The sequence below is a fragment of the Arthrobacter sp. B1805 genome (genome assembly GCF_002929745.1).
In the GTDB taxonomy this organism is placed as follows: domain Bacteria; phylum Actinomycetota; class Actinomycetes; order Actinomycetales; family Micrococcaceae; genus Arthrobacter_D.
Map to the genome: position 1 here is coordinate 1 of NZ_PJIQ01000016.1, position 57,671 is coordinate 57,671.

Genomic DNA, 57,671 nt, shown 5'->3' on the forward strand with positions numbered 1-57,671 from the left:
CCCGCCGGGGGCCGCAACAGGGCCGGGCCCGGGTCTTGGGGGTTTGGGGGCTTTTGGGCGGGGGGGCGGGGGGGGGGCCCCCCCCCCCCCCCCCCCCCCCCGCCGAGGCGCCTTTTTTAGTCCAGTCAAGGGATTCTTTGATGCGACGCTAACCAGCGACACGCTGGAGGATTGACGGCCGTCGCTCTGTAAAGCATGCTTGACCTGTCAAGCATGCTTTACATGAAGGGTTGGAGTGCAGAACAGTATCCGGGATCTTCGCGCTGAGACGGGCATGTCGCAGCGGGAGCTGGCCGAGGCCCTTGAGGTCTCGAGGCAGACCGTCAACTCGATAGAGACGGGCCGCTACGATCCATCCCTCCCCTTAGCTATCGCCATTGGCCGTTTCTTCCATCGTCCTGTAGAGGAGATATTTCATGCAGACTGACACACGCTTTCCACGCAACGTGGTGGCCCTAGGAATCCTGGGCGTGATCCTCGCGCTGGTGACCGGTGCCGCCGTCCTGCTCCGTGAACACGCCCCCGGGAACATGATGCCCGGGTTCCTCGTCGGACTCGGGATCGGTGTCGCCGGAGCCCTGGCCATGGCATGGAGGGTACTTCGCCGACCCGAGCGCGCCACGACGTTCGAACGCGCCTGGACGCGGACCGGCGACGAACGTGAGGACACCCTCCTGACCCGCGCATTAGCCGTTGTCGGGCTGGGATCCCTTCCCCTGGTCGGAATCGCCACGCTAGCCATCGGGTTTGGAGCCGAGGCACCCATGGTCATGACATTGCTCATGGGCGCGTTGTTCGTCATCGGGGTCGCTTCGTTCGCGGTCCTCAACCACCGCAACTGAGCACATCGGGTTCTCCCCCTACAGGCGCGAAGGGCTGGTGGCCTCGCTATCCGTAGTTTGGTGGCTACACCCGGTTCAACGGCGGCCGGAATAGACGCCGAAGCTGAGCGCGAAGCAGCTGGCGCAGATGAAACCTGGAGGGTTTAGACCTTCCAGATGCACCGGGAGAGTCCTACTCATGGGTTCCAGCAGGTGACTGTGGAAGTCTTTGATCGAGGACCAGAGGTTCCTTCCCGCTACCAACTGTCCGCTACGGCCCCCGACGGGGAAAGCTGCTCGAACAACTCTGGGAATGACCTGGAGGTTGTTCTAGGCACAGCTCACTCGTACCAACTCGACAAGTAGCGACCCATGTGAAAGGTGCCCTCCAATGCTTGCAGTCGACTTAGCCAACTGGGGTGATGAGCTGGGGCCCGTTGTTGCGTACTGATCCGACGTCTTTCCCGACGATTCGCGGGACAAGGTTGGGTTCGGGGATGGTGTCGATGAAGTGCTGGACCCGGTCCGCTCGGTCATAGTCGGGTCCAGCCACTGATCCTGCAGGTCCTCCGGAATGATGGCCGGCATCCGATCATGAATGTGCCCGAGGGCGTCGTGCGCGGCCCGGGTGAGGATCGTCGCCGTCATGAGCCACTTGTCGTCGGCGTCCTCGGCTTTTGTGGGGTCGGGCCAGAATTTGTACAGGCCGGCGAAGCCCAGCAGGCGGTCCTCGTCCTCCCCGTGGACGTAGTGCGGGGTCTTCGTCCCGTCCTCGTTCTTCTGCCACTCGAAGCAGCCGTCAGCTGGTATCAGGGCGCGTCGTTTGGCGGCCGCCGTGCGGAGAGACGGCTTCTCCGCGACCGTCTCGCTGCGGGCATTGATCATCCTGGCACCGGCGGCCTTCGGGTCCTTGGACTAGACGGGGACGAGTTCCCAGCGCGCTATTTCGAGGCGGCGCACCAGTGTCCCCTCGCGCAGCTGCTCGGACACGAACGGGATCCCCTACATTGGAGCCACGTTCCACGACGGTTTCAGCTCGTCCTGGAACGTCTCGTCGACGCTGAACGCATCCCCGGATAGCTGCCTTGTTCCCGGCGATTATGAAGCGTCCACACATGTGCTTCATCCTCGCTTGTCCGCGGGCCAGAGGAACGTCCTGGGCGCATCCATACACTTGGGGCATGGCTGGCGATAGTCCCTGGATAGATCTCGTGGCACTAGTTGTGTCTACAGCAGCCGAGCGACACTCGGGTTTCGTCGCGAATCGGCAACAGGTTCGTATCGATCGGGTTTCAGTCCCGGCGTGAATGCTCATTCGTCAGGATCGGCCCATGGCGCTATGCCAAGCTGAACCAGACCCGTGTCAGCTCCCACCAGCAGTCGGCGTCGTTAGGTCGCACAGATTCCAGTCAACGAACCGCGCACACACGCGCCCAGTGGAAAGGGGCCCGGCATGAGCGAGCAGGACCCCCTGCGGAAGAACCGGTTGGGGCTGCGCACCATGCTGCTGGTGTCCGGGGGTGTGCTCGTCGCCAGTAGCGTCTTCCTCCTGCCGAACGTCGGCCTGGTGCAGGGCACTGCACCGACGACCGCCCTCCCGGATCCACCCATGACGTCCGCGACTCCGGGGCGCACTGCCGCTCCGTCGGCGGACGCTTCACCGAACGGCAAGGAAACCGGCACCGGTTCCAGCAGCGCGGCACAGCCGCTTCTTCCGGTCTACTGGCTCGGGGGCGTCGACGGCCAGGACAGGTTGTTCCGCGAGTTCCTTCGCGCACCTACCGGGTCCGTGGGCGATCCGATCGCCGACGCGGTACGGCTCATGGCCTCGAGCGAGCCCCTCGACCCCGACTACCACTCGCCGTGGCGAGCCGCGTCGAGCGTCAGCTCCTCCATCAGCACGAAGAACGTCATCACCCTCGACATCTCCTCCGACGCCTTCGATGCGAGCCTCACGCCGGACGAAGCCCGCCTCGCCCTGCAGCAACTCGTCCACACCGCGACTGCTGCCGCCGCGAGTGCAGCCCTCATCGCCGGTGGGGAGTCGAGTTCCGTCGTCGTCCTCGTCGACGGAGCCGCAGGCTACCGGGCTTTCGACGCCATCGATCTCGACGGCGAACTGACCCGGGACGCCTCCACGCTCGCCCCGGTCTGGATCATCGATCCGCAGGAAGGCGTGGGCTCCGACGGCAGCCTCACCATCCATGGCCTGGGGCCCGCCTCGGAGGAGTCGCTGAACTGGCGTGTGGATCGCCTGGCCGACTCGACGTACAAGGCTGGAACAGGTGGAACCGATCTCTTCCGCGATGGCAGGGTCGACATCGTGCCCGAAGAAGGAGCACCCGGCGCCTACTCCTTCTCCGTGACACTCCCGCCCGGACGGTACGAGATCTCCGTGGCGGTTCCAACTGACGGCGAAGCGGCCGACACGAAGAACGTCCTCGTCCGGTAGATAGGGCGTCCGTCGCGCCTGTCGGGCTACCAGCGCCCGAGAAGGTGATTCAGGAGCACGAGGGCCGCCGGTCCCGCCGAGGAGGACCGGAGCACGTGCGGGCCCAGCCGGGCCGGCAGCGCTCCGACCGCACCCAGCTTGGCGAGTTCGGCGTCGCTGATGCCGCCCTCGGGTCCCACCACCACAGCCGTCGACGACGGCGCGTCCAGGGCTCCGCTCGCCTCCAGCGCGGCAAACCGTTGGGCCAGGGTCTCCCCGGCATCCTCGTGCAGGATGACCATCTGGTCCACGGCCTTCGACCACGCGGCGAGCCGTGTCGTATCCATGACGCCATTCACCTCGGGGACGAACGAACGCCGGGACTGTTTCGCGGCGGCACCGACGAGGGAGACCCACTTCTGCCGGCCCTTGTCCGCCTTGTCCCCGCGCCAGCGGACGATACTGCGCTCTGCGTGCCACGGAACCACGGCGTCGACGCCCAGCTCGGTGGCGGACTCGACGGCCTGCTCGTCCCGACCGCCCTTCGCAAGGGCCTGAACCAGCACGAGCCGGTGCCGCGGCGCCGGGTCCTGCCCGACCGTCTCGACCTCGAGCTCGACACTCCCCGTGCCGACCGCCGTGATGACGCCGCCGATACGGTAGCCCGAACCGTCCGAGACGTCGATGCGCTCTCCGGGAGCGAGCCTACGGACGACGGCGGCGTGACGCCCCTCGTCACCGCCGAGAAGGAACGCGCTGCCGGGTGCAGCACCACGCACGGCCTCGACCGGCCCGAAGAAGAGGGGACGCGTCACGGTCAGCGGTTCCCCAGGCGCTCCCGCAGCCGGGCGAACACTCCGGAGCCGCTGCTGTCGAGCTGGCCGTCCGTGTACTCCTCGTTGCGCAGTTCCGCCAGTTTGCGCAGGAGTTCCTCCTGCTGGTGGTCCAGGTTCCGTGGCGTCTCGACGTTCAGGTGGACACGCAGGTCTCCCCTGCCCTGGTTCCTCAGGTGCGTGACGCCCAACCCGCGCAGCGTCAGGATCTCGCCGGACTGGGTGCCCGGCTTGATCATCAGTTCCTGATCGCCGTCGAAGGTGTCGAGGTGCACGCTGGTGCCGAGAGCAGCCGCCGTCATCGGAATGCTCAGAGTCACGTGCAGGTCGTCGCCGTCGCGCAGGTAGGTCGAATCCGTGTTGACGCGGATCTCCACGTAGAGATCACCCTGCGGGCCACCCGCGATGCCGGCCTCGCCCTGGCCCGCCAGCTGGATCCGGGTGCCTGTGCTGACACCGGCGGGCACCTTGATCGTCAGCGTGCGGCGAGCACGGACGCGTCCTTCACCGCTGCACTCGTGGCAGGGGTTGGGGATGACGGTGCCGTAGCCCTGGCACGTGCCGCAGGGCGCGCTCGTCATGACCTGGCCGAGGATCGAGCGCACGGCGCGCTGCACCTGACCGGAGCCGCCGCAGATGTCACAGGTGCGAGGCGAGGTTCCCGGTTGGCAGCAGCTGCCGTCACACGTGGGGCACACCTCGGCGGTGTCCACCTCGATCTTCTTGTTGGTACCGAAGACCGCGTCCCGCAGGTCGATCCTCACGTTGATGAGCGCGTCCTGGCCGCGGCGTGTGCGCGAGGGCGCGCCCGCCTGCTGTCCGCCGCCGCCGAAGAACGTCTCGAAGATGTCCTGGAAGGCGAATCCCGACCCCGAGTACCCCGAACCGTAGCCGTTGTCGGTCCCGTTCTCGTTGCCCGTCGTGTCGTATACCCGCCGCTTCTGCGGATCCGACAACACCTCGTAGGCACGCGTGACGAGCTTGAACTCCTCGGCTGCGTTCTCACCCGGGTTCACGTCCGGGTGAAGTTTCCGGGCAAGCTTGCGGTATGCCTTCTTGATCTCCTCCCCGGTAGCGCCCTGTTCCACACCGAGGACCTCATAGTGGTTACTCACTCGTGCACTTCACTTCCTGTCGAAATCTACTGTCGTCTGCGAAATCTGCTGTCGTCCGGCCGCCGGACCCTGCGGGCGGAGACGCCTGGGCGGCCTTCGAGCGCCGTGGACTACTCCTCGAGGACCCTCGAGAGATAACGGGCGACCGCACGCACGGCGGCCATCGTCGTCGGATAGTCCATGCGCGTGGGGCCGAGGATGCCGAGCTTCGCGCCCGCATCCGGGCCGTAGCCCGTCGCGACCACGGACGCTTCGGACAGTCCGCCGTAGGGGTTCTCGCTGCCGATCCTCACCGAGATACCGCGAGCGTCGTACTCCATCTCGGACAGGAGCCGCAGCATGACGACCTGCTCCTCGAGGGCCTCGAGGATAGGCCCGATGCTCAGTGGGAAATCACCCGTGGATCTCGCCAGGTTCGCTGTCCCTGCCAGCAGGATCCGGTCGTCGCGTCCGAGCCCGGCGAGCTGCTCCAGCGCCTTCACGATCGTACCCCCGTGCGTCCTGAGAGGCGGCGGCAGCTGCGAGGTGACGATACCGAGCTCCCCGGGGAGCGCCGTGAGTTTCACGCCGGACACTGCCGAGAGGATCCGCTGCTTGAGCTCCGCGAGCTCGGCCTCGTGGATTTCCGAAGGAGTGCGGACGATCCGCTGCTGCACGGTGCCATTGGTCGCGATCAGGACCACGAGGACCTGCTGCGGTGCGAGCAGCACGCATTCGATATGGCGGACGGACGCCCCACCCACACGGGGGAACTGCACGACTGCCACCTGGTTGGTCAGCTGCGCAAGCAGGCGCACGGTCCGGTCCATGACGTCGTCGAGGTCCTCTGCACCCTCGAGCAGTGTCTGGATGGCCTTCTTCTCGGGCGCCGACAGCGGCTTGACCTCGGAGATACGGTCCACGAACAGCCTGTACCCCTTGTCCGTCGGGATACGGCCGGAGCTCGTGTGGGGGGCCGCGATCAGACCCTCCTCCTCGAGGACCGCCATGTCGTTCCGGATGGTCGCGGAGGAGACTCCGAGCTGGTGGCGGTCGACCAGCGCCTTCGAACCGACGGGCTCCCGCGAATGGACGTAGTCCTCGACGATGGCCCGGAGCACCTCCAAGCGTCGCGGTTCACTCACTCCTGTGTCACCTCCGGTCTGTCCTGTCTTTCACGAGCATGCGTGGCGGGCGGTTCCGAGCGATTAGCACTCGACACACCCAAGTGCCAAGTCTAGTACGTCCGGGGCGATTGTTAGCATTGGGAAACCCGGGTGCGGCAGACCGCCGAGGCCCCTGGTGGAAGGACGGCTCGGGGATGGAACACGGCTGGGGAGCACAGGACATCTCGGCACCGAAGCGGGTCGATCTGCCCGATGTGCCGGTCGAGAAGGACATGGTCCTCGAGGACGTGCAGAGCGGTTTCGTCGGCGCTGTCGTCCGCGTCGAGAAGTCCGGCGGACTGCACGTCATGGTGCTGGAGGACCGGCGCGGAAAGCAGCGGACCTTCAGGCTCGGTCATGGGTTCCTCCTCGACGGCCAGCCCGTCCACGTCGTGGCACCCATCCTTCGCACCGCGACGACTCCCAGCCGTACGGCGTCGGGCTCCGTCCGGGTCGAGGGAGTGCGGGCAAGGACGGCGAGGGCCAGCAGGATCTGGGTCGAAGGGCAGCACGATGCCGAGCTCGTCGAGAAGGTGTGGGGCGACGACCTGAGGCTGGAGGGAATCGTCGTCGAACCGCTTCACGGCATCGACGACCTCGCGGGTGCCATCCGCGCTTTCGATCCGGGACCGCAGCGACGACTCGGCGTGCTCGTCGACCACCTGCTGCCGGGAACCAAGGAGGCGCGCATCGTGCGGCAGGCCATGACCGTGCCGGGAGCGCATCACCACGTTCTGATCGTCGGGCATCCCTACGTCGACGTCTGGCAGGCCGTGAAGCCGGCTGCACTCGGGCTCGGGGCATGGCCGGTCGTGCCACGCCACCAGGACTGGAAGACAGGCATCCTCGCCGGACTCGGCTGGCCACACCAGGACAAAGCGGCTATCGCCCACGGCTGGAAGCGGATTCTCGCCGGCGTCACCACGTACGCCGATCTCGAACCCTCACTCCTGGGGCGGGTCGAGGAGGTCATCGATTTCCTGACCGCACCCGCGGGCCCACGATGAGCCGGCTAACACAGGCAACCACGTATCCTTAAAACACAGTCCGCGGGAAGTTCTCGCCACTCAGCAAAGGAATCACGTTGTCCAATACCGCTGACCACCAGCACAACGGACGGGCCGAAGCCCAACCGGCGTTCGAAGGCACGCCGGCGAATGCGCTACCGCTGACGGCATCCGAGGACCGCCAGTTCGCAACATTGGCACACTTCGGCGGGATTCTGGGGTTCATCCCCTCCCTGCTGATCTTCCTCATCTTCAAGGACAGGGGCCCCTTCACTGCGCAGGAATCCAAGGAGGCGTTGAATTTCACGCTTCCTCCGACGCTCCTCGCCCTGGTCGCCTGGCTCCTCTCGCTCGTGCCAGAGATCGGCGGATTCTTCGCCGTGGTGAACGCCCTGATCTGGGTCACAATCACGATCTTCTCGGTGAACGCCGGCATCCAGGTCAATCGCGGGAAGCCGTACCGTTACGCCTTCAACCTCCGCTTCCTCCGCTAGCACGCGACGGCCGGGCCGCGCCCGCCCTCGTCGGAAGGGCCGAGGTCGCGTCCAACCCGACGTGCCGGCGGCGCCTCGCTCAGTCCGGTAGCAGTCTTCGCACGACGGCGTCCGCGAGCAGTCGGCCCCTGAAGGTCAGGACCAGGCGACCTGCGAAGGCCGCTGCGGGCTCGACGAGCCCCTCGGCGATGAGCCCCGCGACGGCTCGCCTGCCCGCCGGTGTCAACCTGCCCGTGTCCAGCCCCTCACGCAGACGCACGCGCAGCATGACGTCCTCGACGTATCGGTCCTCCTCCGACAGCACCTCGCGTCCAGCGGCCGGCGAGTGGCCCTGCTCCAGCGCCCCCGCGTACGGGCTCGGGTGCTTGACGTTCCACCAGCGGGTGCCGCCTACGTGCGAATGCGCACCGGGCCCGGCTCCCCACCAGTCGCCACCGCGCCAGTACGCCAGGTTGTGCCGGCACGCGTCGGCGGGCGTCCGCGCCCAGTTGCTCACCTCGTACCACTGCAGCCCACCGACCGTCAGCATCTCCTCCGCGAGGGCGTACTTGTCGGCGTGGTCGTCGTCGTCGATGGGCGGTACCTGACCACGCCGGATGCGCGTCGCGAGCTTCGTGCCCTCCTCGATGATCAGGGCGTAGGCGGAGATGTGGTCCGGGTCGTAGGAGAGCGCGGTGGCCAGCGACACGCGCCAGTCCTCCAGCGACTCCCCCGGCGTGCCGTAGATCAGATCCAGGCTGACCTTCAGGCCCGCCTCGCGCGCCCAGCGGACGGCCTGCGGCACGCGCTCCGGCGAGTGGGTGCGGTCGAGGACTGCGAGGACGTGCGGCACGGCCGACTGCATGCCGAACGACACGCGCGTGAAGCCAGCGTCCTTCAGCACGCGCAGCGATTCCGGCGTCACCGAATCCGGGTTCGCCTCCGTCGTCACTTCGGCGTCCGGGGTAAGACCCCATTGTTCGGCAGCTGCACGAAGGATCTGCGCGAGGTCCTCCGCCGGCAGCAGGGTGGGAGTACCGCCTCCGAAGAACACAGTGGACAAAGGCCTCGCAGGCACTCCCGAGGCGTTCAGCGCCCGGGCGCCGAGTGCGAGTTCCGACAGCACGGAGCCGGCATACGCGTCCTGCGACGCTCCCCCTCCGAGTTCGGTGGCGGTATAGGTGTTGAAGTCGCAATAGCCGCACCTGACGGAACAGAACGGGATGTGGACGTACAGGCCGAAATCGCGCTCCGTCGCTCCTTCGGCTGCCGCGGAAGGCAGCACACCGTCCTCGGGCGCTGGGAGGCCGAGCGGGAGCGCGCTAGGCATGCGGGCGCTCCCCCACGGTCGAAAGCAGTGTCACTTCTTGGCTTTGTCCTTCGACTCGTCCGATGACAGCGCGGCGATGAAGGCCTCCTGGGGTACCTCGACCCGCCCGACCATCTTCATGCGCTTCTTGCCTTCCTTCTGCTTCTCGAGCAGTTTCCGCTTACGGGTGATGTCGCCGCCGTAGCACTTGGCGAGAACGTCCTTGCGGATGGCACGGATGCTTTCGCGGGCGATGATCCGTGCCCCGATGGCGGCCTGGATCGGGACCTCGAACTGCTGGCGCGGGATCAGCTCGCGCAGCTTCCCGGTCATCATGACTCCGTAGGCGTACGCCTTGTCGCGGTGCGTGATGGCGCTGAAGGCGTCGACCTGTTCACCCTGTAGCAGGATGTCCACCTTGACGAGGTCGGAGACCTGGTCGCCGTCGGCCTTCCAGTCGAGGGAGCCGTAACCCCTCGTCTTGGACTTCAGCAGGTCGAAGAAGTCGAAGACGATCTCGGCCAGTGGCAGCCTGTACCGGATCTCGACGCGGTCCTCGGACAGATAGTCCATGCCGCCCAGTACGCCGCGGCGCTGCTGGCAGAGCTCCATGATGGCTCCTACGAACTCCGAGGGAGCGAGGATGGTGGCTGACACCATCGGCTCGCGGACTTCGGCGATCTTGCCCACCGGGTACTCGCTGGGATTCGTCACCTTCATGACGCGCTTGTCCTCGAGGGTCACCTCGTACTCGACGTTGGGTGCGGTCGAGATGAGGTCGAGGTTGTACTCACGTTCCAGCCGCTCGCGCGTGATCTCGAGGTGCAGCAGGCCGAGGAAGCCGACGCGGAAGCCGAAGCCCAGCGCCGCAGATGTCTCCGGCTCGTAGACCAGGGCGGCGTCGTTCAGGGTGAACTTCGCCAGCGCGTCGCGGAGCACCGGGTAGTCCGTGCCGTCGAGCGGATAGAGCCCGGAGAACACCATGGGCTTGGGGTCCTCGTAGCCGCCCAGCGATTCGGCAGCAGGCTTCTGGAGGTTGGTCACGGTGTCGCCGACCTTGGACTGGCGAACGTCCTTCACCCCCGTGATGAGGTACCCCACCTCGCCGACACCCAGCCCTTTCGAAGGCTTCGGCTCCGGCGAACTGACGCCGATCTCGAGCAGCTCATGGCTCGCCCTGGTGGACATCATCTGGATGCGCTCCCGCGGGCTGAGCTTTCCGTCGACCACGCGTACGTACGTCACGACGCCACGGTAGGTGTCGTACACGGAGTCGAAGATCATGGCACGGGCAGGAGCATTCGGATCTCCGGTCGGAGCGGGGAGATCGCGCACGATCTTGTCCATGAGCGCTTCGACCCCCACGCCCGTCTTGCCGGACACCATGAGGACGTCCTCGGGCTCGCCGCCGATGAGGCTCGCCAGCTCCGCCGCGTACTTCTCGGGCTGAGCGGCAGGGAGGTCGATTTTGTTCAGCACCGGGATGATCGTGAGATTGTTCTCCATCGCCAGGTAGAGGTTCGCCAGTGTCTGCGCCTCGATGCCCTGCGCCGCATCCACCAGCAGGATGGCGCCCTCGCATGCCGCGAGCGACCGCGAGACCTCGTACGTGAAGTCGACGTGGCCGGGGGTATCGATCATGTTCAGGGCATAGGCGGTGCCATCGACCTCCCAGGGCAGGCGGACGGCCTGCGACTTGATGGTGATGCCGCGCTCACGCTCGATGTCCATGCGGTCGAGGTACTGCGCCTTCATGTCCCGCTGCTCAACGGCTCCGGTGAGCTGGAGCATGCGGTCGGCCAACGTGGATTTACCGTGATCGATGTGCGCGATGATGCAGAAGTTCCTGATGATCGCCGGATCGGTGGCGGCAGGCACCGGCGCGGTGCGGGCCATGGGTGACACGTAGGTTCCTCACTTTTTCGGGACAGGGTCCGGCATGCAGGTACCGGCCGAGCCGTCCTGTGCGGGTAGGGCCTGCGCTGGGCGCCGGCCTTCCCACTAGTGTCCCACGGCGCCGCACGGCTCCGGCAATCGCGCCGACCCCTTCGGTGCAGGACCCGGAGACGTGGTGGTCGCTAGGATCGCTGCATGGCGATCACCCTCCGCTCCCTCCTGTCGCTTGCAGGTCGCATCGCAAGCGCTGTCAACAGCACCCCGGCCACGCGCGGCACCGCGGCTCCTCCGCGGGCCCGCGACCGGAGGCGGCACCGATCGAACGTTCCGGCGTCCCCCACGGCTCGACGAGCGGCCGATCGACGGGGTCAAGCCACGCTCAGCTATTCGCCATCCAGTGACGGCAAGCCGGATCCCGGGGAGATCGTATGGACCTGGGTGCCCTATGAGGACGACCCGGCGCAGGGCAAGGACCGCCCTGTGCTCCTGATCGGGCGCGAGGGGAGCGAACTCCTGGGATTGATGCTTACCAGCCGCGATCGGAACAACGCACGCGACCACGATGCGCGCTATGTGGATATCGGGACGGGCGGCTGGGACCGACAGGGACGCCCGAGCGAGGTCAAGGTGGACCGCCTCCTGCGCATCGATCCGGGCCAGGTGCGGCGGGAGGGCGCGGTCCTTCCTCGCCAGCGCTTCGAACAGGTGGTTGCTGCCGTCCCCGACGCCCTGCTGGGGTAGCAACATTCCGGTCCTGCTCGGTGGCAACGCGGTGCACCTGGGGCATGACTCATCGGCTGTGGGGAGCGGCCACGCAGGCGCCGCTGCTCGGGCGTTACGCGTATTTCTGGTAACCTTTATAGCTGTGTGTCCGCGCAGGTCTCCGGGCACTTTGGCCAATCGTCACACGGTATCCCCACGCCGCTCAGTCATTGGTTGGCCGAAATACCCTCACGACCAGTCCGCAATACAAAGAAAGTTCTCATACGTGGCAAATATCAAGTCCCAGAAAAAGCGCATCCTCACCAACGAAAAGGCGAGGCAGCGCAACAACTCGGTCAAGTCCGAGCTGAAGACCGCCATCCGCGCCGTCACCACGGCCGTCGAAGGCGCTGACAAGGACGCTGCCGCAACGGCTCTGCAGGCAGCCAGCCGCAAGCTCGACAAGGCTGTCAGCAAGGGTGTGCTGCACAAGAACAACGCAGCGAACCGCAAGTCCGCCATCTCCAAGAAGGTCAACGCGCTCTAAGCTGCGAATCCTTCGCTGGAGGGCCGGTTCCTTTCGGAGCCGGCCCTCCAGCGTTTAACCGCCCTGCCCTGTCCGATACCTGCACTGAATCCTCTCGACGGGGATCGCGGTTGAGGCGGCCGGTACTTCCGGTTAGTCGACCAGCCCTTCCCGGCAGTGCTCAGCCGTTCCGGGCAGCCGACCAGCCGTTCCGGGTAATACTCAGCCATCTCCGAGCGCGATGACCGTCACGGCACGCTCGACGGCGTAGACGGGGTCGCGCGACTCGCCCTTCACCTGGGCATCCGCCTCCGCGAGTGCCCGTACACAGTGCGCGAGTGCTGCTGAACTGAAGCGCTGTGCCTCTTTTCGCGCCTGGTCGACCTGCCACGGAGCCATCCCAAGCTCTTTGGCCAGCTGGATCGACGACCCGCGAACGCCGTGCACCTTGGCGACGGCTCGTACCTTCATGGCGAGTGCGGCGACGATCGGAACCGGATCGGCGCCCGTCGCGAGCGCGTGGCGCAGCATCGACAGAGCTTGAGCCGTACGCCCGGCGAGAGCGGCATCCGCAACCTTGAAGCCGGTTGCTTCGACACGGCCTCCGTAGTACTTCTCCACCGTCTCGGCCGTGACGTCGCCCGCGGTGTCCGCCATCAGCTGCTGGCATGCGGCTGCGAGTTCGGGCAACTGCGAACCGACCGCGGCGACGAGCGCGCGTACGGCGTCAGGGTCGATGCGACGGCGTGCCAGGCGGAACTCCGTGGCGACGAACTCCGCTTTCTCGCCATCCTTCTTCAGGGGCTGGCAATCGACGATCGTGGCCTGCGCGGCTTTGATGGCGTCCAGCAGCTTCTTGCCGCGGTTGCCTCCCGAGTGACGCAGCACCAGGACGACGTCGGGGGCAGGATCGGCCAGGTAGGCGAGGGTATCGACCAGAAAGGCATCGTTCATCTGAGCCAGCCCGGACACTTCGATCACCGTCCAGTCGCCGAAGAGTGACGGACTGGCATGCATCATGAGGGTTCCGCCCTCATAGGACACGGCGTCCAGCCTCACGAGCTCCGCTGCGGGCTGCGCGGTGCGCACCTGGTTGCGGATCGATTCCGCCGCTTTCGATGCCACGTAGTCCTCGGGTCCGGAGAGCAGCACCACGCCGGCGGGCCGTACGTCACGCCATGTCGCCTGCTGGCTCGAGCCGCTGGTGCGACCGGCGGGTGATCTTGTTGCCACGTGGCGTCGTTCCTTCCGTCAGATCCATTCCTACTGTTTCACGGTGGGACCGCACCGCAAAGCTGCGCGGCCGTCGCGAGATTGTTCTCAGCGCAGTTCGCGAACCTCCATCGTGCTGCCGACGACCTCTACGGTGAATGAGCCGAGCTCGTCCGTCCGGGCTGTTGCGATTCCGGATCGTGCGAGTGTCTCGAGGATCGCAGGGTGCGGATGGCCGTAGTCGTTGTCCTCACCGACCGAGATGAGCGCGAGGCCGGGGTCCACGGCCTCGATCAGCGAGCTGCCCCCATTTCTGGCGCCGTGATGGGCCACCTTGAGTATGTCGACTCCCCTGTCGCTGAGACCCGCCGCGGAGGACAGGAGGACGTCGGCGGCGTCCTCCTCGAGATCCCCCGTCAGCAGGAGTGTGACAGGGCGGTCCGGGGTCGGCACCACGACCTCGAGCACCGCGCTGGCGTTGTTCTCCTCGGACGTGACTGCGCCCGGACGGGGCCACAGCAGCTCGACAGTGATCGGTGGGAGATCGATCACTGTGGTGCTGCTCAGCTTCTCTGCCTCCACTCCTGCGCTAGCAGCTGCAGCGGTCACCTCCGACGGCAGCCTTTCCTCGCCGGAGGAGTAGTAGATGGCAGACACCGCACGATCACGTATGGCGCCTCCGACGCCGCCGTAATGATCGTCGTGCAGGTGCGTGATGACCAGCGCATCGATCACCTCGACCTGCAGCCTGTCCAGGCATCGGTCCATCGCTCCGGGCTCCGGTCCCGTATCGACGACCATCGCGTGGCCGGGCGTCGTCCTGACCACGATCCCGTCCCCCTGGCCGACGTCGCACAGTGCCATCACCCAGTCGCCTCGCGCGGGCGGATCGATGCGTCCGAGCAGAAGGAGTCCGGCCGGAATACAGGCGACGAGGAGAAGCGAGACGGCGAACAGCATCCCACGACCCCGGCGGGCAGGCTCGGGCACACGGTTGTACCCGGCGGGATGGACGTGCGGTTCCGACCGGCCGGTGCGCGCCGGTGGACGAACCGTCCGTCCTGGCCCGCCCGAGACGCGGAGAGCGCCTCCTGACGCGGCCCCGTGGCCGGGTAACGAGGCCCGCCCGGCGAGGGGTGCGGGTCCGGAGATGGCTTGCCCGCGTCGCCGGTGTCGATGCTGCCGCAGGAACGCACCCGGTGCGCCGACGACCCGGAGGCGCTGGGTCAGCGGGACCTTCGCGCGTCCGGCGACCGCTGAGTGCTGGGCGAGGAGCAGCAGCAGCGCCAGAGACGCCAGTGATACCAGTGCTGCGACGATGACCCCCGGTGGTCCCGCGATCCAGGGCACGGTGGCGCCAGGTGCGGCTGCGAGGGTTTCAGCGACGCCGGCCACCCAACGGGTGCCCCACTGAGCGGCGCTGATGAGGGGTGGAGCCAGTACGGGAGCTGCCACCAGCGCGAGGACAGCCACCATTCCCAGCAGGGTTATGGCAGGTACGACGGGCGACGCGAGGACATTGGCGGGCAGGGAGTATGCGGGTAGCGCGGGCTGGATGAGGACGATGATCGGCGTGCAGAAGAGTTGCGCAGTCAGCGGTATTGCGAGTATCTGGGCAATGCTCCGCGGCAACGCCGATCCGAGTGCAGCCGCCACCGTCGGTCCCGCGGTGACGAGACCCAGGGTCGCGGCGACCGACAGCATGAATGCGAAGGAAATCGAGAGCCATGGATCCACCGCGAGCAGGACGATGATCGAGAGCAGCAGCAGGGTCAGTGACACCTTGCCCCGACCGGACAGCACAGCCGCTACCCCGATCGTGCCCATCACCGCTGCGCGGAGGACGCTGGGCTCAGGCCGAACCAGCATCACGAACCCTGCAAGGGCGACGACCGCACCCGTGCAGGCTGGAATCCGTGGCACGCGGACGGCGCGCAGTCCGAGGAACGCAAAGGCTACGACGTAGGAGCAGTTGGCTCCGCTGACGGCCGTCAGGTGGGTCAGGCCGGTGGTCTGCATGGCTTGCTCCAGTTCGCTGTCCAGGCCTATCCGGTCGCCCAGCGCCATGCCGGGGAGCAGACCGCCGTCCCGACTGTCCTGGACGGCCTGATGTCGAAAACGGTCCCGCAGGTCACCGGTGTATCCGAGCCAGCCTCCTGCGGCTGCGATCGTCGGACGACTGGAGGGAAGGAGCACGGCAGCGGCCTTGCCGACCCGGTCCGGGGCCTTGACGGTGCCTATGACGCGCACGGTGTCTCCTGTCCCCACGCCGGCCCAGTCCGAAGAGGCTATGACGACGACCGGCGTCCTTGCAGCGAAGCTGTCGCCGTGCAGCACCCCTCCTATGACATCGCCGTCGACGAGATAACGGTCCCGGCCATCGAATGCTCCCGGTTCCAACAAGGACGGCTCGCCCGTGACACTGAGGACGGCGGTGAAAGAGGTGCCACTCCGGACGGCTTGATCCAGCGGTCCGGCTTCAGACCGTGCGAGGCTCCCGCCGGCGGAGAGCAGGACCAGGGTCACGGCCGCTACCGGTGCCAGGGCGAGGGCCGCCAACGGCACCCTCGGGCGCCCTGCCGCGGAAGGGATGGACACCAGACACGAGAGCACCAGACCAGCAGCGACAGCAAGAAGACCTGCGGCAGACACGGCTGTCGCCTCCACGTGAACGGCGATGGCGGCTGCTGTCCATGCTGCTGCCGCGGACGGGAGCAGTCGTAGGTCCCCCTTCCATCGAGCAGGAGGTGGCTGACAACCCTGCTTCCGGCGCGCATCGGCGCTCTCGTTCCGCCGCCGGTGCTGCGCGGCGAACAATGAGAACGACCCCGCGCTGATCCTGCTCACCCCGCCACGATGAGCGGAAGTATCCCGTCCAACAGGGCAGGACCGATCCCCGGAACCGCGTCGATGTCGGCTGCCTGCACAAACGGTCCGTGCTCATCCCGCCAGTCAATGATGCGCTGCCCGAGAACGGGTCCGACTCGGGGCAGTGATTCGATTTCGGCCAGTGACGCGGAGTTGATGTCGATTGCTCCCCCTGGACGCGAGGTCGCTCCGCTCACCGCGGCGGCCCCGTCCGGTTCGGCCGACCGCCCGCCTGATGGCGATGCCGGTGCTTCCTGCGAGGGACCACCCGCTCGCGGCTCCTCCCCCACGGCGAGGAGATGAACATGCTGCCCGTCCGCAGGGATTCCGGCGAGATTGATGCCTTCGAGATCCGCCTCCGGCAGGGCTCCGCCGGCCCTGTCGATAACCTCGAACAACCGTGTGCCCGCTGCGACGGTGACGACGCCCGGTGTGGCTACGGCCCCCGTGACATAGACGACGACAATCGCGGACGACGAGCTACTCGCCGTGGCGCCCGGCCGCATTCCGGAGGACGGTTCTGGAGGCATTCCTGAAGCTGTCGCTGTCGCGTCGGAACCAGCCGCGGAAGCCACGGAGGATGAATCGGACTCGCCCGAAGGCTCGGCATCGAGCTGCACCGACACGGCGGCGGCCGAGGGCTCGGAGCTGCGGACGAGGAACATCGCCGCCCCTATCGCCAGGGCGACCCCGAGGAATACAAGGGCAGCCGAGCGTGCGACGCGCCATCGCACACCGGGACGTGCGGGCCATTCCTCGCCCTCGACATGCCCCGCCGTGGGTTCAGGAGTGACTACCTCGTGCTGCGGCAGCGGGGGCTCCTCCTGCACGTCCACGTGCCGGACGCCAGGAGCGTGCTCCTGGCGCGTCCAGCCGTCGGCAGTTACTCCCAGCGGTCGCCGCAGCGACCCGGACTCCCGCGGCGACAGCGACTCGGACGTCCGTGGTGTCGGTGACCCCGACGCCTCTGCTGCCAGCGACAATCGCGCCCCGGCATCTCCGGCGACAGGCCAACGGTGCTTTCCCATACCCAGACGCTAGGAGCACGGGATCCGGCACCGACGGCATGCCCCTGCTATGTGGACATCTGCCCAGCCCTCTACCTCGAGGCGCTCCCGGCTCGGGTGAGGATCAGCCTGCGCTCACCGTGACCGCCAGCACGCCAAGGCCTGCGTGCGCGGCGAGGACCGAAGGACATGGCGCCGTCGTCACGCCCTCCGCACCCACGGCACCAGCCAGACGCCCGGCAAGGCCGCTTGCGTCGGCCGGATTCCCGAAGTGGTGGACCGTCAACAGCACGGTTCCGGTACGGCCGGCGACATCCCCCTCCACCAGTTCCTGGAGCCGCTGCATACCGCGCTCGGCGGACCGCATCCGTTCCAGGGGCACGAGCTTCCCGCCCTGCACGTGGAGGATCACCCGAACGGACAGGAGGGTCCCCAGCCAGCCGGCGGCTGCCGTGATCCTTCCCCCGCGGCGCAGCTGATCCAGGCTCGGCACGTAGAAGTACAGGGCCGAGGCACGCGCGGACATGGCGGCTGCAGCCGCCGCCTCCTGCAGGCCTGCTCCGGCTGCTGCCGTTGCCAGAGCGGCCAGTGCTGCCCTACCCTGCGCCATCCCCGCTGTCCGCGTGTCGATGACTTCCACGGGGATACCGACCCTCGACGCCGCCAACCTCGCCGCCTCCACCGTGCCGGACAGCAACCCGGACAGGTGTACCGACACGACGCCGTCGTAGCCTTCCTCTTCAAGGCGCTCGTAGACCCGCTCGAACTGGCCGGGCGACGGGCGCGAGGTGCGGACGTCCGCGCCGGCGGCAAGTGCCACCATCAGCGGCGCCGTGACGTCGTCGTGCTCGCCCGTCAGGATGTCGTGCCCGACGAGCACCGGCATGGGGACCACCCGCACCCCCTCGGCCAGTCCACCCGGTCGGCTCCACTCGGGAGCGAACCCGGCAGCGGAGTCGGTGACGACCGCGGTGCGGACGGACTTCCCGTGCGATGCCGGCGGCCGGCTCATCAGGCCGGGACGATGTTGACCAGTTTGGGTGCCCGCACGATCACGGTTCGGATGCCGCGACCGTCCAGCACGCGCTGGACCTGCTCGCTGGCCAGCGCGAGCTCGCGGAGGGCGTCCTCGCCGATGTCCGGTGACACCGTCAACCGGTCCCGCACCTTGCCCTGCACCTGGACGACGGCGACGACGGAGTCCTGCGTGAGGAGGGCCGGGTCGATCGTCGGCCAGCCTGCCGTGGCGACCGTGGCCTCGTGGCCGAGTCGGTTCCACAGGTCCTCGGCCGTGTACGGCGCGAAGAGGCTGAGGATGACGGCGACGGCCTCGGTGGCCTCACGGACGGCGGGATCAGCGCCTCCCGGCCCGGAGTCGATCGCCTTCCGCGTGGCGTTGACGAGTTCCATCAGCTTGGCGATGACGACGTTGAACTTGTTGGCTTCCATGAGCTCGGCGGCGTCGGCGACGGTCCGGTGCGTGATCGAACGCAGCGCGCGGTCCCCCGAGGAGGGATCGACGCCCGGCTCGCTGGTCACGTCCGCGCCGAGCCGCCAGGCACGCGCCAGGAACTTCGCGGAGCCCGACGGCGAGACGTCGGCCCAGTCGACGTCGTCCTCGGGAGGAGACGCGAAGACCATGGTGAGGCGGACGGCGTCGACGCCGAAGCGGTCGAGCTGCTCGCCGAGGTCCACGCCGTTGCCGAGGGACTTGCTCATGGCCTTGCCGCCGTTCAGCACCTGCCCCTGGTTCAGCAGCGCGCTGAAGGGCTCGGTGAACCCGACCATCCCGAGGTCGAACAGGACCTTCGTGAAGAACCGGCTGTACAGCAGGTGCAGGATGGCGTGCTCCACGCCACCGACGTACTGGCCGACGGGCAGCCAGCGGTTGACGGCCTCGGTGTCGAAGGGCGCGGAGTCGAGGTGCGGGTTGACGAAGCGCAGGTAGTACCAGGACGAGTCGACGAAGGTGTCCATGGTGTCCGTGTCCCGCTTGGCGGCACCACCGCACGACGGGCAGCCCACATTGACCCACTCCTCGACGGCGGCCAGCGGTGAGGTGCCCTTGGGCGCAAGGGCCTCCCCGCGCAGGCCTTCGGGGAGCGTGACCGGCAGCTGGTCGTCCGGCACCGGCACCTCGCCGCACGAGGGGCAGTGGATGATCGGGATGGGGGTTCCCCAGAAGCGCTGGCGCGAGAGCAGCCAGTCGCGCAGGCGGTAGTTGATGGTGTGCTCGCCGGTGCCCTGTTCCTCGATCAGCTCGACGGCGCGCCGGATGGCCGTGGCCTTGTCCAGCCCGCTCAACTCGCCCGAGTTCACGAGGGTACCTTCGCCGGTCGTGGCGATGCCGGTCTCAGCGGCGTCGTCCGCGCCGGTATCGACGACGGTGCGCACCGGCAGGTCGAACGCGCGCGCGAAGTCGAGGTCACGCTGGTCATGGGCGGGCACGGCCATGATGGCACCGGTGCCGTAGTCCGCCAGGACGTAGTCCGCGGCCCAGACGGGCAGCTTCTCGCCCGTCAACGGATTGACGGCGTAGCGACCGGTGAACACCCCGGTCTTCTCACGCTCCGTCGCCTGCCTCTCGATCTCCGAGAGGCCCTTGACCTGCTCGCGGTACTGGTCCAGCTCGGCGCGCCGGTCGGGAGTCACCAGGTCGAGAGCCAGGTCGGCGTCGGCCGCGACGACGAAGAAGGTGGCCCCGTACAGGGTGTCGGGACGCGTGGTGAAGACGGTGACGTCGGTGTCCGGCTGGTCGCCGTCGGCCTCGATCCGGAAGCGGACGTGCGCTCCCTCGGAACGGCCGATCCAGTTGCGCTGCATCGCGAGGACACGCTCGGGCCAGTGTCCCTTGAGCTGCTCCATGTCATCGAGCAGCCGATCCGCGTAGTCGGTGATCTTGAAGTACCACTGATTCAGGTTCTTCTTCGTGACCATCGTGCCGCAGCGGTCACAGGCCCCGTTGATGACCTGCTCGTTCGCCAGTACGGTCTGGTCCTTGGGGCACCAGTTCACCGGCGAGTTCCGGCGGTAGGCCAGTCCCTTCTGGAAGAACCGGACGAAGAGCCACTGGGTCCAGCGGTAGTACTCGGGATCGGACGTGTGCAGCCGCCTGCTCCAGTCGGCACTGATGGCGTAGCGCCTGAACGAGTTCGCCTGCGTGTCGATGTTGGCGTAGGTCCACTCGGCCGGGTGGGCGTTGCGCTTGATCGCCGCGTTCTCGGCGGGCAGGCCGAACGAGTCCCAGCCGATCGGATGCAGGACGTCGAAGCCCTTCTGGCGGTAGAAACGCGCGGCGACGTCTCCCATGGCGAATGCCTCGGCGTGGCCCATGTGGAGGTCGCCCGAGGGGTAGGGGAACATGTCGAGCACGTAGCGCCGCTCCCGCTTGCCGTCGTCGGCCGGAGCGAACGCCTGGAGCTGATCCCACACCGCGGGCCACTTCGCCTCGATGGTGGCGAAATCGTAGGTGTTCTCGTCCGGCTGAGCGCCCTCGGGGTTGATGCTCACTGTATGTTGACCTGTCCTGTCGGTGGAACGTCGTCCTGCTGTGCTGCCTGCAAGCTGTGATGCCGCTATTCGCCCTCGGGGGCACCCTTCGTGTGTCCGGGGCCGGACACACAAAAGCCCCTCACAGGGAGGGGCCGCCGCACGGTGGATACCGTGCGGCTAGGTAAGGAGGAGGGCGCGGAGCATGGGTCCACTTTAGCAGTGTGCTCTGCGGGCCGCCCGTCCCTGCCCAGCGCGGTCAGGGCGCACCGGGTTCCTGGGAACCGCGTGCGCCCTGACCGAGCTCGTCCCTACTAGCGGACGTCCTCGTCCACCCAGTCGAAGGTCTTCGTGACGGCCTTCTTCCAGAGGCGGAGCTGGCGCTCGCGCTCGGCGTCGTCCATGGACGGATTCCAGCGCTTGTCCTCCGCCCAGTTGGTCGCGAGTTCGTCCGTGTCCTTCCAGAAGCCGACGGCGAGGCCCGCGGCGTAGGCCGCGCCGAGCGCCGTGGTCTCCGTGACCTTCGGTCGGATGACCGGGATTCCGAGGATGTCGGCCTGAAACTGCATCAGGGCGTCATTGGCGACCATGCCGCCGTCGACCCTGAGGTCCTCCATGTTGACACCGGAGTCCGCGTTGGCAGCGTCGAGGACCTCGCGGGTCTGGAAGGCGGTGGCCTCCAGTGCCGCTCGGGCGATGTGTCCCTTGTTCACGAACCGCGTGAGGCCGACGATGGCACCCCGGGCATCCGAGCGCCAGTACGGCGCGAAGAGACCGGAGAACGCAGGCACGATGTAGACGCCGCCGTTGTCCTCGACCGTCGTGGCGAGCTGCTCGACCTCCGGAGCGCTCTTGATGATCCCGAGGTTGTCCCGGAGCCACTGCACGAGTGATCCGGTGACGGCGATCGAACCTTCGAGCGCGTAGACCGGCTTGGCGTCCCCGAGCCGGTAGCAGACCGTCGTCAGCAGGCCGTTCTTCGAGTGGACGATCTCTTCGCCGGTGTTCACGATCATGAAGTTGCCGGTGCCGTAGGTGTTCTTCGCACCGCCCTTGTCGAACGCGGCCTGTCCGAACGTCGCAGCCTGCTGGTCGCCGAGGATGCCGGCGACAGGCGTCTCGCGCAGGAGCTGCGAGGTGTGGACGGTGCCGTACACCTCCGACGAGGAGCGGATCTCCGGCAACATCGACACAGGGACCCCGAAGTCGGCGAGGATACCCTCGTCCCACGACAGCGTCTCGAGATCCATGAACAGTGTGCGGGAAGCGTTGGTGACATCGGTGATGTGCACGCCACCGTCGGTGCCACCCGTGAGGTTCCAGGTGACCCACGAATCTGTGTTGCCGAAGAGGAGATCGCCGGCTTCGGCCTTCTCGCGGGCTCCCTCGACGTTGTCGAGGATCCACTTGATCTTCGTACCCGAGAAGTAGGTTGCCAGCGGCAGGCCGACCTTCGCCTTGTACCGTTCGACGCCGCCGTCCTGCGCAAGCTCATCCACGATGTTCTGCGTCCGCGTGTCCTGCCACACGATCGCGTTGTAGACGGCCTTGCCGGTCGTCTTGTCCCAGACGACGGCGGTCTCGCGCTGGTTGGTGATACCGACGGCGGCGATGTCGTGGCGAGTGAGATTCGCCTTCGAGAGTGCCGTGCCGATGACCTCGCGCGTGTTGTCCCAGATCTCGGCCGGGTCATGCTCCACCCAGCCGGCCTTCGGGAAGATCTGCTCGTGCTCCTTCTGACCGGACGACACGATGTCGCCCTTGTGGTCGAACACGATGGCCCTGCTGGAGGTGGTGCCCTGGTCGATGGCGATGACGTACTGCTGCGACATGTCTTACTCCTTCATTGGATGACGACGTGAAAAAGTGGCGCGGCTGCGGGCCGCTCGAGGTGGTTGCCTAGGCCGCCGGCGGGAAAGAGATGAACTGGATGACTATGCCTGCCAGGATGCCGCCGATGATCGGTCCGACGATCGGTACCCACGCATAGCCCCAGTCGCTGCTGCCCTTGCCCTTGATAGGCAGCAGGGCGTGGGCGATGCGGGGGCCGAGGTCGCGGTTCGGGTTGATGGCATAACCGGTGGGACCACCGAGCGAGGCACCGATACCGACGACGAGAAGCGCGACGGCGAGGGGGCCGAGGCCGGACGGCGTGCTCCCGAAGGACAGGATCACGAAGACGAGCACGAACGTACCGATGATCTCGGTGACGAGGTTCCAGCCATAGGAACGAATCGCGGGACCGGTGGAGAAGACGCCCAGCTTGTTGGCGGGATCCGGCTCCTCGTCGAAATGCTGCTTGTAGGAGAGCCAGCACAGGACGGCTCCGAGGATCGAACCGATCATCTGGGCGGCAAGGTAGGCCAGTGCGTTGACGAAGTTCTTGTCGACACCCGACGCGAACTGGTCGGTGTCCCCGTTGACCCAGAGACCGACGGTGACCGCGAAGTTCAGGTGGGCGCCCGAGAGGGCTGCCACGTAGACGCCGGCGAAGACCGCGAGGCCCCAGCCGAAGTTGACCATGAGAAAGCCGCCATTATTACCCTTGGTCTTGGCGAGCGCGACATTCGCGACCACACCCGTTCCGAGCAACAGCAGCAGCATTGTGCCGAACATCTCGGCGACGAATACTTCCAGAGACATCTTTGACTCCTCTATCTATTCACTTATCGCGGGTGCCGCCGCCTCGACGGCACCCGTTGGTTCCCCCCGGCAACCACTGCCGTTGGCACTGCACCGCTGGAACAGCGGTTCGACCCGTTGCGGCGGGTGCCGCTACGCGGTCAGGCTCTTGACCTGCACCCTGTGAGCATCGGCGAGGACCTTCTCGGCCAACTCGATCTCCGCTGCGGAATCCGCTGCGCTCCAGCCCAGGAGCGGAGCAAGGGTCTCGGCAAGCTCTGCGAGCAGTTCCTCGGTGACGAGTCCCCGGAATGCAAGTGATGTACGGCGGATCAGGACGTCGGTCAGGTGACCGATCTGCTCGTGCTCGACCATGTAGGCGAGCTCTCGCGTGCTCAGCTCCTTGGTCGAATTCAACAGCCTGTCCGGGCCTTCGGCAAGGTATTCGAGGACGTCTTTCGCGCGTGTCCCGTAGCGTGTCAGCAGGACAGCCACACGGGCCTCGTCGAAGCCGGGGCGGACAGCCTGCTCGATCCAGGCGCGCTCGGCGGCGGCGTCCTTCGGGAAGTCCTTGCCACCGCCGATGGCTACTCCCGCGGTCGACGTCCTGCGCGGAACTCCCAGGGCTGCCAGGGTGTCATTGGCGAGGTGCTCGGACAGGGCGCGGAAGGTCGTCCACTTGCCGCCGACCAGGCTCAGGGTTGTGACCGGACGACCGCCGACTGTTTCCTCCCGCTTCTCGATGCGGTAGTCACGCGAGACGAACCCGGGCTGCGTGTCGTCGTGCCGCGGAAGGGGCCGGACGCCCGAGAAGCTGTAGACGATGTCGTCCTGGGAGACCTTGATATCCGGGAAGACGTGTCCGATCAGCTCGAAGAAGTACTCGATCTCCTCGTCGGTGCACACCGCCTGCTCGTCGATGTCGACGTCGATGTCGGTGGTGCCGACGAGGACGCGGTCCCCCATGGGATAGATCAGGACGATGCGGCCGTCGACGTGCTCGAAGAAGATCTCCGTGCCGTTGCACGCCTCGAGCAACTCCCGGTGGTCGAGCACGATGTGCGAACCCTTGGTGCCGCCCATGAAGCGGGTCTCGGATCCGAGGACGGCGTTGGTGCCGTCGGTCCAGGCTCCGGTCGCATTGACGACGACGTCGGCCTGGAACGTGAATGTCTCGCCCGAGAGCTCATCGCGCAGGACGACGCCGTCGTCGCTGTTGCCGATGGCGCTGACGTAGTTGGCCGCGCGGACGGCCGGATTGGCGACGTGGCCGTCGCGCAGCACATCGAGCGTGAGGCGTTCGGGGTTGTGCACGGAGGCGTCGAAGTAGGTGGCCGCATACTTGATGTCCTTGCGGAGGTGCGGCATCGCCGCGAGCGCCTTCTTGCGGCCCACAAAGGAGTGGCGGGGCACGTTGCCGCCGTCGCGCGAGAAGAAGTCGTACATGGTGAGTCCGGCCTTGATGAGCACGGCACCGCGCTCGACCTGCTTGCCCTGACGGTGCGTGAGGAAGCGCATGGGAGCGGAGAGGATGCCCGAGAACGTCGTGTAGATCGGGATCGTCGTCTGGAGGGGCTTCACGTAGTGCGGAGCGATCTTCATGAGGGCGTTGCGCTCGATGACGGACTCGCGGACGAGGCGGAACTCGCCGTTCTCGAGGTAGCGGATGCCGCCGTGAATCATGTGGGACGACGCCCCCGACGCTCCCTGGCAGTAGTCGCCGCGCTCGACGAGTGCTACGTCGACACCCTGCAGCGCGAGGTCTCGGAAGGTCCCGACCCCGTTGATACCTCCACCGATGATGAGGACGGACGCCCGGGGCTTGTCCCTGAGCTCCTGCACCGCGGTGCGGGTCGACGTTGTTGTGCCTTCACCGGTGGTCCGGTCGGCTGGAATGCTCAAGGTACTACTCCGTAACTTCAATGTTTTTGGAATGGTTACTGCACCTCAATTCTTGGAGCGCTGGGAATAGCAGTCAACCGGATTGCACAAACGTGCATCCGAGGACCAGACTTGCGGAATGACGACGACGAGCGGGGCCGGCGACCGGGATCCCGGTCCCTCTGCCCCGGCCCAGGGCAATCGTTCGCGGGACGCCCTGCGGGCAGCCCAGATGTACTACCTGCAGGACCTGACCATGAATGCGATCGCCCGCGAACTGCGGACGTCGCGATCCACTGTGTCCCGTCTCCTCTCGATGGCCCGGGAGACGGGTCTGGTGCAGATCCAGGTGAACAACCCGTCGGAGCGTGCTCCGGCGCTCGAGCAGCAGATCCGGCGCCGCTTCGGGGTCGAGGCCCACGTGGTGCCCGTTGCGGACGGCATCAGCGACTCCGAGGTGCTGGACCGCGTCGCGATCCAGGCCGCACGGACCATCGGGCCGCTCGTCGACTCCAACGCGATCATCGGCGTCGCGTGGGGATCGACCCTCAGCGCGGTGAGCCATCACCTCACCCGCAAGCAGACCCACGACAGCACGGTCGTCCAACTCAACGGCGCCGGCAACACCCAGACCACCGGTATCACCTATGCGAGCGAGATCCTCCGCCGGTTCGGGCAGGCTTATGGGGCGCGCGTCGAGCAGTTCCCTGTGCCGGCTTTCTTCGACCATGCCGCGACCAAGACGGCGATGTGGGAGGAACGCAGTGTCCGGAGGATCCTCGACCTGCAGCGTCGCATGACCATGGCGATCTTCGGCGTCGGCTCGATCGGGGCCGGTATCCCCAGTCACGTGTACAGCGGTGGATACCTTGACAGCGAGGATCTCGAGACGCTGGCGCGCGACGAGGTGGTGGGCGACGTCGCCACCATGTTCTTCCGCGCCGACGGCTCCCACCGGGACATCCTGCTGAACGAGCGCAGCACCGGACCGGATCTCCAGGAACTGAGCAAGGTGCGGAGGCGCATCTGCGTCGTCTCCGGCGAATCGAAGATCAACGGCCTGCGTGGCGCACTCGCCGCGGGACTCGCGACAGACCTCATCCTGGATGAGGGGTCGGCTCGCCGTCTGGTTCATTCGTCGGCCTGACCACGGCGTCGAATGAACCAGACGGGCACCCCTCCCCCGCTGCCGGGCGTCAGCCGGCAGGTGCGATCTGCGCGTAGAGGGCGGCGGGGTCATGAGCGAGGGAGGCCTTGACCATCGAACTCCACTCGTCGACGACGACTTCGATCGCACCCGCGGCGAGGCCGTCGAAGGAGGCGCGAGGCACGACCGCGGGATCGATCATCGGGCCGTCGTAACCGGTCATGATGTCGGTGTCCGCCGCCCCGAGGTGAACACCCTGCACGAGGGTGCCCTGCGCCGCGAGGTCGAGGCGCACGCCATTCGTCATATTCCACTCGGCCGCCTTCGCGGCTGCGTACGCCCCGTTACCGGGGAAGGAGAACCACGACAGTGCCGACAGGACATTGACGACAGCGCCGCCTCCTGCCGCCGCGAGCGTCGGAGCGAATTCCCGGATCATGTCCAGGGTGCCCCAGAAGTGGGTGTCCATCTCGCGGCGAATGACGTCGAGGTCTCCCGTGACGAGAGGTGTCGCGGTGGAGATGCCGGCATTGTTGATCAGCAGCGTGACGTCGGTGGCCGTCCTCGCAGCAGCCACCACCGAGGCGTGGTCGGTGATGTCGAGCGAAAGTACCTCGACGCGGTCGAGGGCAGCGAGCTCACGCGCCTCTGCAGAGTCGGTGCGCCGTGCCGTGGCGTAGACCTTGCGGGCGCCGCGGGCGAGGAGCTCGTCGACGAAACGGCGGCCGATGCCGCGGTTGGCTCCTGTCACGAGGGCGACCTGATCGGTGATGTCCATGGGGCGTTCTCCATTCTCGCGGTCGGGCCTTGTGCCCGACCTCTTCGGCTACGCTAGGACCTCACGTTGACGTCAAGGGCAAGTCTGCCCGTGAGGACGAGGAGCTCTCATGCGCATCGGGGACATCGCCGAGCAGACCGGAGTCAGCACCCGGGCACTTCGGTACTACGAGGAGCAGGGCCTGCTGTCCGCCGAGCGCACGGCACGAGGCCAGCGCGTGTACGAGGAGCCGGCGATCGAACGGGTCCAACTGATCCAGCAGCTTTTCGCGGCGGGACTCGCCAGCCGCACGATCGTCGAGCTGCTCCCGTGCGTCGACACCGGTGAGGCGAGCGAAGAGGCGCTCGCCCTGCTCCGACGGGAGCGCGATCGCATCACCGAGAGCATGGCCGAGCTCGAGAAGGCGCGGGCCCAGCTTGATCGGGTCATCGAGATTTCGCTCCACCCCACCCCCGAGCATTGCCCCGCGCTCCGCACCGAGACGGCACTGCGGCCGGCCTGAGTCCAGCAGGCAGGCACCACAGCTTCGATTCTGGTTCCCTCGTGGGATTCCTGCGGGGGAACAGGTGACCGTCGTGGTCCGCTTCTGAATCGTCGCCGGTCCTTTCGTCGCCGCTGCCCTCGGCACCCTCTACGCAGAACGGGTAGTCCTTCTCTCACCGACGGATGCGCTCGAGCGCGCCGGCCCCGATGTCGGGGCGCCCCCGCGAAGGGACCGTGGCGGCCCGGTCTGCGGTCCTCGGTAGAGTTCCCTCATGAGCTCCTCCGTTCCCCGCACCGCGCTCGCTGACGGCACCTCGATCGACGTCGTCGGGTACGGGGTCTACAAGGTTCCCCCCGCGGATACCGCCCGTCTCTGCTCGACGGCGCTCGAGGCCGGGTACCGGCTGCTCGACACCGCGGCCCTGTATGGCAACGAGGGCGGTGTCGGCGCCGCTGCCCGAGCCTACCTCGAGGCGGGCGACCGGTCCGACCTCTCCGTCACCTCGAAGGTATGGAACGACGACCACGGCTACGACGCCACTCTCCGCGCCTTCGACGCGAGCATGGACCGGCTCGGGCTCGACCAGCTCGACTTCTACCTCATCCACTGGCCCTGCGCCTCCAGGGACCTGTACGCCGAGACGTGGCGGGCGCTCGTTCGGCTTCGCGACGAGGGCCGCGTCCGTTCCATCGGCGTCTCCAACTTCCAGCAGCCACACCTCGAGCGCCTGCTCGCCGAGACCGGCGTCGCACCGGTCCTCAACCAGGTCGAACTGCACCCCTACCTGCAGCAGCACGAGCTCCGCTGCTTCCATGAGGAGCACGGCATCGCCACGCAGGCGTGGAGCCCGCTCGGACGAGGCAACGTCCTCCTCGACCCGGACATCGGCCGTATCGCAGCGGACCTTGGCCGCACACCCGCGCAGGTTGTTCTCCGGTGGCATCTCCAGCACGGCATCCTGACTATCCCCAAGGCCAGCTCCCCCGAACGGATCGCGTCGAACCTCGACGTGTTCGGGTTCACGCTGGACGACGCACAGCTCGGGGTCCTCGACGCGCTGGACCGCGACCAGCGATTCGGCTCGCACCCGGACAGGGTGGGCTGATGCGGCAGGCTGTTCTACGGAACCTGCACTGGGAGGGTACGCTCCAGCGGGTCTGGGACTTCCCGGCGGTGGCCGGACCCGACGGCGGTAAGGCGACGACGATCACCATGGTGCACGGCTTCCGGGGTGACCATCACGGCCTGCTGCGCCTGGTCGAGGAACTACCCCGTCACAGGGTGATCCTCCCCGATCTTCCGGGCTTCGGCCAGGGGCAGGAACTGCCCGGCACGCACGATGTGTCAACCTACGCCCGATTCATCTCGGACTGCCTGCGGAAGCTCGCGCCGGAGCCGCGCGTGCTGCTCGGTCATTCCTTCGGCTCGATCGTGGCGGCCGAGGCCGCTGCGCTCGCCCCGGACCTCGCGTCCGTCCTCGTGCTCGTCAATCCCATCAGCGCGCCCGCGCTCGAGGGGCCGAGCCGCACAGCTTCCCGTGTCGCGGAGGGGTACTACGTCGCGGCCGATCGCCTCCCCGAAGCCGCGGGCCGCGCACTCCTCGCGCATCCGCTGATCGTGCGCGCCATGAGCGTCTTCATGGCCAAGACGAAGGACCGAACATTGCGCCGATGGATCCACGGCCAGCATGACGCGTACTTCAGTTCCTTCGCCAGCCGACGCGTGGTGCTCGAGGCGTTCCGCGCTTCGATCTCCGGCACGGTCAGGGACCGTGCGCAGGAACTCACGATGCCCGTGCTCCTCATCGCGGCGGAGAAGGATGACATCGGCTCCGTCGCGAGCCAGCGCGAGCTCGCGGCCCTGGTGCCCGACTCCGTCCTCGAGGTCCTGCCCGGTGTGGGGCACCTCGTCCACTACGAGAAGCCGCGCGAGGCGGCACGCCTCATCGAGACCTTCCTGGAGACCACGCCCGCATGAAGATCCTGTTCGACGCCCGCTTCACACGTACCGACCATCACGACGGCATCAGCCGATACGGAGCGAGCCTGATCGCCGCGCTCGCCGAGACGGACGACGTCGTGATGCTGATCAGCGATCCCCGTCAGCTCGCACTCCTGCCCGAGGTGCCCTCGGTGCTGATCAACAGCCCGCTCTCCCCCGCGGAAGTATTCGTGGCGCGGCGCATCAACCGGATGAAGCCCGACGTCGTCGTGTCCCCCATGCAGACCATGGGATCAGCGGGGCGCCACTACCCGCTGATCCTCACGCTCCACGACCTCATCTACTACCAAAATCCGACACCGCCGTCGTTCCTCCCGCTGCCGGTCCGCCTCCTCTGGAGGCTCTACCACCTCGCCTACTGGCCGCAGCGACTGCTGCTCAACCGGGCGGACGTCGTCGCCACCATCTCCGACACCACGGCCGCTCTGATCCGGAAGCACCGGCTCACGCATCGTCCGGTCATGCTCGTGGGCAACGCACCCCAGCCGACCGAGCGCCGCCGCGATCCGGAGGCGCCGAGGTCGTCGTCCCTGCTCTACATGGGCTCGTTCATGCCGTACAAGAACGTCGAGACACTCGTCCGCGCGATGGCCCTGCTCCCCGGGCACACGCTCCACCTGCTGAGCCGCATCGCGCCGGACCGCCAGGCAGAACTCACGGCGTTCGCACCCGAGGACGGGCGGATGGCCTTCCACGGCGGTGTCTCTGACGCCGAGTACCAGGACCTCCTCGCCGACTGCACGGCTCTCGTCACGCTGTCCAGGGCCGAGGGCTACGGGCTGCCCATCATCGAGGCGATGGCCACGGGTACGCCGGTCGTCGCCAGCGACATCCCGATCTTCCGCGAGGTCGGCGGGGAGGCAGCCCTGTTCGTGGACCCGGACGACCCCGCCGCCGTGGCGGCGGCTGTCCTCGCGCTGGAGGATCCGACCCGGTGGGCCGAGGCGTCCGCCGCAGGGCTCGAACGGGCATCCACCTATTCGTGGGCTACGTCCGCCGGACAGCTCCGGCTGGCATGCGAGCGCGCGATCGCGGAGCACGGGCGGCGACGCCGTCGCCGTGCCGGCGGTCAGGGGAGGGCCTGAATGGCGGATCTCCAGTGCCCCGCGACGGCGGTGCTGCTCGACGAAGCCGCGGACCCTCCGCCGTGGCTGAAGGACCTGAGGATCGCCGGGCGGTTCAGGGCCCGAGACAGCCGATCGGTCGTGTCGCTCGTCGACGAGACGGCCGATCTGTACCGCGGGGAGACGTTCGTGGTCGCCGCGCCCTCACCCGCGGTCGAGGAGGCGTTGCGCTACCGCGGCATCGACGCCTCGGCGCCGCTTGTCATCGAGATCGATTCGGACGGCTGGCGTCGCCCCGCTCCGGGCGCGGGCAGGCGCTGAGCCGAGACAGCTACAGGACGTCCAGCGCATCGAGCCTGATGTGGACAGGCTCTCCCGTGCGCTTGGCGGACAGTGCGGCCCGGCGAGCCCTCAGCTGCCGCGTGATGCCCGCGGCGGCGCGGTAGGGGAAGAACAGGAGCACGCGGTGGCTGCCGTGCCCAGCCAGGGCGTCCGTGGATGCCGGACCGGTCCGGTCGCTCGGGCGCCTGGCATCCGCACCTGCACGCACTGCGAGCAGGGCTTCCCGTCGTATGTCGGGGGGCACGGGCGCCGGCCCGACGACGCGGGCCGCACCCTCGAGGTCGACCCCTTCGAGGAAGTGCTTGAGCGTTTCGCGGCTACCGGTCAGCACCGCGTACCTCACGGCCGGTGGAAGGCCGAGCTCGTGTCGCTCGGCGAGTTCGCGCGAAGCGGCTCCGGCCGGATCCCAGCGGACGAGGTGCCCCACCGCGACGTCGTCGTCACCCGTAATCACCACGGTGCCGCCCTCCGACGACGGCCTCGCGAGGATAGCGGCGGAGAACCAGCGACGCAGTGCGTCCTCTCCCGCGCGCAGCGACTCGCGGCTCAGGAGCGCGTTGCCATCGAGCAGGATCACCGCGGCGTACCCTCCTGGCGCGACGGGCTCGGCGCCCGGGGTCGCCACGACGACGGCGGGCGCATCCTTCACGGTGTCGACGATGTGCTCACCTGCCGAGGAGACCACCGGTACACCGGGAAACGCCCTGCCCAGTTCCTCCGCGGTCCGGATGGCGCCTGCGACGGTTGCACGAACCCTCGTACCTCCGCACTCCGCGCATGACCAGTGGTTGTCCGGGCGTGCGCACCACCGGCACGTCAGGGGGGCGTTCCGGACCGCCTGCGCCAACGGTCCCGCGCACACGGAGCAGCGCGCCGGATGGCGGCACCGGTTGCAGGCCAGAGCGGGAGAGAAGCCGGTGCGCGCAACCTGCAGCAGGACCGGTCCGCGCTTCAGGCCGGCCTGCGCCGCCGCCCAGGCGGCATGCGGTATCCGCGCCTGTGCGGCGAGCGGGTCCCGTTCCATCTGATAGGCATCAGCGGCGTGCACGACGCGGGCCGTGGCCCGGCGCACTTCCGTGCGGTCGGCCTGGATGGCGTGCGCCCACCCCGTGTCGACGAGCCGCTGGGCTTCGGTGCTGCGGGCGAACGACGAGAGCAGCATCGCCGCCCCCTCCTGCTCCGCTCGGAGCAGCGCCACGTCGCGGACGTGCTGGTACGGTGCGCGCTGTTCCAGGTGCTGGTCGTCGCCGTCGTCCCAGACGCAGATGAGTCCGAGATCGCGCACCGGCGCATACGCCGCGGACCGGGTACCGACGGCGACCGTCGCCTCGCCGTGCAGGATCCGCAGGAAGTTACGGTAGCGCGGCGTCGCTCCGTCCTCCGCCGTCAGCCGTGCCACCGCCGGAGCACCGAGTCTTCCGATGAGCGCCGCCTCGACGCGCGCGAGGTCGCGCTGGTCCGGGACGACGACGACGGAGCCGCGCCCGGACGCGGACGCTTCCGCCACGGCATCCGCGATCTCCTCCGTCCACGCCATGCTGCCGAACCCTCCGAGGCTCGTGAGGACCGCCCGCGGAGACTCCCCCGCCCGGAGATGCTGGAGGTAGGCGGGGCCGTTCGGGTAGCGGCGGAAGCTGCCCGACGGGGACGGCGCCCCAGCTACGGCGGCACTCTCCCTGGGAAGGACCCGACCCGCGGCAGGCCCGGGTGGCAACTGGTCGGAGGCCGGCGAGGGAGCGGCTGTCGCTGCAACGGACCGCACGACGAATTCGGCCTCGACCCGAGCCATCCGCGGAGGCACGGCCGAGCGCAGCACATCGCTCACCGTTCCGACCGACCGTTCGGCGACAGCAGCCGCAAGGGCGAGGATCTCGGGGGCCAGCACCTGCTGGGGCGAGACGATCTTTCCCAACGGCAGGAGCGTCGCCGTCGTACTGGCGTCCGCTACCCGCTGGGTCAGGAACCCGGAGTGCTCACGACCGGCGAAGCGCACCTTGACCCGGACGCCGGGCTGCGCCTCCGCGTCCATGTCCGCGGGCACCGCATAGTCGAAGAACCGGTCGAGGTGCGGCAACTGGGCGTCCAGGATGACGCGGGCGACCGGCAGGGACGCCGCCCGCTCCGGATCGGCCTGCGGCAGCTTCGCGGCGCCGAAACCGTGCAACAGGGAGAGCTGCCCGCTCGAGCCGGTCGTGTCGTGCTTCGTCTCCGTCATGATGCTGCAGCCTCCGGGATGCGGGAACCGTTCCTCCCGCCTCAGACGTTGAAGTAGCTCCGAAGCTTGTCCACGCGGTCGGTGCGCTCCCAGGTGAAGCTTTCCTCCTCGCGACCGAAGTGGCCGTGCGCGGCCGTACGCTGGTAGATCGGCCGTTTGAGGTCGAGCGCGTTGATGATGCCGAGGGGCCGGAGGTCGAAGATCTCACGGACGGCCGTGCCGATGGCTTGCGGATCGACGGTCTCGGTGCCGAAGGTCTCGACGTAGATCCCGACGGGCTGCGCCATCCCGATGGCGTATGCGATCTGGATCTCCGCACGGCGCGCCAGTCCGGCTGCGACGACGTTCTTCGCGACCCAGCGCATGGCATAAGCGGCAGAGCGGTCCACCTTCGACGGATCCTTGCCGCTGAAGGCTCCACCGCCGTGGCGCGCCATTCCGCCGTACGTATCGACGATGATCTTGCGGCCGGTCAGGCCCGCATCCCCAACGGGGCCACCGATCACGAAGGCGCCGCCCGGGTTCAGGATGTGCCGGACACCCGAGGTGTCGAGCTCCGACTCCGCCAGCACCGGGGTGATGACGTGCGCCACGAGATCCGCACGGAGTTCTTCCAGCGATACCTCGGCGGAGTGCTGGGACGAGATGACGACGGAATCGATGGACACCGGACGGTCGCCGTCGTACCCGATGGTGACCTGGGTCTTCCCGTCAGGACGTAGGTACGGGAGGGTGCCGTCCTTGCGGACCGAGGTCAGGCGCTCCGAGAGTCGGTGCGAGAGCCAGATGGGAGTAGGCATGAACACCGAGGTCTCGTCGGACGCATAGCCGAACATGATGCCCTGGTCGCCGGCGCCCTGCGCATCGTACGGGTCCACGCCCGTACCCTCGCGGGTCTCCAGGGACGTGAACACCCCCGATGCGATCTCCGCACTCTGCTGACCGATGGACACGGAGACGCCACAGCGTGCTCCGTCGAACCCGTTGGCCGAGGAGTCGTAACCGATGCCGAGGATCGTCTTGCGGACGATGTCCGGGATCTCGACATACGCCTCCGTGGTGACCTCACCGGCGACGTGCACAAGTCCGGTGGTCACGAGCGTCTCGACCGCCACACGGGACTCGGGGTCCTGCTCGAGGAGCCCGTCGAGGATGGCATCGCTGATCTGGTCGCAGATCTTGTCCGGGTGCCCCTCGGTCACGGATTCCGAGGTGAAGAGGCGCAAGGGGGAATCGGTGCTGGGAGAATTCACGTGCTCACTCTACTTGGTCGGAAGGACAGTCCGGCGGGAGCTCCCGGACGGAGGCGCCCGACGACGTCGTGCGACGCGGCGTGACACCGCGTGACCGGCAGGGACCCCGAACCTGTTCCGGACCGGTTCTCAGCGGACCAGCAGCTTCGCCGCGTGATCGATCACGGCGTCCGCGACGGCTCGCTTGGATCCCCGGACGAGTGCGGATTCGAAGCCGTCGGCGCCGAGGAGGGTGACCTCGTTCGCGTCCTCGCCGAACACGCGGTCAGAACCGACGACATTGAGCACCAGGAGATCGCAGCCCTTGCGTGCCAGCTTCGCGCGGGCATGCGTGAGGGGGTTCGCCGTCGCGTCCCCCGTCTCGGCCGCGAACCCCACGATGACCAGTGGCTCGGCTCTCCCTTCGCGGGAGAGCACTGCTTCGCGGAGCACATCCGGGTTGCGGACCAGGGTGATCACGGGATCGTTGCCGTCGTCGTCCTTCTTGATCTTGGTGGCGACCACCTCGGCCGGACGGAAATCGGCGACCGCGGCCGCCATCACGAGCACGTCCGTGGTGGGAAGCTCCCCGAGTACGGCGTCGCGCAGCTGGAGCGCCGATTCGACCCGGACGACGTCGCAGCCGACCGGTGGCGCCACCTCTGCATGCGCGAGGACGAGGGTCACGTGCGCGCCCTCGGCCAGCGCCGCTTCCGCGAGGGCCATACCCTGCTTGCCCGAGGACCGGTTGCCGAGGAAGCGCACGGGATCGAGCGCTTCGCGGGTGCCTCCGGCGGAGATCGTGACGCGCTTCCCCTGGAGGCTGCCGGGACCGCCACGGCGTGCGGCGACGGCCATCGCAGCAGCGAAGATGTCCTCCGGTTCCGGCAGCCTGCCCGGACCGGAGTCCGCACCGGTGAGCCGGCCGGACGCCGGCTCGATGATCGTGACGCCGCGCTCGCGGAGGGTCTCGACATTGGCCCGGGTGGCAGCATGCTGCCACATCTCGGTGTGCATGGCGGGCGCCATCACGACGGGGCCATGAGCCATGAGGAGCGTACCGGTCAGGAGGTCGTTCGCCAGCCCCGCAGCTGCGCGGGCCATGACGTCGGCCGTGGCGGGGGCGACGACGATGAGATCGGCCTCATGGCCCAACCGCACGTGGTTCACCTTGTCGACGTCGTCCCAGACGCTGTTGCTCACGGGGTTGCCCGAGAGAGCCTCCCAGGTGGCCGTCCCGACGAAGCGCGTGGCCGCGTCCGTCGGGATGACCGTGACGTCATGTCCGGACTCCTTGAAAAGACGGAGGAGGGATGCTGCCTTGTAGGCTGCGATCCCTCCTCCGACCCCGAGTACTATGCGCACGGGTTGCCTGTTGCCCGCTGTGCTATTCGGACTGTTCCATGGGCGATGACACGAGCATGCCCTCGTTGATCTCGCGCAGTGCGATGGAGAGCGGCTTTTCGTTCAGCTTCGTGTCGACGAGCGGACCGACGTACTCGAAAAGGCCCTCGTGGAGCTGCGAGTAGTACGCGTTGATCTGGCGGGCGCGCTTGGCACCGTAGATCACGAGGGCGTACTTCGAGTCCGAGGCCTCCAGCAGAGAGTCGATCGGCGGGTTGATGATGCCTTCGGGCTGAGTTGACACAGATTCTCCAAATATTAGGCGGAACGGCTGCTACAGGGCTTGTCAGCGCTGCAGCGGGCGCAGTCCCATCAGTGATACGAGCTCGTCTGCCGCATGCTCCACGGTGTCGTTGACGACGGTGTGGTTGAATTCCGGCTCGGCGGCAAGTTCCAGTTTAGCGGTTTCCAGCCGTTGCTGCTGTTCCTCCGGTGTTTCGGTACCGCGGCCCACGAGCCGGCGCACCATTTCCTCCCAGCTGGGAGGAGCAAGGAAGACGAAGTTCGCCTCGGGCATGGTCTCCTTGACCTGCCGCGCGCCCTGCAGATCGATTTCCAACAGGACGGTCCGCCCCTCGTCCATCGCGGCCTGGACGGTACTGCGCAGCGTGCCGTAGCGATTGCGGCCGTGGACCACGGCCCACTCCAGCAGCTGGCCCTCGGCGATGAGCTGGTCGAACTCGTCCGAGGACACGAAGAAGTAGTGCACCCCGTGCACCTCGCCAGGGCGCGGCGGGCGGGTGGTCGCCGAGACGGAGAGCCACACGTCCGGGTAGTTGTCCCGGATATAGGTCGAGACGGTGCCCTTGCCGACCGCCGTCGGGCCTGCGAGGACTGTCAGCCGGGGCTGTGACACAAAGAATTCCTTACTTGCTGGCCGGGCCAGAATGATGTTGTTCCAGGTACGCGACGAGTGCCTTGCGCTGGTGGATGCCGAGACCGCGTACGCGACGCGTCGCGGCGATGCCCACCTCCGCCATGATGGCTGCCGCACGGACGTCCCCCACGCCGGGCAGTGCCTTGAGGAGGTCCAGGACCTTGAGCCGGCCCACGGCGTCGTCCCCCTCGGGGTTCTCGATGACCTCCGCAACCGAAAGCTTACCGGTCTTCAGCCTGGACTTGATGTCCGCCCGCACCGTCCGCGCCGCCGTCGCCTTCTCGCGGGCCTGGGTTCGTTCGACATCCGTCAATGGCTTCAGACTCACTGGTGCTCCCTGCGCTGGATCGCGCCACGGATGGCGACGACCGCTCGTCGTATGAATGGGTCAAGGATCTCGGCACGGTCCCTGCGGGTGGGTGATCGGCTGGATCCGAACCTACCGGGCGCAGGGCTGCAAAATCAATGCACCCACAGCGTCATGCCAGCTCGTCCCGCGACCGCTCGGCGGCGACGCGCAGGGCGACGGGTTCGGGCCCTGCCGCAAGCACGGCGCGGCTCGACGTCGGCAGCACGAACGGCAGTGCCTCGCCGAAGGCCGACCTCAGCTCAGCCGCGCCCGCTCCCTGTGCCCCCACGCCCGGAGCCAGGATGGGCCCGTTGAGGGAGGGCAGATCGAGGCCCAGCCGCTGGGCGGCGTCACCGATGGTCGCTCCGACGACGAGCCCGACATGCCCCGGTTCCTCGCCCGCGTTCTCGGCGGCGGCGGCACGGGCGATCGACCGCGCAACGGACTCGGCGCCGCCGACGTGCTGCACCGACCGGCCTTCGGGGTTCGAGGTCAGTGCGAGGACGAACACGCCTCGTCCCGTCGCGGCAGCGAGGTCGATGGCAGGCCGAAGTGACTCGAAGCCCAGGTACGGATTCAGGGTGACTGCGTCGGCCGCGAGGGGGCTGCCCTCCCCCAGCCACGCGTCCGCGTAGGCCTGCATCGTGGAACCGATGTCGCCCCGCTTGGCATCCGCGATCGTCAGGACCCCGGCATCGGCCGCACGCGCGAGCAACGCTTCGAGGGCCGCCAGTCCACGGGCACCGTGCCGCTCGTACAGCGCCACCTGCGGCTTGACGGCCGCTGCGACGGGGCCGACGGCGTCGAGCACCGCGAGCGAGAAGTGCTCGAGCCCGGCGGCCGAGTCCTGGAGCCCCCATGCGCTGAGCAGGTTGGGATGCGGGTCGATGCCGACGCACAGGCTGCCTTTCGACGCGCGTGCCGCGGCGAGCCGCTCCCCGAATGATGCACGGGGAGCGGAGCCGGCTTCAGGAGGCATCGCGGGCTTCCGTGGACGCACGCAGGTTCGCGGCGTGTTCCTGGAGGCTCGTCACGGACCACTCGTAGGAGCGCATGGCCTCGATGGCCTGGACCGCTGCGCCCACCTCGGGGATGGTCGTGATGACGGGCAGCCCGTAGGACGTCGCTGCCGCCCGGATCTCGTACCCGTCCCCGCGGGCCTGTCCGCCCGAGGGGGTGTTGATGATCATGTCGATACCGCCCTCGGTGATGAGGTCGACGACGGTGCCCTCGCCTGCCGCGCCGGCTCCTTCGGCTACCTTGCGCACGGTCGTGGCATGGATGCCGTTGCGACGGAGCACATCGGCGGTTCCCCCGGTGGAGACGATCTCGAAGCCCAGGTCCACGAGGCGCTTCACCGGCATGATGATGGATCGCTTGTCGCGGTTCGCCACCGAGACGAAGACCTTGCCCTCGATGGGCAGGGCGGCGTTCGCCGCGGCCTGGCTCTTCGCGAATGCCGTATCGAAGTACTTGTCGATACCCATCACCTCGCCGGTGGACCGCATCTCGGGGCCGAGCAGCGAGTCGACCACAGTGCCCTCCGGCGTGCGGAAGCGGCTGAACGGCAGGACTGCCTCCTTGACGGAGACCGGTGCATCCAGCGGAAGGGATCCGCCGTCGCCCCGCGCCGGCAGCAGACCGCGCTCGCCCCGGAGCTCCGCGATGGTGACGCCGGTTCCTATGAGCGCCGCACCCTTGGCGAGCTGCACACCCGTGGCCTTCGAGACGAAGGGCACCGTGCGTGAGGCCCTGGGGTTCGCCTCGAGGACGTACAGGACGTCGGAGGCGAGGGCGAACTGGATGTTGATGAGTCCGCGCACGCCCACGCCCTCGGCGATGGCGAGGGTCGCCTCGCGGACGCGCTGCAGGACGTCGGCTCCGAGGGTGATGGGGGGCAGCACGCACGCGGAGTCACCCGAGTGGATACCGGCCTCCTCGATGTGCTCCATGATGCCGCCGAGATACATCTCCGTGCCGTCGTACAGCGCGTCGACATCGATCTCGATGGCATCCTCGAGGAATCGGTCGATCAACACGGGGTGGGCCTCGGTGATCTCCGTCGCGTTCGCGATGTACCGCGAGAGGTTCGCCTCGTCGTACACGATCTCCATGCCGCGTCCGCCGAGCACGTACGACGGACGGACGAGCACGGGATAGCCGATCTCGTCCGCGATCCTCTTCGCATCCTCGAAGGACACCGCAGTGCCGTTCTTCGGTGCGATGAGCCCGCCGGCCTCCAGTACCCGGCTGAAAGCGCCGCGGTGCTCCGCGAGGTCGATGGCCTCGGGCGAGGTGCCGAGGATCGGGATCCCGGCGTCTGCCAGCTCCTGGGCCAGCTTGAGCGGCGTCTGCCCGCCGAGCTGCACGAACACGCCGAGGACGCCGCCGGTGCGCTGCTCCGCCGCGATGACCTCCAGGACGTCCTCGAGCGTCAACGGCTCGAAGTACAGGCGAGTCGAGATGTCGTAGTCGGTGGAGACCGTCTCGGGGTTGCAGTTGATCATGACGGTCTCGTAACCGGCCTCGCGCAGTGCCATGGTGGCGTGGACGCACGAGTAGTCGAACTCGATCCCCTGGCCGATCCGGTTGGGACCGGAACCGAGGATGATGATCGACGGCTTCTCGTGCTGCTCCACCTCGTCCTCCTCGTCGTAGGACGAGTAGTGGTACGGCGTGTAGGCGGCGAACTCGGCGGCACAGGTGTCCACCGTCTTGTACACCGGCCGGATGCCGAGGGCGTGCCGCACCCCGCGCACGACGGCATCGGGAGTGGAGGTGAGAGAACCGATCTGCTCGTCCGAGAACCCGTGGCGCTTGGCGAGCCGCAGCACGTCCTCCGTCAGGTTCGGCGCCGAGCGCACCTCCTCCGCAATCTCGTTCAGCAGGACGAGCTGATCGAGGAACCATGGGTCGATGCCGGTCGCCTCGTACATGCGCTCCACGCTGGCCCCGCCGAGCAGGGCGCGCTGGACCTGCGAGAGCCGCTCGGTGGTGGGGCGCTTCGCGGCCTCGACCAGGGCGTCGACCTCGTCCGCACCCACGGGCGCGAACGACAGCTGGGAGCCCTTCTGCTCGAGCGAACGCAGCGCCTTCTGCAGGGCCTCGGTGAAGTTGCGGCCCATCGCCATGGCCTCACCCACGGACTTCATGGTGGTGGTGAGGGTCGGGTCCGCCGCGGGGAACTTCTCGAACGCGAACCGCGGCACCTTGACGACCACGTAGTCGAGCGTCGGCTCGAACGAGGCCGGCGTCTTCAGCGTGATGTCGTTCGGGATCTCGTCCAGCGTGTAGCCGAGGGAGAGCTTCGTGGCGATCTTCGCGATCGCGAAGCCGGTGGCCTTCGACGCGAGCGCCGAGGACCGCGAGACACGCGGGTTCATCTCGATGACGACGACGCGGCCCGTGCCCGGCTCGACGGCGAACTGGATGTTGCAGCCGCCGGTATCGACGCCGACCTCGCGGATGACGGCGATGGAGATGTCGCGCAGGCGCTGGTACTCGCGGTCGGTGAGCGTGAGGGCGGGCGCCACCGTGATGGAGTCCCCGGTGTGCACGCCCACGGGATCGAAGTTCTCGATGGAGCAGACGACCACGACGTTGTCGTTCTTGTCGCGCATCATCTCGAGCTCGTACTCCTTCCACCCGAGGATGCTCTCCTCGAGGAGGACCTCGCTCGTGGGGCTGTACTGCAGACCCTGCCCGACGATGCGGCGCAGGTCCTGCTCGGTGTACGCGAGACCGGAACCGAGACCGCCCATCGTGAAGGACGGACGGACCACCATGGGGTAGCCGAGGTCCTCCGCGGCCACGAGGGCCTCGTCGATGGTGTGGATGATGGCGGAGCGGGCTGATTCGGCGCCGCACCGCTCGACGACGCCCTTGAACTTCTCGCGGTCCTCGCCGAGCTCGATCGCGGCGATGTTCGCGCCGATGAGCTCGACTCCGAACTTGTCCAGCACGCCGTTCTTGTCGAGGGCGATCGCGGTGTTCAGCGCCGTCTGCCCGCCGAGGGTCGGCAGCAGCGCATCCGGGCGCTCCTTCTCGATGATCTTGGCGACGACGTCGGGCGTGATCGGCTCGACGTAGGTCGCATCGGCGAACTCGGGATCGGTCATGATCGTCGCCGGGTTGGAGTTCACGAGGATGACCCGCAGGCCCTCCTCGCGCAGGACGCGCAGCGCCTGGGTACCCGAGTAGTCGAATTCGGCGGCCTGTCCGATGACGATCGGCCCGGAGCCGATGACCAGGACGCTTGTGAGGTCGGTTCTGCGGGGCATCAGTTCTCTTCCTGCGTTGTGCTGCTCAGTTGGGTCGTGCCGTGGCGGGGCTGCGTGCCCGTCACCTTGGATCCGTGCGTGCCCAGTTCCGCCGCGGCTGCATCCGCCAGCGCTTCGGACTCCGAGCCGGCGTCGAGCGCGGAGGCTGCGACGGCGTTGCCCGCTCCCGGGTTCTGCTTCTCGGCCAGCATCAGGTCGATGAAGCGGTCGAAGAGGTACGCGGAGTCGTGGGGGCCAGCAGCGGCCTCGGGGTGGTACTGGACGGAGAATGCGGGGAGGTCAAGGCACGCCAGCCCCTCGACGACGTCGTCGTTGAGGCTCACATGGCTGACCTCGACGCGGCCGTAGCTGCCGGCCGGAGCCTCGACGGGGCCGTCCAGCGGCGCGTCGACGGCGAACCCGTGGTTCTGGGACGTGATCTCGACCTTGCCGGTGCGTCGGTCCAGGACGGGCTGGTTGATGCCGCGGTGCCCGTAGCGGAGCTTGTAGGTGCCGAAGCCGAGAGCGCGTCCCAGGATCTGGTTCCCGAAGCAGATGCCGAAGAACGGCATCCTCTCGTCGAGCACGCGGCGCAGCAGCTCCACCTGGGCATCGGCGGTCGCCGGGTCGCCCGGTCCGTTGGACATGAACACGCCGTCGGGCCGTACCGCGGCGACGTCGTCGAACGTCGCCCCGGCGGGCAGGACGACGGTCCGCACGCCGCGCTGGGCGAAGTGCTTCGGGGTCATGGCCTTGATGCCGAGGTCCAGGGCTGCGATGGTGGCCACGGTGTCACCGGTCCAGCCGTGGTCCGCGGGCTCGACGACGTATGCCTCGTCGATGCTGACCTCCTCGGCGAGGCGGGAGCCGGCCATGGACGGCTGCGCCACGACCTTCTCGACCAGCTGGTCGGCGGACAGGGACGCGTCCGCCCCGGAGAAGATACCGGCACGCATCGCTCCGCGCTCCCTGAGGTGGCGGGTGACCGCGCGCGTGTCGACGCCCTCGATGCCGACGACGCCCTGCTCGCGCAGCTGGTCGTCGAGGCTCTGCTCGGATCGCCAGTTCGACGGTCGGCGCGCGGCGTCGCGGATGATGTAGCCAGCGACCCAGATGCGCCGGGACTCGGCATCGTCCGCGTTGACCCCGGTGTTCCCGATGTGCGGTGCCGTCTGGACCACCAGCTGCCGGGCGTAGGAGGGATCGGTGATGGTCTCCTGGTACCCGGTCATGCCGGTGGCGAAGACCGCCTCGCCGAGCGCGGTGCCCTCGGCGCCGTAGGAGCGGCCGCGGAAGGTCCGGCCGTCCTCGAGCACGAGCACCGCGGGTGCCTTCGGATGGACGGGGGCCTTGGGTGAAGCGCTCACGGGTGTTCCCTACCTTCGGGTGTGGGTGGAGTTCGGTGATGTGTCGTGTCGTTCGGCTGGTGCGAGGCGTCGGCCGGCACGAGCGCCGCCACGGCGGCGACGAGTTGCGCCTTGTGCGCTGCGTGACGTGTGCGGAACCCAGTGTCGACGCGCTCGGTGCCGAGAAGCCAGGTGATTACGACGAGGCCTTCCTTCTCGACGAACTTGCCCGTCATCCCGCCGGCCAGCTGGACCGACACGAGGTCCGAGCGGGGGATGTAGACGTCGCGTTCACCGGTGCGGCGGAACACGATGCCGCCGGCGTGCACGACGGCGACGGCGTTGCCGCGAAGGCCGAGCCCGTGCACCGCGATGCGATCGAGCCAGTCCCCCGCCGTCGTCGTCGCGACGTACTGGCCCTCGGCCTCGTAGAGGACGGCGCCGGGGTCGGCAGGCGGAGCGACCGGCTCCGGGACATGACCCTGCCGTCGCAACCGGTTGCGCCAGCCGAGCGCCATGAGGGCGATGATCACGACGATGATGCCCAGGGTCAGGGCGACCCAGCCTAGATAGTCCATGCGGGCACATCCTGCGTCGGCGCGGCTCCCGCGGCAGCCGGACGGGGCGTGGCGAGGCGACCGTCGAGCACGGTCGCGTGCCCGGCGTAGAAGGTGGCCCGGACACTGCCCGGCAGCTCCAGCCCGCGGAACGGGCTGTTGCGGCCTTTGGTCGCCATCGTGGAGGGGTCGACGGTCCAGCGTGCAGCCGGATCGACGAGGATCAGGTTCGCGGGTTCGCCTGCCGCGAGAGGACGGCCCTGGTGTTCGAGCCGCCCGATCCGGGCCGGGGTCACGGAGGTGACGCGGGCGAAGCCCTCCCAGTCCAGCATGCCGGTCTCCACCATGGTGTGCTGCACGACGGACAGTGCGGTCTCGAGGCCCGTCATGCCCATCGCGGCCTGCGCCCACTCGCACTCCTTGTGCTCGCTCGGGTGGGGCGCGTGGTCGGTACCGACGACGTCGATCGTGCCGTCGGCCAGCGCCTCGCGCAGGGCGTGGACGTCCTCGGAGGTGCGTAGCGGCGGGTTCACCTTGTACACCGGGTCGTAGCTGCGGACGAGCTCGTCGGTCAGGAGCAGGTGGTGCGGCGTGACCTCGGCCGTGACGTCGATGCCGCGAGCCTTGGCCCAGCGGATGATCTCGACCGATCCGGCCGTGGAGACATGGCAGACGTGCAACCGCGACCCGACGTGCTGGGCGAGCAGGACGTCGCGCGCGATGATGCTCTCCTCGGCGACCGCCGGCCACCCGGTGAGCCCTAGCACCGCGGAGACCTCGCCCTCGTTCATCTGGGCACCCTCGGTGAGCCGCGGCTCCTGGGCATGCTGGGCGATGACGCCGTCGAACGCCTTGACGTATTCGAGGGCGCGGCGCATGAGGACCGGATCATGGACGCAGATGCCGTCGTCGGAGAAGACGCGCACGGCGGCCCTGGATTCCGCCATGGCACCGAGTTCGGCGAGGCGCTCCCCACCGAGGCCCACCGTCACCGCCCCCACGGGCCGGACCTCGACCCAGCCCGAGGCCAGGCCGAGGCGGTACACCTGCTCCACCACTCCTGCGGTGTCCGCGACGGGCGAGCTGTTGGCCATGGCGTGCACCGCGGTGAAGCCCCCGAGAGCCGCAGCCCGGGACCCGGTCTCGACCGTCTCGGCGTCCTCTCGGCCCGGCTCGCGAAGATGGGTGTGGAGGTCCACCATCCCTGGGAGAGCGACGAGCCCTTCGGCGTCCACTGCAGTCACCCCCGCGGACGCCCCGGCGTCCTCACCGAGGGCGACGATTCGTCCGCCCCGTACGAGGATGTCCTGGCTCGGGCCGCCGAGGATCGAGGCGCCCCGGATGAGGTATTCGGTGGTCGTGCTGGCGTCGGTGGTCACGGGTGCGTGCCTTCCCGGGTGGTGTCTGGCGTGGTTCGGGTGCCGTTGCCGGCGGGGACGTCGGTGGCGTCGTCCTTGGCGTCGGCCTGCTCGTCGTCCTGCTCGTCGTCCTGCTCGTCATGGTGGTCGCCGGAGAGCAGGAGGTAGAGCGCCGCCATGCGCACGGATACGCCGTTACGGACCTGCGCGAGGACGGTGGAGCGCGGGGAGTCCGCCGCTGCGGACGAGATTTCCAGCCCGCGGTTCATCGGCCCGGGGTGCATGATCACCGTGTCGTCCAGGCCCATCGTGTCGAGCAGTGCGAGGCGCCCGTCGTCGAAGCCCCAGCGTCGCGAGTACTCCCGCGTCGACGGGAAGAACGCTGCGTTCATGCGCTCGGCCTGAAGCCGAAGCATCATCACGGCGTCGGGCCGCTGCGCGAGTGCCTCGTCGAGGTTGTAGTACACGGTGCAGGGCCAGGATCCGACTCCCACCGGGAGCAGCGTGGGCGGGCCCGCGAGCAGCACCTCCGCACCGAGGGTGGTCAGGAGCCAGACGTTGGAGCGTGCGACCCGGGAATGCAGGACGTCGCCGACGATCAGGACCTTCATGCCGGCCAGCGTGGTGCCGGCGGAGGGGTTCCCGCCCAGCCGCGCCCAGTGGCGCCGGAGCGTGAAGGCGTCCAGCAGCGCCTGCGTGGGGTGCTCGTGCGTGCCGTCACCGGCATTGACCACGGCGGCGTCGATCCAGCCCGATGCGGCCAGACGCGCCGGTGCGCCGGACGCGGGGTGGCGGATGACGACGGCGTCCGCGCTCATCGCCTCGAGGGTCTGCGCTGTGTCCTTCAGGGATTCACCCTTCGACACCGAGGAACCCTTGACGGCGAAGTTGATGACGTCCGCGGACAGTCGCTTCGCCGCTGCCTCGAACGAGATGCGCGTGCGGGTGGAATCCTCGAAGAACAGGTTGACGACGGTGCGTCCGCGCAGGGCCGGCAGTTTCTTGATCTCCCGTTGGCCCACCGCGGCCATCTCCTCGGCGACGTCCAGCAGTCGCAGCGCGTTCCGGGCCGAGAGGTCCTGCGTGCTGAGGAGGTGCTTCACGGACGGTCCTCGATGACGACCTCGTTGACCGCGGAACCGCCGATCAGGTCGATCTCCGCGAGGTGGACGCGCACGCGTTCGCGGGACGACGTCGGCAGGTTCTTGCCGACGTGGTCGGCACGGATCGGCAACTCACGATGGCCCCGGTCCACGAGGACGGCCAGGCGGACGATGCGTGGTCGACCCAGGTCCGCCAGCGCGTCGAGCGCCGCCCGGATGGTGCGCCCCGAGTAGAGGACGTCGTCGACGAGCACCACCACCTTGTCGTCGATGCCCGACGGCGGCAGCTGCGTCGCGAGCGGCGAACGGGTCGGATTGCGCCGGAGGTCGTCACGGTACATCGTGACGTCGAGCTGGCCGGTGATGAGATCGGGATCGACGCTTTCGTCGACGGCAGCGATCTTCTGGGCGAGCCGCTGCGCGAGGGGGAAGCCCCTGCGGGGAATGCCGAGGAGGACGAGGTCACGGGACCCCTTGTTCGCCTCGAGGATCTCGTGGGCGATGCGCGTGAGTGCGCGGTCGATATCTGCTTCTGCGAGAACAACGCGCTTGTGGATGCCGGAATCCGGGGCAGGCACAGTCATAACACGCTTCCTCCTTCCCCGCCTCACTGGACGGAATTTAAAGGCTGGTTGCAGCGTCAAAACTATCACAGCGCCGCTTGCCCCTAGGGTTGCACCATGGCTATGAACAACCAGGGAGCGGGGCCGGGCGGCTCCCAGTGGAACAGTGCACAGGGCTTCGGACACCATCCGGCGAACGACTTCCAGCCGCAGCAGCACCAGGGCTGGTGGGGACACACGACAGCACGGGAGCACCACCCGACGCCCGCCCGCACCAGCGGTCATCCGTTCCAGCCCGTCTGGAACCAGCCGCCTCCGCGGCGCCGGGGCGTGCTCAACGTCATACTGGTCATCGTCGCGGCGCTGGTCGTCGCGGGCGTCCTCCTGCTGCTCTCCCTGTCACTGGGGCCGTCCGCCTTCCTGCTCTGCGGAATCCTCGCCCTCGTACCCCTCGGCATCTGCCTGCTCGGCCTGCGCTGGATCGACCGGTGGGACCCGGAGCCCCGCGGCGCCCTGCTCTTCGCGTTCCTCTGGGGTGCGGGGGCCTCGGTCGTCGTCACCCTGCTGCTCGGGACCTACGTGGTGGAACTGCTCGGCAGCGCCCTGACCACGACGTCGCCCGACGTGATCGGACCGGTGCTCCAGGCGCCGCTGGTCGAGGAGTTCGCCAAGGGTCTCGGCGTGCTGATCCTCGTCTACACGCGACGGAGCCACTTCGACGGTCCCGTCGACGGCATCGTCTACGCCGGGACGGTGGCGGCAGGGTTCGCCTTCACCGAGAACATCCTGTACTTCGGATCGGCCGTCGTCGAATCCGGCAACGCCGGCGCCCTCGTCAGCGTCTTCATCCTCCGGGGCCTGTTCTCCCCGTTCGCCCACGTCATGTTCACGTCGCTCCTCGGGTTCGTACTGGGCTACGCGCTGAGCCGCGGGGGCGGGAATGCCCGCATCCTCGTGGCCTTCGTCCTCGGACTCGTCCCCGCGATCGCCGGGCACATGCTGTGGAACGGCGGAACGCTCGTGCTGTTCCACAACTTCTTCCTCTTCTACCTCGTGGTCCAGGTGCCGCTCTTCATCGCCGCCGTGATCGCCGTCGTCCTCCTTCGCCGCTCGGAGCGCCGGCTCACCGAGGCGCGGCTGGGCGACTACGCCCACGCAGGGTGGTTCACGCCGGAGGAGGTCCGCATGCTGGCCACCCGTCCGGGCCGCTCACAGGCGCTCGCCTGGGCGCAGTCCGTCGGCGCCAAGCAGGACATGCACGCCTTCATTCGCACGGGCGCGCGCATCGCCTACACGAGGCAGCGCATGCTGGGCGGGCGGCGCGACGCCGACTATGCCGCGGAGGAGCGGACGCTGCTGGAGGAAGCGACGCAGCGACGGGCACGGATCTTCCAGCTGGCCTCGTCCGCGCGCTGAGGACCGGGGCGAGCCGGTCCCACTGGGGCCCGTCGCACGTTCCGGCGCAGGACAGTCGCGCGTTCCGACGCGGGCTCGTCGCGCGTTCCGGCGCAGGACCGTCGCCCGTTCCAACGCGGGCTCGTCGCGCCTTCCGACGCCATGGACTTAGCGCGGGGCGGAAACAGGAACTCCAACACCGCCCGAGAACGCAAGAGGCTCCCGGAGTCCGTCCTGTCGACGGACCACGGGAGCCTGTGAGGTTCTGGCGGGTGGCGCTCCTGTACGAGTGCTGGTTCCCGGAGGAGAGAAGCCCTAGGCGAGCAGCGTCGGCTTGAGCTGCTGGAGCCTGCCCAGGAGTCCGTTGACGAACTTCGGCGACTCGTCCGTGGAGAGCATCTTCGCCAGTTCCACTGCTTCGCTGACCGCGACTCCGTCGGGAACGTCGTCGTTGTACAGGAGTTCCCAACCGCCGATGCGCAGGATCATCAGGTCGACGGCGGGCATGCGGTCGAGCGTCCAGCCCTGCGAGTACGTGCTCAGGAACTCGTCGATCTGCTGTTGGTGCGACAGTACGCCCTCCACGATGTCCACCGTGTAGTCGGCGATGACCATGTCGGTCTTCTCCCGGCGCGCTCGGATGACCTCGAGGGCAGGCACGTCACGCTGCTCCGACTCGAAGAGGATGTCCAGGGCCCGACGGCGGGCCTTGCTGCGTGCGCTCACTCGTTGACGCGTCCCAGGTATTCGCCCGTCCGGGTATCGACCTTGACCTTCGTGCCGGTGCCGAGGAACAGGGGAACCTGGATCTCGTGCCCGGTCTCCACCGTGGCGGGCTTCGTGCCGCCCGTGGAGCGGTCGCCCTGCAGGCCGGGTTCGGTGTAGGTGATCTCCAGCGTCACCGAAGCGGGGAGCTCGACGTAGAGGGGCGAACCCTCGTGCATCGCGATGGTCGCCATCTGGCTCTCGAGCATGAAGTTGGCGGCGTTGCCGACCGTCTTGCCGGGCACCGTGAGCTGGTCGTAGTCAGTGGTGTCCATGAAGACGAAGTCCTCGCCGTCCTTGTACAGGTACTGGTAGTCGCGACGGTCGACCGTGGCCGTCTCGATCTTCAGGCCCGCGTTGAAGGTCTTGTCGACCACCTTGCCCGAGAGGATGTTGCGAAGCTTGGTGCGGACGAATGCTCCACCCTTGCCAGGCTTGACGTGCTGAAATTCGAGGACGTTCCAGAGGTTGCCTTCGAGCTTCAGCACAGTGCCGTTCTTGATGTCGTTCGTGGTCGCCACAGATTCACTTTCGTCGGTTTCGCGGATGGATTGGCCGGCCGGGGCACAGCGGGCGCGCGGAGGCGCACTAAAGTCCGTCAACCAGTCTACCCTGCGCGGTACGGATGCCGTGGCTGATCACGACTCAGCAGGATCATCGACGGCAGCTCAGGAGGCGATCTCCTGGTAGGCGGCGAACAGGAGCGAGGTGTCCGGGACCTCGAGCATGCCCGGCCGGCCTATCCCGTCGAGCACGACGAAACGCAGGAGATCGCCCCTCGACTTCTTGTCGCGGCGCATGCCGTCGAGCAGCGCTGCCCAGCGATCACGCCGATAGGTCACGGGAAGGCCGAGTGACTCGAGGATGTTCCTGTGGCGGTCGGCCTCACCGTCGCTGAGGCGCCCGACCATGCGGGAGAGCTCGGCTGCGAACACCAGACCGACCGAGACAGCCGCGCCATGGCGCCAGGAGTACCGCTCCGCGAGCTCGATGGCGTGCGCGAGCGTGTGGCCGTAGTTGAGGTACTCGCGGCGGCCGGACTCACGCAGGTCCTCCGAGACGACGTCCGCCTTCACCCGGACGGCGCGCTCCACGAGGTCCCGCAGCACGGACGACGACGCATCGGTGGCTGCCGCTGTGTCCTGCTCGATGAGGTCGAGGATCGCCGGGTCGGCGATGAAACCGCATTTCACGACCTCGGCGAGTCCGGTCACCAATTCGTTCTTCGGCAGCGTGCCGAGTGCGTCGAGGTCGGCGAGGACGGCCGCCGGTGGATGGAAGGCCCCGACCAGGTTCTTGCCCTCGGCGGTGTTGATGCCAGTTTTTCCACCCACCGCGGCGTCGACCATGCCGAGCAGGCTCGTGGGCAGGTGGACGACCCGTACCCCACGGAGCCACGTTGCTGCGACGAATCCTCCGAGGTCCGTCACGGCCCCGCCTCCGACGGTGACGACGGCATCCGACCGCGTGAAGTCGTTCTGGCCGAGGACCTGCCAGCAGAAGGCGGCCACCTGGATGTGCTTGCCCTCCTCCGCGTCCGGGATCTCGGCGGTGACGGCGGTGAACCCGGCGTCCGCCAGCTCGTCGCGCACGGTGTCACCAGTGGCCCTCAGCGCCCGCGGGTGGATGACCAGGACGCGGCGCACGCGCTCCCCGAGGATGGCCGGGAGCCTGCCGAGGAGGCCCTGCCCGACGACGACGTCGTAGGTGTTCTCGGTGGTGGTCCCGGTGACCGGGATGATGGTCGCTTCGTCAGTCGCTTCGTCAGTCATGGTGGTTCGTCCCGCTTTCGTCGTTCAGGTCGGTCGGTGGAGCGTCCGCGGTGCTCCTGGAGTGCCTGCCGTCGCCGGCGAGGGCGAGGAGGACGGCTTCGCACGCCTCGCGTACGGAGAGACCGCGGGTGTCGACGACGATGGATGCCAGCGCGGCGTACAGCGGGCGTCGCTCGTCGTACAGCTCCTGCCAGCGCTCCTCGGCTCCTCCGTCGAGCAGGGGCCGACCGGTGTCGCCGCTGATGCGCGGCCGAATGGTGTCGATATCGATGTCGAGGAACACCACGGTTGCTCGTTCGAGCAGTTTCCGGGTACCCGGGTGCAGCACGGCCCCGCCACCGAGCGAGACGACGACGTCGTCCTCCGCCAGCGCCTCACGGATCACCTCTGCCTCGAGCTTCCGAAAGGCCTCCTCACCCTGCTGGGCGAAGATCGTGCTGATGGCACCGTGCCGCTCGACGATCACGCGGTCGGAGTCGATGAGGCGGGTGCCCGTGCGGTGCGCGAGCGTCCGGCCGACCGCGGACTTCCCGACCGCCATCGGACCGACAAGGACCACGGGACCGTTCCGATCCATCAGGTTCCGACGGAGTCCAGGAACTCCGGGATGCTCTCGAGGTAGCTCCTCATGTTTCGGGCGGTCTCCGCGAGGGAGTCCCCACCGAACTTCTCGGTGACGGCTTCGGCCAGCACCAGGGCGGTCATGGCTTCCGCAACCACGCCCGCTGCCGGAACCGCGCAGACGTCGGACCGCTGGTGGTGTGCGCGTGCTGCTGCGCCCGTGCTCACGTCCACGGTGCGCAGCGCGCGGGGAACAGTTGCGATGGGTTTCATGGCCGCTCGGACGCGCAGGGCGTCGCCGATGCTCATGCCGCCCTCGATTCCGCCGGCCCGGTTGCTGGCGCGCACGATCTTGCCGTCGTCGTTCCGCAGGATCTCGTCGTGCGCTGCGGTGCCGCGGCGAGCCGCCGTCGCGAAGCCGTCACCGACCTCCACGCCCTTGATGGCCTGGATCCCCATGAGGGCCGCGGCGAGCCGGGAATCGAGCCGGCGGTCCCAGTGCACGTAGCTGCCGAGTCCCGGCGGCAGTCCGTAGGCGATGACCTCGACGACGCCGCCGAGGGTCTCGCCTTCCTTGTGGGCGGCGTCGACCTCGGCCACCATCGCATCCGACGTGTCCCGGTGGAAGCAGCGCAGGGGGTCGGTGTCGAGCGCTATGACGTCGCTCGGTCGCGGCAACGGCGCGTCCTCCGGAACGGACACGGAGGCGATGGACACCGTGTGACTGACGAGGCGGATCCCGAGGCCTTCGAGGAACTTCGCTGCGACCGTTCCGAGGGCCACGCGGGTGGCCGTCTCCCGGGCACTCGCGCGTTCCAGGACAGGTCGAGCCTCACCGAAACCGTACTTCTGCATCCCGGTGAAGTCCGCGTGGCCGGGACGCGGACGCGTGAGTGGTGCGTTGCGTGCCGAGGCTGCGAGTTCCGCGGCGTCGTCCGCCCCCAGCGGATCGGCGGACATGATCTTGTCCCACTTGGGCCACTCGGTATTGGCGACCTCGATGGCCACGGGGCCGCCCTGGGTGAGCCCGTGGCGGACGCCGCCGATGATGCGCACCTGGTCCTGCTCGAACTTCATGCGGGCTCCGCGTCCGTAGCCGAGCCGACGGCGCGCCAGCCCTTCCTGGATGTCGGCACTCGTGACACCCACTCCGGCGGGCATGCCCTCGATGATCCCGACCACGGCCGGACCGTGGGATTCTCCTGCCGTCAACCAACGCAACATGGTTTCCATACTGCCATGCGGCACCGCAGGCTTCAGCGCCGGGGCACACCCACTGCGTCACACATCACGTTTAACACGCCGGCACGGTCCTGGGGCGTATCCGGGAAGAACAGTCGGACCTGTTCCACCGCCTGGTGGAGCAGCATGTCGAGCCCCGGCACGATGGTTCCTCCCGCACTGCTGAACGCCGCGGCGATGGCGCTCGGCCACGGATCGTACGCGACGTCGAGGAGCGTTCCCTGCGTCCGGAACCCTGAGTCGACGAGCTCGCCGGCCAGAGGGTCCGCCGCGCGCGGCGGCAGCGTCGAGATCACCACGTCGGCGGACTGCACCGCCGCACCGGCGCTGCGCCATTCGACCAGGTCGACGTCCAGGCCCAGCTCCGCACCGATCCGGCCGAGGCCTGCAGATGCTTCGGGACGACGAACCACAACGCGTGCGGAGGACGCTCCGAGGCGGGCGAGCCCCGCGATGGCTGCAGCGGCAGTTCCACCACCACCGAGCACCACCGCGCGTTCCGCTGTGTCCACCCCGGCGCCGATCAGCGCGTTGGCGACGCCGACGACGTCGGTGTTGTGACCGGTGAGGACGCAGCCGCCGCCGTCGTCCTCCACGACCACGGTATTGACGACGCCGAGCACCTGCGAAAGGTGATCGGAGTGGTCGACGAGACGCGCCATGGCCGACTTCAGGGGCATGGTCACCGACAGGCCCCGCCAGTGCGGTGACGACCGGACATCACGGACGAAGGCGTCCAGGGACTCCTCGTCGACCTCGATCGCGCTGTAGGAGCAGTCGACGTCCAGCAGCCGGTATGCGGCCGCGTGCAGCAACGGCGATTTCGAATGGCCGATCGGTGAGCCGATCACGGCGGCCCGGAACACCCGGGCCGCCGTGGGATCCGGCGAGGGCACCTACTCGCACCGTCCGGGATTGTCCGCGCACCATGCGTCGTACTCGGCCACGTAGCGCAGGTGCTCCGCGTAGGTCTCGGAGAACTTGGTCTCGGCGGTGTCGAGGTTGACGGTCACCCAGAAGTAGAACGGCACGTCCGCCGGATTGACCGTCGCGTCGATCGCCTCGTCGCTGGGGGAACCGATGGGACCCTTGGGCAGGCCGGGATTGGCGAAGGTGTTGTACGGATTCGAGGTATCCGCCTTTTCCGCCTCGCTCAGCTGATACGTCCGCTTGCCGAGCCCATAGGCCACGGTGGCGTCCGACTGCAGGAGACCGTTGGTCTCGGTGTTCCCCGGTGTGAGCCTGTTGTTGATCGCGCCGGCGACCGAGGCGTAATCTCCCTCGCCTGCTTCGGCCTGCACGATGCTCGCGATCGTCAGGATCTCGTACTGTCGGTTCGGATCGGTGACACCGTCCTCCAGCAGCCGGTCGGTCGTTGCCTTCACCATCTCGGAGATGATGTCCGTGGCGGTCGCCTCTACATCGAACCGGTACTCCCCCGGGTGCAGGTAGCCCTCGAGCGAGAGAGCCTGCGGCGGGAGGCCGAACTGCGTCGGCGCTGCGGCCAGCGCATCGAACTCGGCCCGAGGTATGCCGGTCGATCTGCTGAGGATGTCGAAGACCTCACCCTGCCGGAGGTCGCGGGCGACGGCGGCGTAGGAAACCAGCGAGGGATCCTCTCCCAGGAGGGACTCGGCCGCCTGTGCGGCGGACATCTGGAGGCGCATCTCGTACTCGCCCGGCTGGACCTCACGGCCCTCGGAGATGGCGGCCAGCGCCGTGACGAACGTACCGGAGTCCGCGACGATGTCCGCGTCCTCGAGCCCGCTGCCGATGGCGAGGGGACCTGCGCCCTCCGGCACCGTGAAAACGGTCTCGTCCCCTCCCGGCCCCGCGTAGTCGGTGACGTCGTTCAGGCCCAGGAGGTCGCGCAGCATGAGCGCCACGCCGAACACCGTTCCGGCGAACAGGAGGAGGACGACCAGCATGACGACGGTACGGCGGAGACGCCTTCGTCGCTTGGCCTTCGACGGCTGCCGACGCCGGCGGCGACGAGGAACGTCCTGCGCCACGAAGAACTCCTCGACGGGCTCGGGATGGTCATAGCCCTCATCCTCGTAGTGAGCGTCGACGGCACGCTGCTCTTCGGAGTCATGGGGGTCTGCGGAATGACGGACGCGGTTGCTCACGACTCCGCTCCCCTTCTGCTCGACGAACTGTCCTTGATAACTGGCTCCTCTGTAGGGGTCAGCAGCGGGCCTTGATCACCCTCTGCCTCGCGCACAGGAACCGGATCCCCCACGTCCCGTCCACGTGAACGTTGCATGTCGATGGCGTGCTGGAGTATTTCAACGGCAGCCACCTGATCCACTACCTTACGATGGTCCCGGCTACTCAGACCAGCGGAATGCAGGGAACGGTGAGCCGACACCGTACTCAGCCGCTCGTCGACAAGCCGTAGGGACAACGTCAGGCCCTGGCGATGAAGTTCCCCGGCGATCAGTCCGGCATAGCTTCTCGCCATCTCTGCCGAGGCTCCTTCCCTCCCGCTGAGCTGCTTGGGCAGCCCCACGATGATCTGCACCGCGCCGCGCTCGACCGCTTCCCGGATCAGGATCCTGATATCGCTGTTCTTCTTCGCGTCACGCTTGAGCGTCCGGATCGGCGTGGCAAGCAGGCCGTCCCGGTCGCTGCCGGCAAGCCCCACCCTTACCTGTCCGACGTCGACACCGAGCTTCGGTCCGAGGGGGTACGGTGTACCGCCCGGCGTGCCGGGCGTCGCCGTGTCATCGCCCGACATGGCAGTCGTCAGCGTTCCGCTACCGCGGTGCGGATGGCGGACAGGGCTTCGGGGATGCGCGTGGCATCCGAACCGCCGCCCTGCGCGACGTCGTCCTTGCCCCCGCCGCCGCCGCCGAGGATCTTCGCTGCGGTGCGCACGAGCGCCCCGGCCTTCACTCCGGCGGCCCGGGCGGCCTCATTGGTGGCCACCAGCACGAGCGGGCGGTTCTGCGAGACACCGGCCGCTGCGACGACGGCCGCCTCCGACCCGAGGCGTCCCCGCAGATCCAGTACCAGCGTCCGCAGGTCGTCCGCACCGTCGATCTCCCCGGCGTCGTGGGCGATGAGACGGACGCCGTCGACATCCACCGCCGTGTCCACGAGGGACCCAGCGGCCACGGCGAGCTGTTCCTTGCGCAGCCGGTCGAGCTCCTTCTCTGCCGCCTTGAGCTTGTTGAGCGTCGCGGAGAGGCGCTCGGGCAACTGCGCCGAGGGCACTTTCAGCATGTCCGAGAGCTCGGACACGAGGGCGCGCTCGGCCGCGAGGTGCCGGAAGGCGTCGAGGCCCACGAGGGCCTCCACGCGCCTGTTGCCGGAGCCGACCGACTGCTCGCCGAGGAGCGTCAGGCTGCCGATGAGCGAGGTCGACGCGACGTGCGTGCCGCCGCACAGCTCGCGGGAGAAGTCCGCGTTCATCTCGACCACACGGACCGTGTCCCCGTACGCCTCGCCGAAGAGCGCTGTCGCACCGAGGGCCTTCGCGTCGGCGAGGGACATGATCTTCGTCTCGACCTCGTAGTTGTTGCGGATCGCGATGTTGGAGACTTCCTCGATCTCCGAGCGCGCCGCGGCGCTGATGCCCCCGCCCCACGAGAAATCGAAGCGCAGGTAGCCTGCCTTATTGAACGATCCGCGCTGGAGCGCCTCCGGACCGAGGATCTCGTGCAGTGCCGCGTGGATGATGTGCGTCCCCGAGTGTGCCTGCTCCCCTGCGTGGCGGCGCTGGCGGTCGACGGCGGCGGTGACCGTCACGCCCTGACCCACCTCGCCCTCGCGGACGACGGCGCGGTGCACGCTGAGACCCTTGACCGGACGCTGGACGTCCAGGACCTCGACGACGAATCCGTCCCCGGTGATCAGGCCGACGTCGGCAGCCTGGCCGCCGGCTTCGGCGTAGAACGGCGTCTGGTCCAGGACCAGTTCGATCTCGTCGCCCTGAAGGGCGCTGGTGATCGACTGCCCCTTGTCGAGGACGGCGAGGATCGTCGCCTCCGAGGTGAGCTCGTCGTACCCGGTGAACACGGTCTGGCCGCGTCCGAGCAGCTCGTTGAACACGGACAGGTCGGCGTGGCCGGCCTTCTTGCCGCGGGCATCGGCCTGCGCACGCTGGCGCTGCTCGAGCATGAGGGAACGGAAGCCGTCGGCGTCCACTGCGAGACCGGCCTCCTCCGCCATCTCGAGGGTCAGGTCGATGGGGAATCCGTAGGTGTCGTGCAGCGTGAAGGCATCCTGGCCGGACAACGGGCGCTGCTCGGCGAGGGACTCGCGGACCGCTTCCTCGAGCCGGGCGGTACCCGAGGCGATCGTGCGAAGGAACGCCTTCTCCTCGGCGTACGCGATGCGGCTGATGCGTTCGAAGTCCGTCTCGACCTCCGGGTACACGCCCTTCATGGCGTCCCGCGATGCGGGCAGGAGGTCGGGGAGGCAGGCCTTCTCGACGCCGAGGAGCCGCATGGCGCGTACGGCACGACGGATGAGGCGTCGCAGCACGTAGCCACGGCCCTCGTTCGACGGGGTCACGCCGTCGGCGATCAGCATGAGCGAGGAACGGATGTGGTCCGCGACGACGCGCATGCGGACGTCGTCCGTGTGGTGCGGGTCCTCGGGGGACTCCGCGCTCGTGTAGGTCCTGCCGCTCAGCGCGGCGGCCCTGTCGAGCACCGGGCGGACCTGGTCCGTCTCGTACATGTTCTCGACGCCCTGCAGGATCATGGCGAGGCGCTCGAGGCCGAGGCCCGTGTCGATGTTCTTCTTGGGCAGTTCGCCGAGGATCTCGAAGTCGTCCTTGCCCGTACCCTCACCGCGCTGGTACTGCATGAAGACGAGGTTCCAGATCTCCACGTAGCGGCTGTCGTCCGCCTCGGGCCCGCCGTCGACGCCGTACTCGGGCCCGCGGTCGTAGAAGATCTCCGAGCAGGGACCGGCCGGTCCCGGCTGTCCGGTCGACCAGTAGTTGTCCTTCTTGCCCATCTTCTGGATGCGATCGGCAGGGACACCGATGCTGTCGCGCCAGATCTGGAGCGCTTCCTCGTCCTCGTGGTAGACGGTGATCCACAGCTTCTCGGCCGGCAACCCGAAGCCGCCGTCGGCGACATCGCTCGTCAGGAGCGTCCAGGCGAGGCGGATCGCGTCGGCCTTGAAATAGTCGCCGAACGAGAAGTTGCCGCACATCTGGAAGAACGTGCCATGGCGTGCGGTCTTGCCCACTTCCTCGATGTCACCCGTCCGAATGCACTTCTGCACGCTCGTGGCCCGGCTGTAGGGTGCGACTTCCCGTGCCGTGAGGTAAGGGATGAAGGGAACCATGCCCGCCACCGTGAACAGGAGCGAGGGATCGGACGATATCAGCGACGCCGAAGGCACGACGGTGTGCCCGTTCTTCTCGAAGTAGCTCAGCCACCGGCTGGCGATCTCATGGGACTTCATGGGGCAATCCTTCGTGGGAGGTCGGGACGCGGGAGCCGGATCCGGGAAGGATCCGCACCGGATCCTCGGGTGGGACTCGGCACCAGGCGTCGA

Annotated in this window: 51 protein-coding genes; 14 read left to right on the plus strand and 37 right to left on the minus strand. The window is 68.0% G+C overall.

Translation table 11 applies throughout. From position 1 onward, the window contains the following. The first annotated feature begins 235 nt into the window (after positions 1-235). Both CXQ96_RS15090 and CXQ96_RS15095 read left to right on the plus strand, forming a co-directional pair. Entirely contained in the window at positions 236-427 is a 192-nt protein-coding gene (locus CXQ96_RS15090) for a helix-turn-helix transcriptional regulator (protein ID WP_104118834.1), read from the plus strand. Continuing rightward, positions 417-842: a hypothetical protein gene (locus CXQ96_RS15095; RefSeq protein WP_104118835.1), complete on the plus strand. Its 426-nt coding sequence runs from the start codon at positions 417-419 to the stop codon at positions 840-842. The genes CXQ96_RS15090 and CXQ96_RS15095 overlap by 11 nt, the downstream gene beginning before the upstream one ends. Positions 843-1,151: 309 nt before the next feature. On the opposite strand, the gene CXQ96_RS15100 is transcribed toward CXQ96_RS15095, so the two are convergent. After that, on the minus strand, positions 1,152-1,706 hold the full coding sequence (locus CXQ96_RS15100; protein WP_258059148.1) for an SOS response-associated peptidase: 555 nt from the start codon (positions 1,704-1,706) through the stop codon (positions 1,152-1,154). A 568-nt stretch (positions 1,707-2,274) separates the two neighbouring features. Here CXQ96_RS15100 and CXQ96_RS15105 point away from each other — a divergent pair. Continuing rightward, positions 2,275-3,273: a GerMN domain-containing protein gene (locus CXQ96_RS15105; RefSeq protein WP_104118836.1), complete on the plus strand. Its 999-nt coding sequence runs from the start codon at positions 2,275-2,277 to the stop codon at positions 3,271-3,273. Positions 3,274-3,299: 26 nt separating this feature from the next. On the opposite strand, the gene CXQ96_RS15110 is transcribed toward CXQ96_RS15105, so the two are convergent. From CXQ96_RS15110 to hrcA, 3 genes are all read right to left on the minus strand, one after another. After that, positions 3,300-4,067 (minus strand): 16S rRNA (uracil(1498)-N(3))-methyltransferase, encoded by a 768-nt coding sequence (locus CXQ96_RS15110; protein WP_104118837.1) that lies wholly within the window; start codon positions 4,065-4,067, stop codon positions 3,300-3,302. Between the two features lie 2 nt (positions 4,068-4,069). Beyond that, a complete protein-coding gene (dnaJ, locus tag CXQ96_RS15115) occupies positions 4,070-5,200 on the minus strand; it encodes a molecular chaperone DnaJ (RefSeq protein ID WP_104118838.1) in 1,131 nt (376 codons plus the stop codon). Positions 5,201-5,310: 110 nt separating this feature from the next. Continuing rightward, positions 5,311-6,324: a heat-inducible transcriptional repressor HrcA gene (hrcA, locus tag CXQ96_RS15120; protein ID WP_104118839.1), complete on the minus strand. Its 1,014-nt coding sequence runs from the start codon at positions 6,322-6,324 to the stop codon at positions 5,311-5,313. A 176-nt stretch (positions 6,325-6,500) separates the two neighbouring features. On the opposite strand from hrcA, the gene CXQ96_RS15125 reads away from it, so the two are divergent. Together CXQ96_RS15125 and CXQ96_RS15130 are read left to right on the plus strand one after the other, a co-directional pair. Beyond that, positions 6,501-7,352, plus strand: coding sequence for a DUF3097 domain-containing protein (locus CXQ96_RS15125; RefSeq protein ID WP_104118840.1), 852 nt, complete (start codon positions 6,501-6,503; stop codon positions 7,350-7,352). 77 nt (positions 7,353-7,429) lie between these two features. Further along, complete coding sequence (locus tag CXQ96_RS15130; protein WP_104118841.1) at positions 7,430-7,846, plus strand: DUF4870 domain-containing protein; 417 nt, start codon at positions 7,430-7,432, stop codon at positions 7,844-7,846. Between the two features lie 79 nt (positions 7,847-7,925). Here CXQ96_RS15130 and hemW read toward each other — a convergent pair whose 3' ends face one another. Together hemW and lepA are read right to left on the minus strand one after the other, a co-directional pair. Then, positions 7,926-9,155, minus strand: a complete 1,230-nt coding sequence (hemW, locus tag CXQ96_RS15135; protein ID WP_104118842.1) for a radical SAM family heme chaperone HemW — start codon at positions 9,153-9,155, stop codon at positions 7,926-7,928. 30 nt (positions 9,156-9,185) lie between these two features. Further along, positions 9,186-11,039: a translation elongation factor 4 gene (lepA, locus tag CXQ96_RS15140; protein WP_181036494.1), complete on the minus strand. Its 1,854-nt coding sequence runs from the start codon at positions 11,037-11,039 to the stop codon at positions 9,186-9,188. A 186-nt stretch (positions 11,040-11,225) separates the two neighbouring features. Here lepA and CXQ96_RS15145 point away from each other — a divergent pair, with 186 nt between their 5' ends. Both CXQ96_RS15145 and rpsT read left to right on the plus strand, forming a co-directional pair. Then, positions 11,226-11,771, plus strand: a complete 546-nt coding sequence (locus tag CXQ96_RS15145; protein WP_104118844.1) for a type II toxin-antitoxin system PemK/MazF family toxin — start codon at positions 11,226-11,228, stop codon at positions 11,769-11,771. A 247-nt stretch (positions 11,772-12,018) separates the two neighbouring features. Next, positions 12,019-12,279 carry a 30S ribosomal protein S20 gene (gene rpsT, locus CXQ96_RS15150; RefSeq protein ID WP_104118845.1) on the plus strand — a complete coding sequence of 87 codons (261 nt, stop codon included), beginning with the start codon at positions 12,019-12,021 and terminating at the stop codon, positions 12,277-12,279. Between the two features lie 201 nt (positions 12,280-12,480). On the opposite strand, the gene holA is transcribed toward rpsT, so the two are convergent. The 8 genes from holA to CXQ96_RS15190 form a co-directional block, all read right to left on the minus strand. Continuing rightward, positions 12,481-13,491, minus strand: a complete 1,011-nt coding sequence (holA, locus tag CXQ96_RS15155) for a DNA polymerase III subunit delta (RefSeq protein WP_104118846.1) — start codon at positions 13,489-13,491, stop codon at positions 12,481-12,483. A gap of 87 nt (positions 13,492-13,578) precedes the next feature. After that, positions 13,579-16,317 (minus strand): ComEC/Rec2 family competence protein, encoded by a 2,739-nt coding sequence (locus CXQ96_RS15160; RefSeq protein ID WP_146070907.1) that lies wholly within the window; start codon positions 16,315-16,317, stop codon positions 13,579-13,581. Beyond that, complete coding sequence (locus CXQ96_RS15165) at positions 16,314-17,366, minus strand: ComEA family DNA-binding protein (RefSeq protein WP_104118848.1); 1,053 nt, start codon at positions 17,364-17,366, stop codon at positions 16,314-16,316. The genes CXQ96_RS15160 and CXQ96_RS15165 overlap by 4 nt, the downstream gene beginning before the upstream one ends. Before the next feature lie 103 nt (positions 17,367-17,469). Continuing rightward, complete coding sequence (locus CXQ96_RS15170; protein ID WP_104118849.1) at positions 17,470-18,357, minus strand: DegV family protein; 888 nt, start codon at positions 18,355-18,357, stop codon at positions 17,470-17,472. Beyond that, entirely contained in the window at positions 18,357-20,855 is a 2,499-nt protein-coding gene (gene leuS, locus CXQ96_RS15175) for a leucine--tRNA ligase (RefSeq protein ID WP_104118850.1), read from the minus strand. Before leuS ends, CXQ96_RS15170 begins: the two co-directional genes overlap by 1 nt. Before the next feature lie 293 nt (positions 20,856-21,148). Beyond that, positions 21,149-22,666, minus strand: a complete 1,518-nt coding sequence (gene glpK, locus CXQ96_RS15180) for a glycerol kinase GlpK (protein WP_104118851.1) — start codon at positions 22,664-22,666, stop codon at positions 21,149-21,151. Between the two features lie 67 nt (positions 22,667-22,733). Then, a complete protein-coding gene (locus CXQ96_RS15185) occupies positions 22,734-23,477 on the minus strand; it encodes an MIP/aquaporin family protein (RefSeq protein ID WP_104118852.1) in 744 nt (247 codons plus the stop codon). A 132-nt stretch (positions 23,478-23,609) separates the two neighbouring features. Continuing rightward, on the minus strand, positions 23,610-25,298 hold the full coding sequence (locus tag CXQ96_RS15190; RefSeq protein ID WP_104118904.1) for a glycerol-3-phosphate dehydrogenase/oxidase: 1,689 nt from the start codon (positions 25,296-25,298) through the stop codon (positions 23,610-23,612). A gap of 271 nt (positions 25,299-25,569) precedes the next feature. Here CXQ96_RS15190 and CXQ96_RS15195 point away from each other — a divergent pair, with 271 nt between their 5' ends. Beyond that, entirely contained in the window at positions 25,570-26,484 is a 915-nt protein-coding gene (locus CXQ96_RS15195) for a sugar-binding transcriptional regulator (protein WP_181036499.1), read from the plus strand. Positions 26,485-26,533: 49 nt separating this feature from the next. Here the strand turns inward: CXQ96_RS15195 and CXQ96_RS15200 are convergent, their stop codons facing one another. Beyond that, a complete protein-coding gene (locus CXQ96_RS15200; protein ID WP_104118854.1) occupies positions 26,534-27,262 on the minus strand; it encodes an SDR family oxidoreductase in 729 nt (242 codons plus the stop codon). A 109-nt stretch (positions 27,263-27,371) separates the two neighbouring features. Between CXQ96_RS15200 and CXQ96_RS15205 the strand changes: the two genes are divergently transcribed. From CXQ96_RS15205 to CXQ96_RS15225, 5 genes are all read left to right on the plus strand, one after another. After that, a complete protein-coding gene (locus tag CXQ96_RS15205; protein WP_104118855.1) occupies positions 27,372-27,764 on the plus strand; it encodes a MerR family transcriptional regulator in 393 nt (130 codons plus the stop codon). Positions 27,765-28,017: 253 nt separating this feature from the next. Further along, positions 28,018-28,851, plus strand: a complete 834-nt coding sequence (locus CXQ96_RS15210) for an aldo/keto reductase (protein ID WP_104118856.1) — start codon at positions 28,018-28,020, stop codon at positions 28,849-28,851. Further along, entirely contained in the window at positions 28,851-29,723 is an 873-nt protein-coding gene (locus CXQ96_RS15215; protein ID WP_104118857.1) for an alpha/beta fold hydrolase, read from the plus strand. Before CXQ96_RS15210 ends, CXQ96_RS15215 begins: the two co-directional genes overlap by 1 nt. After that, positions 29,720-30,832: a glycosyltransferase family 1 protein gene (locus CXQ96_RS15220; protein WP_104118858.1), complete on the plus strand. Its 1,113-nt coding sequence runs from the start codon at positions 29,720-29,722 to the stop codon at positions 30,830-30,832. Before CXQ96_RS15215 ends, CXQ96_RS15220 begins: the two co-directional genes overlap by 4 nt. Then, on the plus strand, positions 30,833-31,132 hold the full coding sequence (locus tag CXQ96_RS15225; protein ID WP_104118859.1) for a hypothetical protein: 300 nt from the start codon (positions 30,833-30,835) through the stop codon (positions 31,130-31,132). Positions 31,133-31,142: 10 nt separating this feature from the next. On the opposite strand, the gene CXQ96_RS15230 is transcribed toward CXQ96_RS15225, so the two are convergent. The 13 genes from CXQ96_RS15230 to pyrR form a co-directional block, all read right to left on the minus strand. Next, the gene (locus CXQ96_RS15230) at positions 31,143-33,368 is read right to left on the minus strand and encodes a primosomal protein N' (protein ID WP_104118860.1); all 2,226 of its coding nucleotides are present in this window, start codon (positions 33,366-33,368) and stop codon (positions 31,143-31,145) included. A gap of 41 nt (positions 33,369-33,409) precedes the next feature. Further along, complete coding sequence (gene metK, locus CXQ96_RS15235) at positions 33,410-34,621, minus strand: methionine adenosyltransferase (RefSeq protein WP_104118861.1); 1,212 nt, start codon at positions 34,619-34,621, stop codon at positions 33,410-33,412. A gap of 129 nt (positions 34,622-34,750) precedes the next feature. Continuing rightward, positions 34,751-35,965, minus strand: a complete 1,215-nt coding sequence (gene coaBC / locus CXQ96_RS15240) for a bifunctional phosphopantothenoylcysteine decarboxylase/phosphopantothenate--cysteine ligase CoaBC (protein ID WP_104118862.1) — start codon at positions 35,963-35,965, stop codon at positions 34,751-34,753. Between the two features lie 22 nt (positions 35,966-35,987). Continuing rightward, complete coding sequence (gene rpoZ / locus CXQ96_RS15245) at positions 35,988-36,248, minus strand: DNA-directed RNA polymerase subunit omega (RefSeq protein WP_055771293.1); 261 nt, start codon at positions 36,246-36,248, stop codon at positions 35,988-35,990. A gap of 42 nt (positions 36,249-36,290) precedes the next feature. Next, the gene (gene gmk / locus CXQ96_RS15250) at positions 36,291-36,860 is read right to left on the minus strand and encodes a guanylate kinase (protein WP_104118863.1); all 570 of its coding nucleotides are present in this window, start codon (positions 36,858-36,860) and stop codon (positions 36,291-36,293) included. A gap of 10 nt (positions 36,861-36,870) precedes the next feature. Next, positions 36,871-37,209, minus strand: a complete 339-nt coding sequence (mihF, locus tag CXQ96_RS15255; protein ID WP_104118864.1) for an integration host factor, actinobacterial type — start codon at positions 37,207-37,209, stop codon at positions 36,871-36,873. Between the two features lie 151 nt (positions 37,210-37,360). Beyond that, entirely contained in the window at positions 37,361-38,209 is an 849-nt protein-coding gene (pyrF, locus tag CXQ96_RS15260; RefSeq protein WP_104118865.1) for an orotidine-5'-phosphate decarboxylase, read from the minus strand. After that, the gene (gene carB, locus CXQ96_RS15265; protein WP_104118866.1) at positions 38,199-41,510 is read right to left on the minus strand and encodes a carbamoyl-phosphate synthase large subunit; all 3,312 of its coding nucleotides are present in this window, start codon (positions 41,508-41,510) and stop codon (positions 38,199-38,201) included. The genes pyrF and carB overlap by 11 nt, the downstream gene beginning before the upstream one ends. Continuing rightward, positions 41,510-42,856: a glutamine-hydrolyzing carbamoyl-phosphate synthase small subunit gene (gene carA, locus CXQ96_RS15270; protein ID WP_104118867.1), complete on the minus strand. Its 1,347-nt coding sequence runs from the start codon at positions 42,854-42,856 to the stop codon at positions 41,510-41,512. Before carA ends, carB begins: the two co-directional genes overlap by 1 nt. Next, a complete protein-coding gene (locus CXQ96_RS15275; protein WP_258059149.1) occupies positions 42,853-43,413 on the minus strand; it encodes a hypothetical protein in 561 nt (186 codons plus the stop codon). Before CXQ96_RS15275 ends, carA begins: the two co-directional genes overlap by 4 nt. Next, on the minus strand, positions 43,401-44,771 hold the full coding sequence (locus CXQ96_RS15280) for a dihydroorotase (RefSeq protein ID WP_104118868.1): 1,371 nt from the start codon (positions 44,769-44,771) through the stop codon (positions 43,401-43,403). Before CXQ96_RS15280 ends, CXQ96_RS15275 begins: the two co-directional genes overlap by 13 nt. Continuing rightward, positions 44,768-45,853 (minus strand): aspartate carbamoyltransferase catalytic subunit, encoded by a 1,086-nt coding sequence (locus CXQ96_RS15285; protein ID WP_104118869.1) that lies wholly within the window; start codon positions 45,851-45,853, stop codon positions 44,768-44,770. Before CXQ96_RS15285 ends, CXQ96_RS15280 begins: the two co-directional genes overlap by 4 nt. Continuing rightward, entirely contained in the window at positions 45,850-46,437 is a 588-nt protein-coding gene (gene pyrR / locus CXQ96_RS15290; protein WP_104118870.1) for a bifunctional pyr operon transcriptional regulator/uracil phosphoribosyltransferase PyrR, read from the minus strand. The genes CXQ96_RS15285 and pyrR overlap by 4 nt, the downstream gene beginning before the upstream one ends. 96 nt (positions 46,438-46,533) lie before the next feature. On the opposite strand from pyrR, the gene CXQ96_RS15295 reads away from it, so the two are divergent. After that, the gene (locus CXQ96_RS15295) at positions 46,534-47,832 is read left to right on the plus strand and encodes a PrsW family intramembrane metalloprotease (protein ID WP_104118871.1); all 1,299 of its coding nucleotides are present in this window, start codon (positions 46,534-46,536) and stop codon (positions 47,830-47,832) included. Between the two features lie 294 nt (positions 47,833-48,126). Here CXQ96_RS15295 and nusB read toward each other — a convergent pair whose 3' ends face one another. The 9 genes from nusB to alaS form a co-directional block, all read right to left on the minus strand. Then, entirely contained in the window at positions 48,127-48,537 is a 411-nt protein-coding gene (gene nusB, locus CXQ96_RS15300) for a transcription antitermination factor NusB (RefSeq protein ID WP_104118872.1), read from the minus strand. Continuing rightward, on the minus strand, positions 48,534-49,097 hold the full coding sequence (gene efp, locus CXQ96_RS15305) for an elongation factor P (RefSeq protein WP_104118873.1): 564 nt from the start codon (positions 49,095-49,097) through the stop codon (positions 48,534-48,536). Before efp ends, nusB begins: the two co-directional genes overlap by 4 nt. A 147-nt stretch (positions 49,098-49,244) precedes the next feature. Then, the gene (gene aroB, locus CXQ96_RS15310) at positions 49,245-50,348 is read right to left on the minus strand and encodes a 3-dehydroquinate synthase (protein WP_104118874.1); all 1,104 of its coding nucleotides are present in this window, start codon (positions 50,346-50,348) and stop codon (positions 49,245-49,247) included. Continuing rightward, complete coding sequence (locus tag CXQ96_RS15315; RefSeq protein WP_104118875.1) at positions 50,341-50,925, minus strand: shikimate kinase; 585 nt, start codon at positions 50,923-50,925, stop codon at positions 50,341-50,343. Before CXQ96_RS15315 ends, aroB begins: the two co-directional genes overlap by 8 nt. Continuing rightward, positions 50,925-52,133 carry a chorismate synthase gene (gene aroC, locus CXQ96_RS15320; RefSeq protein WP_104118876.1) on the minus strand — a complete coding sequence of 403 codons (1,209 nt, stop codon included), beginning with the start codon at positions 52,131-52,133 and terminating at the stop codon, positions 50,925-50,927. The genes CXQ96_RS15315 and aroC overlap by 1 nt, the downstream gene beginning before the upstream one ends. 32 nt (positions 52,134-52,165) lie before the next feature. Continuing rightward, entirely contained in the window at positions 52,166-53,047 is an 882-nt protein-coding gene (locus CXQ96_RS15325; RefSeq protein ID WP_258059150.1) for a shikimate dehydrogenase, read from the minus strand. Then, positions 53,048-54,280 (minus strand): endolytic transglycosylase MltG, encoded by a 1,233-nt coding sequence (mltG, locus tag CXQ96_RS15330; protein ID WP_104118877.1) that lies wholly within the window; start codon positions 54,278-54,280, stop codon positions 53,048-53,050. Continuing rightward, entirely contained in the window at positions 54,277-54,891 is a 615-nt protein-coding gene (gene ruvX / locus CXQ96_RS15335) for a Holliday junction resolvase RuvX (RefSeq protein ID WP_104118878.1), read from the minus strand. The genes mltG and ruvX overlap by 4 nt, the downstream gene beginning before the upstream one ends. An 8-nt stretch (positions 54,892-54,899) precedes the next feature. After that, on the minus strand, positions 54,900-57,578 hold the full coding sequence (gene alaS / locus CXQ96_RS15340) for an alanine--tRNA ligase (protein WP_104118879.1): 2,679 nt from the start codon (positions 57,576-57,578) through the stop codon (positions 54,900-54,902). Positions 57,579-57,671: the final 93 nt, after the last annotated feature.

What these genes read in the sequence shown, in the direction of transcription:
- CXQ96_RS15195 (WP_181036499.1), top strand. Translation starts at nt 25,570, where the DNA reads ATGTACTACCTGCAGGACCTGACCATGAATGCGATCGCCCGCGAACTG.
- CXQ96_RS15125 (WP_104118840.1), top strand. Translation starts at nt 6,501, where the DNA reads ATGGAACACGGCTGGGGAGCACAGGACATCTCGGCACCGAAGCGGGTC.
- CXQ96_RS15145 (WP_104118844.1), top strand. Translation starts at nt 11,226, where the DNA reads ATGGCGATCACCCTCCGCTCCCTCCTGTCGCTTGCAGGTCGCATCGCA.
- CXQ96_RS15185 (WP_104118852.1), bottom strand. Translation starts at nt 23,477, where the DNA reads ATGTCTCTGGAAGTATTCGTCGCCGAGATGTTCGGCACAATGCTGCTG.
- CXQ96_RS15165 (WP_104118848.1), bottom strand. Translation starts at nt 17,366, where the DNA reads ATGGGAAAGCACCGTTGGCCTGTCGCCGGAGATGCCGGGGCGCGATTG.
- ruvX (WP_104118878.1), bottom strand. Translation starts at nt 54,891, where the DNA reads ATGTCGGGCGATGACACGGCGACGCCCGGCACGCCGGGCGGTACACCG.
- CXQ96_RS15210 (WP_104118856.1), top strand. Translation starts at nt 28,018, where the DNA reads ATGAGCTCCTCCGTTCCCCGCACCGCGCTCGCTGACGGCACCTCGATC.
- CXQ96_RS15230 (WP_104118860.1), bottom strand. Translation starts at nt 33,368, where the DNA reads ATGACGGAGACGAAGCACGACACGACCGGCTCGAGCGGGCAGCTCTCC.
- pyrF (WP_104118865.1), bottom strand. Translation starts at nt 38,209, where the DNA reads ATGCCTCCTGAAGCCGGCTCCGCTCCCCGTGCATCATTCGGGGAGCGG.
- pyrR (WP_104118870.1), bottom strand. Translation starts at nt 46,437, where the DNA reads ATGACTGTGCCTGCCCCGGATTCCGGCATCCACAAGCGCGTTGTTCTC.
- CXQ96_RS15215 (WP_104118857.1), top strand. Translation starts at nt 28,851, where the DNA reads ATGCGGCAGGCTGTTCTACGGAACCTGCACTGGGAGGGTACGCTCCAG.
- CXQ96_RS15275 (WP_258059149.1), bottom strand. Translation starts at nt 43,413, where the DNA reads ATGGACTATCTAGGCTGGGTCGCCCTGACCCTGGGCATCATCGTCGTG.
- aroC (WP_104118876.1), bottom strand. Translation starts at nt 52,133, where the DNA reads ATGTTGCGTTGGTTGACGGCAGGAGAATCCCACGGTCCGGCCGTGGTC.
- aroB (WP_104118874.1), bottom strand. Translation starts at nt 50,348, where the DNA reads ATGACTGACGAAGCGACTGACGAAGCGACCATCATCCCGGTCACCGGG.
- CXQ96_RS15315 (WP_104118875.1), bottom strand. Translation starts at nt 50,925, where the DNA reads ATGGATCGGAACGGTCCCGTGGTCCTTGTCGGTCCGATGGCGGTCGGG.
- alaS (WP_104118879.1), bottom strand. Translation starts at nt 57,578, where the DNA reads ATGAAGTCCCATGAGATCGCCAGCCGGTGGCTGAGCTACTTCGAGAAG.
- CXQ96_RS15200 (WP_104118854.1), bottom strand. Translation starts at nt 27,262, where the DNA reads ATGGACATCACCGATCAGGTCGCCCTCGTGACAGGAGCCAACCGCGGC.
- CXQ96_RS15100 (WP_258059148.1), bottom strand. Translation starts at nt 1,706, where the DNA reads ATGATCAATGCCCGCAGCGAGACGGTCGCGGAGAAGCCGTCTCTCCGC.
- CXQ96_RS15205 (WP_104118855.1), top strand. Translation starts at nt 27,372, where the DNA reads ATGCGCATCGGGGACATCGCCGAGCAGACCGGAGTCAGCACCCGGGCA.
- CXQ96_RS15105 (WP_104118836.1), top strand. Translation starts at nt 2,275, where the DNA reads ATGAGCGAGCAGGACCCCCTGCGGAAGAACCGGTTGGGGCTGCGCACC.
- CXQ96_RS15220 (WP_104118858.1), top strand. Translation starts at nt 29,720, where the DNA reads ATGAAGATCCTGTTCGACGCCCGCTTCACACGTACCGACCATCACGAC.
- carB (WP_104118866.1), bottom strand. Translation starts at nt 41,510, where the DNA reads ATGCCCCGCAGAACCGACCTCACAAGCGTCCTGGTCATCGGCTCCGGG.
- CXQ96_RS15095 (WP_104118835.1), top strand. Translation starts at nt 417, where the DNA reads ATGCAGACTGACACACGCTTTCCACGCAACGTGGTGGCCCTAGGAATC.
- CXQ96_RS15170 (WP_104118849.1), bottom strand. Translation starts at nt 18,357, where the DNA reads ATGAGCCGGCCGCCGGCATCGCACGGGAAGTCCGTCCGCACCGCGGTC.
- CXQ96_RS15295 (WP_104118871.1), top strand. Translation starts at nt 46,534, where the DNA reads ATGGCTATGAACAACCAGGGAGCGGGGCCGGGCGGCTCCCAGTGGAAC.
- hemW (WP_104118842.1), bottom strand. Translation starts at nt 9,155, where the DNA reads ATGCCTAGCGCGCTCCCGCTCGGCCTCCCAGCGCCCGAGGACGGTGTG.
- glpK (WP_104118851.1), bottom strand. Translation starts at nt 22,666, where the DNA reads ATGTCGCAGCAGTACGTCATCGCCATCGACCAGGGCACCACCTCCAGC.
- CXQ96_RS15225 (WP_104118859.1), top strand. Translation starts at nt 30,833, where the DNA reads ATGGCGGATCTCCAGTGCCCCGCGACGGCGGTGCTGCTCGACGAAGCC.